We start from the raw sequence: 57671 nt of genomic DNA on the forward strand, positions 1-57671 counted from the left end.
TTATGTTGCCTTTATCTAAAGATTATTATGCACGGATCAATTTGTTGGCTCATGAATTGTTTCATTCCGCACAATCGGCTTTGGGATTTGTTCAAAATAACAGCGAAAGTACTCATCTCGATCAAGAGAATGGACGGATATACTTACGTTTAGAATTGGAGGCGCTTAAAAAGGCGGTTTGTTCAGACGCGCAAGATGAACAACGAATGCACTTGAAGGATGCTTTGATTTTTCGGAAGTATCGAAATTCACTTTTTCCAGGCTCTGCCCATATTGAAAATCAATTGGAACTTAATGAAGGGATTGCAGAGTATACCGGAGTAATGATCAGTGGGAGAGATAAAGAAAAAACAAAAAAACATTTCATTGATGTAATAGACAGATTTTTCAAGAACCCCACTTATGTAAGGTCTTTTGCCTACAATACCACGCCCATCTATGGATATATAATGAGTTTAAAGGATCCGCTTTGGAATCAAAAGATTTCAGTAAATACAGATTTAACTGTATTCTTTATGCGCGAATTGAACATTGAACTTCCGAAAGATCTTGCAGCAACAGTAAAAGCCATTACAGCGGAGTATAATGGAAAACAGATATTCACAGAGGAACAACTACGAGCGGAAAAAATAAAGAAGCAAATTGCATTGTATCGTTCCTTGTTTGTGGATCAGCCTCATATGACCATTAAATTTGAGAAAATGAATGTGTCTTTTGATCCGAGAAATATCCTCCCAATCACAGATTTGGGAACTGTTTATCCAACCATAAGGATCGCCGATAACTGGGGGATTCTAGATGTCAAAAGCGGGGCGCTCATGGCGCCCAATTGGGATAAAATAACCGTTAGTAGGCCTACTAAAATCGAAGGACAGCGAATAGAGGGTGAGGGTTGGGTGATGCAACTCAAAGATCAGTATACTGTTCAAAAGGACGAATCGCTGAATAATTACAAGCTTATCAAAAAGCAGTAGCTGCTCTATCTTGATTTTTATTCACTGTGCAGCCTTATTGAATCAATATTAAATGTTGGTAAATGCATGAGTATCATGAAACATCATAAAAAGGTTTACCTAAAGATATTCAATTTTTAACTATCGAAATGAGAGATAGTCGCTGGGCAAGTTTAAACATAATCCAATGCGTTTAATGCTCTAAATTTTCGCGGACTAAGACCAGTATGTTTTTTGATAAACCGTGTTAATGATGCCGATGAACTAAAACCATAATACGAAGTCAACTCTTTAATCGGAATCTCCGTAGAAGCTAGTTTTTTAGCAATCTCACTTGCAACAATTTCCTTGACGATCGTGCTGGGTGAAGTTTCATTACTTGAAAGCATCAATCGATGTAACGCTATTCTTGATATATTGAGCTTTTTCAAGTAGAATTGGAGGTCCCAGTGATTCTGAGGATACTGGTGAATAAGGTTTTTAAATTCTACTAGAATGGGGTGTTCTGCTAGCAATGCTGAATTTTGATCCAATTGATTTAACGTTTCGTTTTGTTCCTTTATGTTGTTTTTCATGTTTTAAGATAATCGCTCGTTATTGCCGCACTACAGTGTCTAGGGCTATAGTTTAGGTTAAGTGTTCCATCAATCTTGTTTGAACGCAAGCAAAATTAGCGTATTAATTTCATAGTGTACTTTTCGAATTTAACGATTCGCTTTTTAAAATTATAATTTTTTATCACCGATTGTGGTAAAACTAACCTGCAGCAGACTATCACTGGAAAAATAGGCGGATGAATAAAAACCTGATTCCAATAACAGAGAAATCGCTTTTTTTACTCTAATTTTTGACTGCTATTTTTTATGATTTTATTGTTCATTATTCTTTGTAGTATAGGTGTTTGTGTTTGTTATCTGTATTAAAAGTTAAGTATTAAAATAGGTTGGTTATAACTTTTTGTTATACTTTTTTTTAGGAGTTTTTAAACTTCACGTAATGATTAATCTACGTCAAGAGAATGATATATAATTTTATTGATGGTAACAGATGTGATGATCATGTGCTGCCATGTTAGTCCTTTATGATGTAGTGTTCGAGGGAATAGCGTTGGGGCTGTGTAATTAGTTTGAATAACATCTAGCTTCTATAGCAGTAGAGAATAGGGGTGTTACTCGTTTCTTATCATTTTTTTAAAACAGATTTTCTTTATAATTATTTGAAATTCATCATAGCGAAAAGGTTTTCGTTGATTGTGCAAACGTTTGATGTGGAGTGGTTGATTATTTTTCTGTACAATATATTATATCTTGCTTTTAGATTATGAACTAAAATACTTTGCTGAAGGTGAGGTGAATTCTTTGCATGGATCATCTGGTTTTCAAGTTTCGATGAACCATAAATCGATCAGAAAAATAAAAACTTCGAAACAGCCGCTGAGGCTTTGAAGGATGATCGAAAAGAAGTGCGGACAATTAATACAATTTATAAACTTTATTTAAAAATTATGAGAAAGACCGTGTTTTCTTTAATCGCGATTTTAGTGATCGCTATGACCACTTCCTGTCGGAAGGATGGGAGCTTAATGTACACTTTGCTGAACGGCTCCAGTGGAGAATCCTTAGCAATAGCGGATTCGGTCCAACGATTTAAAGTAAGTCCTTCGGCTGCAACTGAGGTTGATAGACTTCAGTTTCGAGCAAATCATAATGAGATGCAAATGACCGGATTTTATGTGGCACCAAACAGTTCCATAACGATAAAAGTAAAAGTCAACTCGGGGACTACAGCGGCACGCTTAGCGATCGGGACGCCTTTTAGAGACAATATTCGACCAGTACGGCAGTATTTTAATCTCCAGGCAGGTACGCAAACGTTCACAGTGGATCAATACGGGGGTTTGGTTTATGTGATTTATACAGCTGATAACTACACAACAACTGGAGAAATAGAGCTTTCTTTTGGCAAGGGCTTTATCCCGGTACCTTACTTTCAAAAGGGAATTACCACCCATGAGCAATGGGTAGCTACATTGGATTCGTTGAAAAATACAGTGCCGGATGTCGTCTTCTCGTCAGATCACACCATTATGGTAACCAAAATTGCTGATGCGCTGCTGTATAAGAACGAAGATCAACAGCTTATTGTGGATAGACTGGATTCAATTATTGGTTTTTCCAATCGGATCAGTGGTTTGAATGGTACGAGTGGAGTCCATGCCATACCATATAATAAACACCTGATTACCGTGAGAGATTCGAGTGCAGGTGGTTATATGGCTGCCGGTATTTCTATTTATTTTACCGATGCTTTATCTTATCGTATGTTGCAGCCAAAATACCTGTCCAATACAAATGGATGGGGAATATGGCATGAAGTAGGGCATACCTATCAACAAAAAGCTTGGACCTGGGGCAATCTGACAGAAACAACCGTGAATGTCTATTCTCTAGCCAGTGAAAGGGGATTTGGATTGCCGGTAAACCGGGTGACTGCCAATAATTCCTGGCCTAAATTGACGACTTACTTTCAGAAAAACATCGCGGACCGCAACTTTAATTCAGGGGATAATGATTTGAAAATGATTATGTTTCATCAGATTTGGCTAGGATTTGGTGATGATTTCTACATCAAACTTAGCAAAATTACCCGCGAGAACAGACCTGCAGTTTCAACAGACGCAGAAAAAATGCGCTATTTTATGCTATCGGCATGTCAGATTGCACAAAAAGATCTTTCGGATTTTTTTAGAAAATGGGGTTTTAAAGTCGATGAATCTGTCTATACGGCGATAAGTAATCTGAATTTGCCCGCTCCTACACAAGATTTAACCGCGTTAAGAGATTAAACAGTCTTGCGTACTGTGACGTTGAATCTGTTAGAACAGATGTATAGGAAGTATGTGCCTTATTGATGATAAAAAAATTAATCGTTGTTTTACAATAAAAACATTGAAAAGTATTATCTTTAGTATGGAAGTTAATTCCGATAACCACATATTTATTTAATTAATTGAGAAAATGGGTAAATTTGAAGTAAAAACACGGAAAAATGGAGAATTTCAGTTTAATCTAAAAGCTGGAAACGGACAGGTGATTTTAAGCAGTGAAGGTTATACAACTAAAGCCAACTGTTTAAATGGCGTTGAATCTGTAAAAAAGAACGCTCAGGACGATAACAAATTTGATCGTAAAACTTCTACGAACGGTAAGCACTACTTTAACCTCAAAGCTACCAATGGCCAAATTATTGGAACCAGCGAGATGTATGAAAGTGCAAGTGGTATGGAAAATGGTATTGAGTCTGTCAAGAAGAATGCGCCTGATGCGACGGTTGAGGAGATAGCCTAAGTCTATTTTCAAATGCCGGACTACTACACGTAAGTGTAAGCAGTCTGTCAATAATAAGCACGTAGGATTTGATAGTAAAGAGCCGGGTAAAAACCGGCTCTTTTGCGTTTATTTTTCTACTGTCGGGAGTGGGATGGAAAACCAAAAACTACTGCCCAAACCCACGGTGCTATCAACTCCTATCTGACCCGCGTGTTTTTTGATTATTTCAGCGGAAATATAAAGCCCCAGTCCAAGCCCCGAGTAAGATTTACCTTCGTGATTAGCTCTATAATATCGATCAAAAATAAAAGGCTGTACTGCCGGATTAATTCCTTCACCTTGATCTTTGACGGTTATTTTGATACGATCTTGAAGCTGTTCAACCGTAATATTGATTTCTCTCGATTCTGGGGCATATTTAACGGCATTGTTGACAAAATTTACAAGGACTTGTTCAAGACGTTGTTCGTCGGCAAAGATATCTGCATCGAGATCGCCGGTAATATTAACTTGATGGTTGCCTTGGGATATGATATTGTGGCAACTGGAGGTAAGTATCTTTGATGCCTTGAAGGTTGTTTTTTCGAGATGAAGCTGCCCTTCACTTATTCGATGCATATTAAGAAGGTCGTCAACAAGTGTAACGATCTTTTTGATATTGACAGCAGACTGATCAATAAGTCTTGAAATGATGTCACTTCCGGTTTTGTCCTTGAATCGTTCCAGCAGTTGAATCGTTCCCTTTAATCCCGTGACGGGCGTCTTTAGTTCATGGCTGGCAATGCCCAGGAAATCATCTTTTTGTGACTCATAATTTTTCCGTTTTGTGATATCCGCCACTACACCAATGAGGTGAGTCGCATTACCTTCTGCATCGTATTTGGGAAGACCCGACGCATTGATCCAATGCAACGATCCATCAGGCCAACGGATGAGATATTCAGCGTGATAAGTGGTCTTGTTCCGGATAGCATCCTGAACTTTTTGATAGACCATTTCGCGGTGCTCAGGGACGATGCTTTGCATGAGGACATCATAGTCAAAGCGATCGTTTTTAGTGAGACCAAAATTGAGTTTACAGGTTTCCGAGCAGTCCATTTTACCTGTTCTTATATCGCGATTGTAAGAACCAAGTTCACCAGCTTTTAGTGCAATTTCCAACTGATAGTTGAGGGCTTCAAGGTGTTCGTTTCTTTTAATACGCTCCGTAACCTCATTGGCGATGACAATAATAGACTCCGTTTCGCCTTCATCATTTTTCAACGGCTCATAGGTGAAATCAAAATAATGATCGCCCAATTCCCCCATAGACTCAAGTCTTGCGTAGGCAGTGTCTCCAATATAGTTTTGGCCAGTAGTAAAGACATCATCCAATATCCCCAAATAAGGCTGTCCCTGTAATTCCGGAAGTGCTTGTGCTAGTGGTTTGCCGAGAATAACCTCTGTTTTGCGCCAGAGTTTGAGCATCATATCGTTGGCAACTTCAATGACTAATTCACGGCCTGTTAAAATCGCAAAGGCTATTGGGGCCTTATCTATAAAGGATCTGAATCGACGTTCACTTTTTTTGAGGTTTTTGTTGAGCAGCACTGTCAAATCATAGGATTTGTTGAGCTGGCTATTGGTACGATAAAGTTCATCGTTGGCAAGCTCCATCTCGTCATTAAGCTCGAGCAGCCGTTGTTGCATGGTTGCCATAGTAATATTGACACCCTCAAGCTCATCAATTTTATCTATGGAAGAACTTCGAAGCTCGATTTGATCCATTGCGGTCCGAGCAAGACCTTCTAATATCTGTCGATCAGCCGCAGTGAAAGCGCGCGGACGTTTGTCGATGACGCACAGTGAACCGATCATAAAACCATCATGGGTAATAAGTGGTGCACCTGCGTAAAACCGTAGTCCAAAATCACCAATTACATTTGGATTGGTCAGTAAGATATCTTCTTTCAGTGTATCTTCAAAGACCGTTACTTTCTTGTCCAGAATAGCTAGACTACACAAGCTTTGCCCTCGATTCGTTTCCTTTGTGGTGCCCATGCCAATATTTGCTTTGAAATAGACAGATTCTGCATCCACCAGTGAGAGCAATGCAATAGGGGCATTGAAGATTTGTGTGGCTAATTTTGCAATTCCATCAAAGCTGGCTTCAGAAGGGGTTCCAGTTATTTTATAGCGTCTGAGGGCATTCAGTCTGTCATGTTCATTTTCAGGCATTATATCCATTCCAAACGTATTCTCTATCATAGTGAACGTGTAATTCTTTTCATAAAGATATAGTTTTAATTACAAAAGCGGAGATGCAATTTTTTTTCTCTTCATCGGCAATTCAAAGATTCCCTGAAATGATTGGAATGCCGCAGGAATGATGTGCTCCAAGGCTAATAATCAGCGTTAAAGATCGAATAGTGTTGGGGTCTGATAGTGTTGTTCAAGGTCAAGCAGGATAGACTTATTGCGAATGCCCCCGGCAAAGCCCACAAGCTTCCCTGAGGTGCCAACTATCCTATGACAGGGGGCAATGATGGCTATAGGATTTTTATTCAACGCGCCACCAACGGCACGGACAGCTTTGCTGTCGCCAAGTTGCTGCGCCAGCTGACCGTAAGTCCTGGTTGTACCATAGGGAACACCTAAAAGCACTTCCCAGACCCTGATCTGAAAGGCTGTTCCCTGAAAATCAAGCGGAATATCAAATATCTTTCTTTTTTTTGCAAAGTACTCATTCAGCTGCAGTTCTGTCTGTATTAAAACTGGAGCCTGTTCATTGTAGGTTGCTGTAGGAAGTTTTGTGCGGATATAATCCTTGTCCGCCCAAACTAAACCTGAAAGTCCCTTTTCGGTAGCGATTAAGTGTATAGGACCAACTGGTGTGTCGATGATTTTATATTCATAATTGGCTTTTACTTCCATATTTCCTTTGCGTCAATGTGCGTTAGGGGTAAATCTACAAAAATGAACATATATTGAAGCACATAAAGTTTCTCGCCCGGAAATAATTTTACAAAAAAATTTCTAAACCTATATTTGAGTTAACAGCATGTAGGCACTTCGACATTGGTTTGCGGCTTATGGCTGGGGCAGGATGGCAATCCCACTGTAAAAACCGATCCCTTATTGGGGGTACTTTGGATGTTCACAACACCTTTGTTTCGTTCAATAAGATCCTTGCATAAGACAAGACCCACACCCGATCCGGGCTCGTCTTCTGTGCCAAAGGACTTTTGCTGAATCTCATTAAAAAGTGCAGCAGACTTCGAGGGGTTAATCCCTATTCCTTCATCCTGAATATGAATATGTGTATAGGTTTCATCCATGCTGGTGTAGATGTTGATATTCCCATTCACATAGCTGAATTTGATCGCATTGCTAATCAGGTTGCGTAAAATAATGATGGTATGATCCCGATTGGCAATTATCTGCGTGTTGTTAGGTATATCAATATTGATTTTTAGTTGTTTAGATTGTGTGTTCTCATTAAAAACTTTAATAATTTGTTGTATCATAGGTTTGATTAATTGGGGTGATGCTTTGGTATTCATACCCTGCATACTGCTGCTGCCCCATTGTAGTAAATCATCCAGAGCTTGATTCTGCTGCGTAATCTGCTGATAGATCTGTTGGATATATTCCTGGGAGGCCGTACTATCGAGCATCTGATTACGAAACATAAATACCAGTGCTTCCAAGTTGGCAAAAGGACTTTTGATGTCGTGCGCGATAATAGAAAAAATTTTTTCTTTGTCCCGATTCATGGATTCTAAGTTGAGGCGTTGCTGCTCAATTTTTTTCATATTCTTATAGATGATATCAAGAAAGAAGTTGACCGCAACGACCATGAAAGCAAGTGCATTGATAATATTGAAAACAGATCTGGATCGTGGAACTTGCTGGCTCAGGGGAAGTATATCAGGAAGCAAATATAACAGTAAAATCAGGAAAGCTACCGTAATACAAAGGACTATATGGATCTTTCGGTTGTCATACATTAACATCGAGACAATCAAAGTGCACAATAAAAAATATTCGCCGCCATTTTTATAAAGTAGTGCCCCAGCGAAGAAAAACACAGAATTACTTGTCAATAGTGTTGCCTTCGCGATATTGTGTTTCCCATAATATTGAAGCAGAAGGACCGTAAACGAACAAATAGAATTGGAGAAATTAATCGCCGATAAAACATAGCGGTGGTCGATAAGATTGAGGATCGAAAAGAAAATTGTCGGAAATAAACATAACAATGCAATCAAATTTATCATGTGCACACGTTTGAAATCGATGTATGACATGCCCGGATGTGCACCAATATGGGAAAATAGTTTCCAATATTTACGAAAATGATTCATAGAGACGTGTCTGATTTTGCTTACAATTTCTAAACACTCAAAATTAGCCATAAATCAGCAGTCCAACAATGATTTTTCTTGAAAGCAGTTTAAGATTGGCAAAATCTGCCATGAAAGGAAGATAAAAGGGCTATGTCGCTTTATTAATTTGGGAAAAATAAACGGATTTCGGTTCCTTGGTTTTCCTTACTGAAGATGGCCATCTGCGCTTTGAGTCTTTCAAGAATTTCCTGAACGATAAACAATCCGATGCCTTTTCCCTGGTAATCCGTTGAATTTGAACCACGGAGTCTTTCCATGCGGATATTTTCGAGTTCATGCTGCGGAATACCGATACCATTGTCTTTGATGATATATAACACACCGTTCGTTACTTTTTCACTATATATATGCACCGTTGCTTTCTTATTGGCCGAAGAGTATTTGACGGCATTGTTGATCAAGTTTGTAAAGATTTGGTAGATTGCATTTTGATCGCTGTTTACTGGAAAAAGGTCACCAAAGATAAGTTCAGTATGTGGGCTACGATATAATAATTTGGCTTCCCGGCACCAATTGGGCAATGTAAGATCTAAACGAAGAGCTTGTTTCCGTAGTCTGTTAATTGGAGCAAGACTCAGTTCGACCGTTTTGTCGATAATATCAGCAATGTTTTCAAGTGATTGATCAATGACATCGTACAATTCGAGCCGCCTATTGGACTGCATATCCAAATGTTCTTTTAGCACACCTATGCCCAATTTAGCAAGAGCCAAAGGATTTTTAGCATCATGTGATAGCGTATAGGATATCATGCGCAGGTTGGTTGCGGGATTGATTGTTATATTTTCTTGATCTTCAGGTTTCTCTTCGTGTATCTTATGCGTGACATCTGTGGCTGTGTGGAGGATGGAATAAGTTCGGCCACGCTTATCAAAGAGGGGCCTATATTCAAAATCAAAATAACGTTTGATCTTGAAATCACGGTCAATGATCGTTGCAGGGGTTTCAAATGCCTTGTAGGTGACACCGCTCTCCCAGACATTACGGAGTATATCTGTAAATCCTTCTTGGGTAAAAACCGGAAAAACCTCTCCAAAGGAATGTCCAAATATTTCGTTTTCTGTACGCCACATATTTAGCATTCGCGAGTTGGCGAATGCGATATTGAGGTTCGAATTATCATAAATGGCAGTTGCAATCGGCATCTGATTTAATGCTTCAAAAAAAATCGGAATATCCTTTTGAGGTTTTTGCATATTGGGTATTTAATGATCATCTGCTTACCGCAGTGCGACCGTAAAATTAATCAAAAATCAAGCCAATAGCGATGGTTTTTAATGTTTCTTGGGAAAAATACGGCCAATCGGTGGGCTTGGAAATAGCGCAATAAAAACACACTAAATTATTATTATATTTAATAAACTTCAAAGGAAATGTAAGTTAACAATAGACAGGGATTTGTAATCATACCAATTATGGATAAGTATTTGGAAATTAGGAAATATGATGTTCAGGACAGAAATAGGCTGATCGATATTCTTCATATGAATATACCGAAGTACTTTGCACAGAGCGAGGTTGCCGATTTCACAGAATATCTTGACCAGGAAATGGAGACGTATTTTGTTGCACTGGTTAACGGGCAAATTATTGGTGGCGGTGGAGTAGGTTTTTCTGATGATGAGCGCACAGGATTTTTGAGCTGGAGTTTTTTAAATCCAAAATATCACGGATTTGGTTTTGGAAAAAACCTATTGCATCACCGTATTGACTTTCTGTACACCCATCATCAGGTTGAAAAGATCGAAGTCGGTACCTCTCAATTCACGTTCGGATTTTATAAGAAAAATGGTTTTATACTAAGGGAAATCCATAAAGACTATTGGGCTGAAGGCTTTGATTTATATGATATGGTCCATACAAGAGAACAATACCATTAACACTGATTTGATGAAAAGCTGATGAATAAAGTGTAGCTCATTGATTGAATGAGACCAAGTTTTCCTTGATTTGATTCAGGTGGTGTAGGGGATGATAGCTCATCAGAAAAAACATTTCGCGTATACTGAGTTTGCCGACCAGAGGATGTGGTAAAACCAGGCTATCGAGCTCCTCTTCATTGTACAGTACAAATAGCTGATTGATTGTAGCTAATACTTCTTCCAGTTGCGCAATCAGACCCTCTTTCTGTGCGGGCAGGATTTCTTCAGGCAAAAATTGACTTGGGGCTTGCCGGCTTGTTTTGAGATAATTGTTACGTACCGTATCGTAGTCCCAGGTTGCGCGTTGCAGGGATCCAAATTTTTGGGCTATATAATCTTTTGACTGAAGTACCTTTGGAAAGGGTAGAAGCGTTAAGAGAATATGTTTTAGCTGCTGACCAGCCGTCCATTTTTCATGATTACGATATGAAAAATGAGGCTCAGGTAATGCCTGGATACAGGCAATAACTGTATAGTGGTTGTCAGAAAAAGTTTTGATCAGTTCTTGTTTATTCATCCTAATTTTAATTATAAGTGATTATTTCGATCGTTTTTTCTAGCTTATTGATAAGTCAAAGTCAGCATGATCTACTAAAAATATAAAATTATTTGCTAACCTCAATTATGAATCTCACTTATTCGGTGTTGATCAAAGCTAAAAAAGGCCGATATTATTTGCGATATCGGCCCTATATTCTATCGATCTAAATTTTAATATGCACCAAAATCTGCAAGATGAGAATAGAAGAAATCACCCCAAGAACTTGTCGATTCTATTTTAAGGTATTGGGTGCTAATGGATGTATTAAGATCGACATTGATCCAGGAGCCAGCAACTTTGCTCAACTGCGTCGTTTTGATCAACGTCCAGCTTATGCCATTTGTACTTGAGTAAATATTGACATCTTTCATCGCTCCATTTAAATTGTCGCGGTTACGGAAAGCAACTCCTTTTACGGTACGTATTGCGCCCATATTGACGGAGAAGAAATGTGGCTGCGGAGTTTGAGTGGACGACCAGGGAGTATGCCAGACTGTACTTCTATTCATATCCAATACATTGCTTGCCGGTGATCCAGGCTCATTACTATCGCTAGCTACAATTGACCAACCTGTGGTCGGTAACAATTTATAGGTTACAACCTTGGATAAATCGGGGATATTGTTAACGAAGTTATAAGCGTATCCTAAGGTAGTACGGCTTCCATTGACATGGAGAAATCCTATTCTCATTTCGTAATTTCCTGTCAGATCATAAAAATCAGCTAATGGGCACTCAAATCGAAAACTATCCTGGCCTATTATTTTTGTAGCCCATTGTACGGCATCATAATCGTTATTCACTCCAAAAGGCTCCCTATCGTGCCAAACAACAATGTCATTGACTGGTTTTGTTGTTGTAAATTTCCCCGAAACGATAATCTTATTGTTCACAAAGCTTGATGACAGGGATGTTATTTCTGCAGATGCAGAAGTATACCAGTCACTTCTTGCTACAGGGCTGAATACTTGGCTATTGTTAAATGTTGCCGCTGTGGTACCGGTCAAAGAGGTTGTAGATATTCCGTAGGTTGAATTGCCTGAGCCCATTAATGCGGTACCTAAAGTTGGCGCTAGCGTTTTGTTCATTCTGTTGTGGCTGGCATTTAATCCATGGCCCAGTTCGTGAATCATTCCACCTATCCATACAGTTGCTTTCCATCCAATATCACCGCCTATTCCTAAGTTTTTAGCGTCCAGATTTACATAATCTAACGCATAGCAGCTGGTACCTGTACCATAAAATGGAGGGCCTCCCGGATTAGCTGGATCTGTATTGTAGGTTGGAATAATGATTAGATTGTGCTCGCTTTTTTTTCCTGACGGATTTTGATTAAAATAGCTGTCCACTTCCGCCTTCACAGCGCCGCTGCCCCCTGAGTACGGATAAGTAGCTTTACCATATTTTCCAGCGATGTAATGAATATTAATCAGGCTGTCATTGAGCAGATCTAATCCGAAGGATTTTCTGCCGAACCCTTCGCGATCCATATTATTTGCAAACATATTTTGGGCATCCAAAAGGATCTTGCTAAGACGCTTTCTGAAGTTGGGAATGGAATCAACATCATTTGGAACAAAATAGATGACGTTCAGCTTGTAGGGATTACTGTTCCATTCATTTGTTACCGAGCTAGTTGATGTTTTTGCTTTTAGAGTTTCGACACTTTCTTCGGTGTTTACCAAGGTCTTGTTACAGGATGCAGCCCCTAAAGCGAGGGTTGCAAGCATTAGATTTAAAAGTTTTCTCATAATGGGTTATATTGTGTATCAATAAATATAAATAAGGCATCTTTTATTGGTGTGTAAAAAAATAAACTTTTATCATAATTAGTTTAGTCAATCGATTGATTAATCAACTTTGGAAAATGTTTTGTAACATTTTAATTTATTTGAGCATGAAATGATTAAGAATTAATAGTAACTGGATAAAATTTAACCGACTTCTTACTTGGTTTTCATCTAGGTCTTATTACATTTGATTGTATGAATAATTAAATCGTATGGAAAAAATTAAAAACCTGATATTATTGTTGGGCGCACCCAATGATGAGAAGGGGAATCTCAGCGTTATGGCATTAGATAGAAATGAATGTGCCTATAATTTCTATTGTCATAATGAGGGGACTGCAATTTTATGCACCGGAGGCATGGGTGAACATTTCAATCGGACAGAAAAGCCGCATGGCACTTATGCTCAAGCTTATCTTATGGAAAGAGGTGTCGCAGAGAAAGATTTACTTCCATGTGTACTATCCACAAATACTTACGAAGATTTTATGCTATCAAAAGAGATCATCAAAAAGATCTCTCCAGATCTCTTCATCGTGATTACCTCTGATTTTCACATGAAGCGAGCGAAATTATTGCAAGAAAAACACATTGACTACCCAAATGTACTGTTTATTGCTGCAAAGTCGACTGTTAGTCCCGACGAGCTTAATTTATTGTTACGGCATGAGCAACAAGCTATCCGGAGAATACTGGAACGTTAAACAGGTGTATTGAATAGCACTATTTTTAGCGGTTGCCCCTTATGCCGGCAAATTTTTTATACATTAACCCAGTTTCTTTCTGAGCCATTTGCGGACAGGTTCGTCATACCATTTCAAGCTTACATAGGCCATTGTAATACTTCCTACCAAAATCAATAGGGCATAAGGCAAAGCTTTTATAAGCGTCACATCCTTATTGTTGCTGATCCAGGCAACATAAAAATAGACGAAAGGGTAGTGTACGAGGTATAACGGGTAGGAGATGTCACCCAAAAATTTACAGAGCTTATTTTCTATTCTGTTGCTTGATATACTGCCTGTCCCCAGGTAAACAATCAAGGGGAATACAATGATAATGCATACCGACTCATATATCCCGTTCATCCAGAGCTGCTCTGCTCCGCCTATACGAGGCATATACAACACAATAGCGATTAAAATACTACAGTACAAAAATGCATGTCGGATACGACTTGGGCTTGTTATTCTGGAGAGCAGGAGGCCCGCAAAAAAAGGGTACATGGTACGGGTGATTCCTATCCGCACTTGTTCAGCATTTAATGTCCAGCCACCGCTAACATCTCCAGTAGGACTTGTGATCGCCAAATGGGCTAGTGTCACAGCTGCAATAAAGACCAAAATGCTTAAAGCTGTTTTGGATAGTTTGCGAATACCGATGGCATATAGAATATTGGCAATATATTCAAAAAATAATGACCAGCCGACACTATTGAGCGGGTGCATTTCCTGCCAGCCACGAATATCCAAAGAGAGGGGAACGGGGAGAATCGTATAACCAATGAGCATTACCAAAAGCATTTTCCAGAGCGGAACGGTGTGAATAAGTGGCCAGATTGTAGAATCTGTAAAGTAAAAGCCTATTGCGCCAAGAGTCATACCTAATATAACCATCGGCTGAAGGCGTTCAATACGGCGTTTAAAGAAGGTGCCAATAGACATTTTATGCCAGCGATCATCATAGGCATAACCGATCACAAAGCCAGATAAAAGAAAGAAAAAGTCAACGGCCAAATAGCCATGGTTGACCAAGATATCGAGATGTCCTGTTCCCAATGGCTCCGTGAGATGAAAGGTTACAACGATAATCGCTGCGACTCCTCGTAGTCCGTCTAAAATGGGATAGTGTGGCTTTGTAGAAAGGTTTTTATTGTTCATGGCTTTTGATCGTATTTCGAAGATGTCTATGGACTTGCTAACTGTTTATAAATGTTATTGAATGGGTGAAAATAATGAAATAACAGGTTTAAATTTGATCAAATCGTATCAAAATCCCGATGGTTAGTCTCATTTTTTGTGTTGTACCGAATCGTTTATGTGGATTCACAAGTTTTATTGCTGGTACACACAGCTGCCAGTATTTATATTCTTATAGATCGTGCATTCCGAGATCCAATGACCCAAATTTTTCATATCTTGCTGTCCAATTCACAAAGGCTTTCTTCGACCGTCAGTTTACGTGAAATCGAGAATCTCCCTTTGTGCATTGAAAATCCCGCTGTGCATTTATAAACATAAATTAATAAAAGAAATGATTGTTGTTAAAGTAACCTATAGTGTTCGCGATGACTATGTACATGCGAATAAAAAAATGATTGAAAGCTTTCTCAAAGATTTCAGGAAGTTAGATGGAACACAATTCCTGTATACTATTTTGCAGGGTGGTGAAAGCAATACTTTCGTACATATTTCCCAATATAAGAATAATGAGATACAGGATCAATTACTGAGAATACCGAGCTTTGTCGATTTTCAGGAACAAAGAGATAAAAACCTTGCTGTTGAGCCCAAAATTGAGTTTATGAACTTTATAGGGAGCTCAAACGATCCGTTTTAGCGAAGGAGAGACCGCGCTTCATGCAAAAGATATGTTTAATCGCTATATGCAATTAAACCACTTTGTTTGTTACTTGAAATGTCAAGGATTTGAGTGAAGCTTTTTATGTCAGTATCCATTTGGAATCCCTTGTCTAATATAATTTGCTGAATTTGTTTAATCAGAGCAGTATTCAGCCTGAAATCCGTATAATAGTCAAATTGTGTAGCGATTATGCCTTTTTGCTGAAGACTGCTGAAAGTCTTTTCGTCAAGTTGTCCAACGAAAACCAATCCTGCCTTTTCAGGAAAATCTGGTTTTACTTGTTTATCATCGATAATATAAAAATCTAACATCTTAGGATTTAATTTTTGCAAGTATCTGGTCACTACGACTCGATAATGTGCCGTTTACTTCAATAGCTTGTATACCGAAGTCGTCAATCCAATCGAGGAGTAAATCATTAACTTTAGATCTAAGTTTGGGTAGATCCGACTTGTGGCAAGGTATCAAATCGGGTTCTTCAATGGGGACAAACACCAAAAGATCAATTTCGGCCAATACAGCAAAGGCTTTTTCAAAAAGGAACTGAATATTTTTCTTTGGATCAAGAATATGCAGATAAGCTAAGATGTCGAGTACACATCTATCGAATATTACATTGTCTCCACTTTGTGAAATTAACTGGGCAGAGTAGTTAAATTGTTCAACGAAATCTTCAGCGCTGGGATCTTCAAGGAATTCATGGCCCAATGATTCCAGTTGATAGTAGGGTTCTACTTCCAGCGCGTATCCGGGAAGTTTTTCCAGAAGCTCTTCTGCTAAGGAGGTTTTACCTACTTTGTGCGTGCCAAATAGGGCAATTCTCATTTTTCAAATTTATTTTATGAACTACGTTGTCAACATCCAAGGTAATGTTGTTAAACAAAAATAGCTAATTAAATATCCGATATTCTAATCGCCTTCATATGTTTTATGCTGTATCTAACGCTTTCCAAAAAATTACATGTAATAGCCGAATCAAATATCCGCAAACAGAATATAGTTGTTATTGATGGACAGGAAAAAGGCAAAGTAAGTGCCATTAATCTTTCGAATCCTACTCTGTTAAAACAAAAAAAGCTAATCTTGCGATTAGCTTTTTTCTGTGATCCCGCTGGGATTCGAACCCAGGACCCATACATTAAAAGTGTATTGCTCTACCAGCTGAGCTACGGAATCTTACTTCTTTATTTTTGAACTACCGTTCCTTGTTTGAAGTGATGCAAAAGTAGGGCTTTAATCCTATTCCTGCAAATAATTTTGGCTTAAAATCACGCTCTAATGCTTAATAAGCTGATTTTAAGCCAAAAAAATTAATCATTTTCCAAATCCATGATTTCTTCTGCCAACTGCTCCCAACTCTCCTGGAATTGTGTCAATAATGCCTTTGCTGAGTTGTAAGAACGTGTAGTTTCCTGTAACTTAGTCGCATCCGAATACACAGCTTCGTCCGCAAGTTTCGATTCTAAGTTTTTGACTAAAATTTCCTGCTCCTCAATTTTTTGTTCAAAAGAAGTTAGCTCCTTATTTTTTTTGCTCAACAAACGTGTCTTATCTTCCGTAAGTGGTTGCTTCTCTTTCTTTACTTTGGGGTCTTCCTTGACTTTTTTCTCGGTTTTTACCTCCATCTTCACGACGCGTTTTGCAGCCCATTCTTCATACTCCTGGTAAGTACCAGGGTACTCCTTGATCTGTTTGTCTTCAATGTACCAGATTTTATTCGCCACATTGTCCAAGAAATACCGGTCGTGGGATACAACGATAAATGTACCTTCGTATTGCTGCAAAGCCTGGATCAGAATGTTGACAGACTGCATATCCAAGTGGTTGGTAGGCTCATCGAGCGCTAAGAAGTTCGCGTCTGCGGTTAATGCTTTTGCAAGAGCCACACGTGATTTCTCGCCTCCGGAAAGTACTTTGATCTTTTTGAAAGCATCGTCTCCAGTGAATAGAAAACATCCAAGAATGGAGCGCAATTCGGTCTCTGTATGCTTCGGTGCAAAAGTTTGTAACTCGGCAAGGATGGAATTTTCCAGATGTAAGGCTTCCAGCTGATGTTGTGCAAAAAATGTTTGCGAAACGTTGTGTCCCTGTTCTGCCTTTCCTTCAAACTCGTGATCCGCGTTAGCCACGATACGTAAGAGGGTAGATTTACCTTTACCATTGGCACCAATTAGTGCAATTTTATCACCCTTTTCTATAATAGCCGAGGTATTTTTTAAGATCTCTAGATTAGGGTATGACTTGGAAATATTTTCCAATGTCACGACGTGGCGACCTGAAGGTTTTGAAAATTTAAAGCTGAAGTTTACCGTCGGATTGTCATCGTCAACATCGTCAATTCTCTCCAGGCGATCCAACGCCTTGATCCGCGACTGCGCCATTTTGGCTTTGGAAGCCTTAGCGCGGAAACGCTCAATTAGACGTTCTTCCTGTTTTATCTTGGCTTGCTGGTTTTTGAACTGATTGGCCTGCAATTCATTGCGTAATTCCTTCTCTTCAAGATAAAAACTGTAATTACCTGCATAAAGTGTTAATTTTCCTTTACGTGATTCTACCGTTTTCTTGATGATGCGGTCAAGGAAATATCGATCGTGGGAAACAATCACAATGGCGCCATCAAATGCTTGCAGATAGTTCTCCAGCCATTTGATGGAAGGTAAGTCCATGTGGTTGGTCGGCTCATCCAGTAACAGAATATCCGGAGTTTGCAATAAGATACGGGCAAGCATAACCCGCATACGCCATCCTCCGGAGAAAGTGGCTAATGGTCTTTTTTGTTCTTCTTCAGAAAAACCTAGACCGGCAAGGATTTCATGGGCCTTAAATTCGATGTTATAACCATCTAAGGCCTCAAATTCTACTTGTTTATCGCTTAGCTTATTCAGGATGTCATCCGAATAATCTGTTTCTAGTTTGTGAAGTAAGTTCTCGATTTCGGCATGTAATTGATTTTGGCGCTCAAAAGCTTCCATGGCAACATGCAAAATGCTTTTGTCAGAATGGTACGACAATAAGTCCTGGTTTAAATAACCAATCTTAAGGTCCTTCGCCATGGAAATCGTTCCTGACGTGGGCGTATATTGACCGACAATAAGGCGAAGTAAAGTCGATTTACCTGTACCATTGGCACCGATCAAGCCAACTTTATCTCCTGGTTTGATATGCCAGTTTGCTTCGTCATATAAAGCGCGAGATCCTATTTCAAATGTTAAATTATTTATTGATATCATTTCAACTGCAAAAGTACAAAAGTAATGAATATTTCTTCTTCTTTGAGTAACTTTGCGATTATGTATAAATTAGTCAAACCTATATTCTTTACAATGAATCCGGAGACGGCTCACCATAAAGTGACCGGTGGATTGAATGTTTTCTCAAAAATTTGGGGCGCCAAACAATTATTGAATGCTTTTTTTACCGTGGAAGATCCACGTTTGGAACGCGAAGTCTTTGGATTGAAATTTAAAAATCCTGTGGGCCTTGCTGCTGGCTTTGATAAAAATGCGGAATATATTGCAGATATGACTAATTTGGGATTTGGTTTTATCGAAATCGGAACGGTAACTCCCAAGCCGCAACCGGGCAACGATAAACCCAGGATGTTCCGACTTGTTTCCGATGAAGCTTTGATCAATAGAATGGGATTTAATAATCAAGGGGCAGACGTTGCCGCCACAAGATTGAAAAATCTAAAGGATCGAAAGGGATTGTTAATAGGCGGGAATATCGGTAAGAATAAGGTGACGCCTAATGAAGAAGCTGTCAATGACTACATTTATTGCTTCAATGCATTGTTTGACTACGTGGATTATTTTGTTGTCAATGTGAGCTCCCCGAATACACCGGGCTTACGCGATTTGCAAGAAAAGGAACCTTTAAAACATCTATTAAATACTTTACAAAGCCTCAATGTCGCTAAAACAGCTCCGAAGCCAATTCTGCTTAAAATAGCACCTGATTTGACGGATAGTCAATTGGATGATATCGTCGAGATCGTATTGGAGACACAAATTGCAGGTGTCATCGCAACGAATACAACAATTTCAAGAGAAGGCTTAAAGAGTCAACAGGAACTGATTAATGAAGCGGGCGGGGTAAGTGGACGTCCTTTAACCAAGCGTTCAACAGAAGTTATTCGCTACTTAAGTGAAAAGTCCAACAAGGCATTTCCTATCATTGGTGTAGGGGGGATTCATTCGGCGAAAGATGCCATTGAGAAGTTAGATGCCGGAGCCAGTCTCATTCAAGTTTATACCGGTTTTATCTATGAAGGCCCAGGCTTGATTGCAAAGATTTGTAAAGGCATATTGCAGACAGGAAGATAAGGATTAGCATGGCAGTTGATTTTGATCTGAAAGATTTCTTGGATAAGAAAGTTGATGAATATAATCAACCTGGTTTTATTCCAAATGATCCCATATCGATTCCGCATCAATTTTCAGCGAAGCAGGACATTGAGATTATGGGATTCTTGGCTTCCATTATGGCTTGGGGGCAAAGAAAGACGATTATCAATAAATGCAACGAGCTAGTGGCTCGAATGGATGGTTCACCATACGATTATATGATAAATCATCAAGAGCAGGATTTAAAAACCTTACTGGGATTTAAACACCGCACGTTCAATGATACCGATATTCTCTATTTTGTTTCTTTTTTTAAGCATCACTATCAGCATTTCGAATCTTTGGAAGATGCTTTTCTCGTAGGGCAGGAGAACAGGGAAGAGGTCGACTTAGAAATGGCACTGAATGCCTTTAAAACCTATTTCTTTTCGTTGCCTGATTATCCTGTTCGCACACGGAAACACATTAGTAGTCCAGCACAGAAGTCAACCGTCAAGCGGATCAATATGTTTTTACGCTGGATGGTCAGAAAAGATACAAAAGGGGTAGACTTTGGGCTTTGGCACCGCCTGTCCCCAAAAGATCTAATCTGTCCGTGCGATGTCCATGTTGAGCGTGTTGCCCGTAAATTTGGTCTAATAACATTGGATAAAGTGAATTGGAAAACAGCCCAGGAATTAACGGCCAATCTACGCCTACTAGATCCGTTGGATCCGGTCAAATATGATTTTGCGTTGTTTGGTTTGGGCGTAGAAGGGGAAATGTAAAATTAAGGCGTGAAGAAAAAAGCGTCCTTGTCAACTATAGCTGGCAAGGACGCTTTTTTTTAATACCGGAACCTATCGTAAGATGCTGCAGGGGTAGCTAGATTATACAAGCTTGTCGATCTTGATCAGGAGGTCAACCAAACGATTAGAATAACCAAATTCATTGTCATACCAGCCCACTACCTTGACCAGACCGCCCACTACCGAGGTTAACTGGGCATCAAATACACATGAATAGGGGTTATTGATGATATCTACCGAAACTATGGGGTCTTCTGTATAAAATAATACATTTTTTAAGTCGTTTTCTGCTGCAGCTTTGAACGCTTTATTGATTTCCTCTACCGTGGTTTCTTTCTCAAGTGTACAGGTAAAGTCCGTCAATGAGCCATTGAGTACAGGTACGCGTATGCCTGCGCCTCCTAATTTATGCTGCAGATGTGGAAAGACATTGGTGATGGCCTTAGCAGCACCGGTAGTTGTTGGAATGATCGCCGAAGATGCTGCCCGCGCTCTCCTTAAATCTTTATGTGGTGCGTCGTGAAGATTCTGGTCTCCAGTCATGGAGTGAACCGTGGTAATATAGCCATCTTTGATGCCCCAATTTTCATCCAATATTTTAACTAGGGGAGCAACATTGTTTGTTGTACAGGAGGCATTGGATAAAATCGAAGCAGATAGATCAATGACACGATCATTAATGCCCAATACCACTGTTGGAATGTCTTTATCTTGTGCCGGTGCGGAAATAATCACTTTTTTTGCACCAGCTTCCAAGTGCAACGACGCTTTGTCACGACTGGTAAAGTACCCCGTAGATTCTATGACGACATCAATCTGAAGCTCCTTCCAAGGCAGTTCCGCCGGATCTTTTTCATTGGTGACCAAGATGGAAAGACCATTGACAATAATATGTTGGTCATCGTGGGTCACGGTACCAGGAAAAGGTCCATGTACAGAATCATATTTAAATAGGTGGGCCAACGTCTTGGTGTCTGTCAGATCATTGATAGCGATGACCTGCAGTTCATCGAAAGCCCCTCTTAAAAAGATATTACGTAGTGTATTTCTACCGATACGTCCGAATCCATTGATTGCTATGTTTAGCATTTCAGATTATTTATGAAATTGGATTATTGCTTCGTTAATATTTTTTTCACCTTCCCAATGTGCTTTTAGCTTTCCATCAGCACCATACACATAATTTGCCGGAAATTGTGAAGGCACATGGATTGTTTGTATAAACGTTTGGTCTTTATCAATCAATACCTCTACGTTAGATGCTTTGGATAGTTTAGGAGCGAATGTGTCAAAAAAACCTAATACTAATGCCGGGTCATTCATGGAAATATAATAGATATTGACGTCTTTTATACGATCAATATTCTTTTCTAGCTCCGTAGCTTCATGTTGACAATGACTACATCCTGGATCAAATAGGATAAAAACCGTATTCTTGTCTTTGGCAACGTTTTCCTGCGTAACACGGATGCCCGAACGAAGCTGATAAAATGTGAAATTAGGGAGAATGGCTGCAGGGTCGGAAGATTGCGTTGGTGCAGCTTGACTATGGTCATGGCCTGCATGATCGTGACCTGCATGGTCATGGCTTTCAGCGCTGGCTTCCTGGGACGTATTTGCAGTATGATCTGTTTTCGGTTTGTTGTTGTTACATGAGGAAAGAATTCCGGCAGCCAATGCCACTGTCACTCCTAAGATTATCTTTTTATTCATAGAATACGTTTGCTTTTAAATCAGTTTTAGTGATTTTATCGTTTTAATATTTATGCTTAATAAATCGTCAATTTCTGTGTAGAAAGCATTGAACAATCTATTGTATTAATGATTCAAAACTATGAAAAAAAAGGGATTATCAATCGTTGAATCTCATTTATGACAGTTTACTGGATATTGATACATTTGTGACCAAATCAACTTAATCCATTGAAGGGCCCTTATTCTATAATGTCAGGGCTGTCATGAGTAGACTTTGTATCTGTCAATGAGGTAGATTGAATGATTTCAGGCGTACTTCGTCCAAATTCAATACTGTAGACTTTCAGGAGTACGCTAACGCAGGATAAAATGAGCGGACCAAAGATCAATCCCAGCATACCAAATAGATTTAATCCTAACAATACACCGAACACGGTTATTAATGGATGTACATCGCCCAACTTTTTCAATATGGTAAACCGAAGTACATTATCAATACTCCCGATGATAATGATCCCGTATAAGGCAAGACCTATTGCATTTCCGGACTGCCCATTCGCAAGTAGAAAAAGCGCTGCCGGTAGATATACAACCATCGTTCCCAAAATAGGAATTATGGTGGAAACAGCGGTGAGTATCCCCAGAAAGATAGGGCTCTCCAAGCCAAAGAACCAATAGCCAAGACCGGCTACAATACCTTGGCACATGGCCAAAATGGGGATGCCGATTGCATTGGATTTTACCATCATGTCAAACTCTTTCCACAATTCGGCTTTACTGGCTTTGGTGAAAGGGATCGCTTGATAGATGGTTTGTTCTAATTTTTTGCTGCTAACCAGCATGAAATACAAAACAAATAGAGCAACCAATATATTGACACCAACTTCTGCAACGGAATTCAGAATATTGGGTATGAATTTAGCTGCTTTCTGAAGCGCCCCCATTAAGGCAGTATCTGAAAGATCGATATTGCTTAAATAAGGGCTGTCTTTAAAGTAGATTTTGATCGAGTCAAACTTGTGCATCAGATCGTCTTTGTTGCTAATGACTTCTGTTACCTGAGGTACCATATAGTTGATTAACAGATAGAGTGGTCCTACCAAGAATATGATGGTCAATAATATCAATAAAATACTGGCGAAAGATTTATTCCATTTTTTTTCTTCAGTTAGCTTAAAGTTGATTTTTCTAAAAAGAACATATAAGGTAACTGCTCCCAGAAAACCGGGTAGGTAGTAGAATAGACTTGTAAAGATCAATATACATATCGCCAGAATGATGACGATTAGCATGATTTGATTGATGGAATTGTTGTTGATTTGTTTGTACTTCATATAGCTGACAAATATACTGTCTATCGATTGTTATTTATCGTATGACAATATTTTTTTAGAAAAGTTTTATCTTGTTAAATTAAGCTTCCTTTTTTATAATTTCAATGATTTTTTGAATTTCTTTTTTTTGCCCTCGGATCAGCTTGGATGAGGTGGCTCCATGAAAATGGCAATGACGCTATTTTGCATCCAGCAACTCCAAACCAATTGTTCACTTTTGGATGGAAAGATCAGCCTTTTTATGCGAATTTAGTTTTGATTCTGCGGCATTAAAACCTCCCTCAAGATCGTTAGGATATCGTATTGTTTGACAAAAAGCATGGGTTGCGTTGTCCTTAATGGACTGGAATCTTTAGCTAAAAAGGCCGTGTTGACTACTGCTTTGGTCGCTTTATGAAAAAAAGGATGAGACCCTTTTCCTTTTTTGTTGTTTGAAAATAAGCCCATAATCTTTTGTTTTTGTTGGTTATAGCGATCAGGCTTGTTCAGCGGGACCGCTATAACTAATATACAAAATAAAACGGAATTAATTGATAAAAATTTGGCTACCCTGTTCTTCATCCTTTTCTATCGAAAGGGACACTGGAATACGTTCTTTGAGTTCTTCAACATGTGAAATAATTCCGACGATCCGGTTTTCCTTATGTAAATCCAATAGCGTTTCGAAAACAATATTAACAGAAGTGATATCTTGTGTTCCAAAACCTTCATCGATAAAAAAGAAGTTTTTGGCCGCACGTGAATTTGACTGTACACTTTCTGCCAAAGCCAAAGCCAAACTTAGGGATACCTGAAATGCCTGTCCACCGGATAGTGTTTTTACGCTGCGACTTTTTCCTTCATTCAAATAATCTATAATTTCAAATTCATTGTTGTCGTTCAGCTGTAGGCTAAGCTGATTTCGGGTCATGCGATGGAAACGAATATTCGCATGATCACACAGCTGCCGTAGGTAAATCGAAGAAACATATTGTACAAAGCCCGCACCTTTAAAGAGATTAAAAAGTTGCTTCAAATTGTCATGGCGTAAATTTAGTTTTACCTGTTGTTGCAGGAGATTTTCCTTTTTTGCATAGGCGATTTTTAGCTGATCGCGCTCCTGCTGAAGTCGGGCAACAGCTTCAGTGCTCGCTTTCAATTGTTGGGCGCTCTCATCCAGGATTTTTTCCTGTGCGAGAAATTGGTTTTCGTCATATACCTGGTCGACGAGTTTCTTTTCCAACTGACTGATCTGTGCCTTCACAGTTTCAAACTGGATTTGAAACTGTTCAAGCTCTTGTCGAATCTGTATGACAGACAAATTCTCGGCAAGGATTTGCCGAATCTCTGCCAAAGTTTCAAAGGATGAAGCCACAAGTAGCTGCTGGATTGTAGCATCGGTTTCTTGACTTTCGCGGCGGATATCTCCAAGCTGTTCAACAATCGTCTGCACCAAGCTGTATTGTGCTGCAAATTGACTGTTTAACTCATTTAATCGTTCGCTTAAAGCAATGTAGTCGCGCTCAATCTCCAGATTTGATCTTTTCAGTGCAGTATATTCCTTTTCAACTGCTTCGGATTCCCGCATTTCATAATCAGACCAGCGCAGCGCTTTCAGGTTCCCCATATTTTGATTAATCTGGGCCTGTTTGCTTGCTTCATCACGTTCAAACTGATGCAGTGCTTTATTGTATTTCTCCAGCTTTTCCTCAACGGAAGCGAGTGTAACCTGATGCTCACCAAGCTGTTGCTCCACTGTTGTTATCTGTGTTTCGATCCGAGCGAGTTCCTGCTTATTTGATGTGTAGCTGGATTCATCCGTAGCGCTATAACCAATCCATGTAAATTGCTGGGCATGCGCAATTTTGTTATTGGCATTCAGCTGAATTTTCGTGTTTAGATCTTGTTGCTGGTCATTTAATGACTGCAAGCGCAGCTGGAGTTTTTCGACTTGGAATTGCTGGTCCTGTTGATGCTTAAGACTTTCATTTGTCTCGGCAATCAATTTTTCATTGGCAGCAACTTCCTGGGAAATATCCTGTCCTTGGTTGATAGCAGGATGTTCCAATGCTCCACATAGTGGGCATGGGGATCCTGCTTTAAGGTTTTCTGCATATTGGGTCAACCTTTGCTGCAGGAGAAGATGTGATTTTTCATTTTGGAGAGTCTGAAGCTTTTGGTCGAGGGCACTGACTACAAGGAGGTGATTTGATCGGAATTTTTCGAGGTCCGGATGAATGGCCTGGAGTTCCTGCTTCAGCACAGCTATACTTGTTTCTAAATCAATGGCCTGCTTGTTTAGATCGTCTTCCTGTTGTTGGATGCCCTGCTGTTTGGTGTACCACTGGCCCAGCTCCATGAGTTCATGGGCCGAAGGCTTTGATTGCTTTAGGCTAGCGATCTGAATTTCTGTCTCTTGGATTCTGGCTTTAAAATGTCGTTGTTGCTCTCTTGTTTCCTGCACAAAATTGCGTCCCTTCTGTGCCCGATCCTGTAAACTCTTAATTTCATTTGAAAACGTAATCAATTGGCTTATCAATTCAAGATCCAGTTCCTGAACACGACGTTGTGGCAGCAGTTCGTATTGTGATTTCAACAGATTGAGATTTGAGGAATGCTCCTGCATAAGCTGCTGAATTTCGGCCTGTCTCTGTTTTTCGGTTTCTACTCTTTTATGTGCAATTAGGCCTTCTTGTGCTAATTTTTCCTTGGATTTAAGAATATGTAGAAAGTTAGTTTGCGCTTCCTCAAAGCGGTTTAACTTTAATCGTAAGGTCTCTTTTTCACCTTTTTGTTCTAGCAATTGCTGAAAGAGCGCCTTCACCGTACGAAGCTCTAAGACATCCTCTTTGAGTTTTTTGAGCCTTAAGAACTTTTCATGATGCGACTTGTACGACGATTCAATGGCTACAAAGGACTCGACTGCCAGTTGGAGATTTGTTTCGGTCGTTTCTATCTGTTCGCTTGTGACCTCGTCAAATCCTATTAATTGACCGTTGAGGTGATCCAGTTCGGACTGATTTTTTTTATAGAGGTTGGAAACTTTATCCTGCAGGTCAAATCGATGCAGCTGAAAAATCTCTTTCATCATATCCGTCCGTTCCTTGGCGCCAAGTTCTATAAACTCTTTGAACTGCCCTTGGGGAATGATGATTGTTCTTTTGAAGTTCTCATAGCTTAATCCAATGATATGCTGTGTATTGCTGCTTTCCAGTGGAACCCATTCTTCATTTATTTTTTCGTAGAGTACAACGGTGGGGGATTTTACATCATCGAAATTTTTGGAATTACGTTTAAATTCGCGGGTAATTCTAAATGTACGGTCTTCAAAATTGACAAAATCAAGCTCGATATAAGATCGATTGGACTTGAGATTCATCATGTTATAAGCGCGTTTATCCCGTGCATTCAGGCGTTCCGTTTCTCCAAATAAGGCGTAGGTAATCGCTTCCAATATCGATGATTTACCGGAGCCTACAGCACCGAAGATACCAAAAAGCCCCGCTTGAGAAAGCGCGGTAAAGTCGATCGTCTGACGTTCTTGATAAGAGTATATCCCCTCTAGAGTTAGCTTTAATGGAATCATGGATTAAGAGTTTAGGATTTCGCGAAAAAGATCAAGGATGTCATCATTGGGCGCCTGATTGCCATTCTTGGATTTGAAATAATCGTTGAATAAGGTCGACATGTCTTGTGTAAGATTTATTTCTTTGTTGTCCAGAAGCGCTTGCTCATCTTGTTTAACGAGCGGAATGAGATAGATTATTCCCGAATGGCTCTGATAGATTCGCTTGCGGTCCTCGGCTTTTAAGAAGGTTTCTGATTTCAGCGTGAGCTCCACCAAAGCATCGGGGTTTTCAGACAACCAGGATATGCACAGTTCAATATCGTCGAACGATTTTCGGATCAGTGGTTTGCCCTGAGTTAGTGGAATGCGCTCAACACTTGCTTGCTCGCCGGCCGATACATTGACCAGCGCAACGTATTTTACTTGCCCAGCCTCCGAAAAACTATAACATAGAGGCGAAGATGCATAAACCACCGGTTTTTCGGCAGAACCGATATTTTTATACCCGTGGAGATGCCCTAATGCGGTGTATTGGACCTGTGGTGGGATGGCCTCTGAATAGATTAAGTCTGCATTGCCAATTTTGACCGGTTTTTCGCCGTCAGGCTCCTCTAAAAGTGCGCTGCCCAATTTATTCATGTAAAGATGTGCCGTCAATATATTCACGCCTTTATCATCGCAATAGGTATTGGCTATTTTTTGCCAATTTGCTGCTAAGACCTCATTTAATTTACTTTCTTTCTCTTCGCCTAGATATTGTTTTAAGCGTATTTCGTTAGCATAGGCTGTATGAAGAATACGAATCGGGTAGTCAAATTGCGGTAAGCTCAATTCAATGAAGCCCGTATCTGACTGTAACACGGTGAAACCATCTGTTGCGAAAGGGGTAACCACAGCATGCGGATGCCCGATTAGGATGATGCCCGACGCTCGTGCCAAAGGATCGGGCGCGTCAATCAAATGGGGGGAATCGTGATTGCCCGCGATTGCTATTACTGGGCGTATACCATTCTTGGTAAGACGCTTGATTGTTCGGTAGAATAGCTCGATGGCTTCCACACCGGGATTGAAGGCATCGAACAGATCTCCTGCGATGATCACGAGATCCACGTTTTCCCGGTCTGCGATATCAACGATTTCATCCATGACCAGTACTTGTTCATCTATCCGGGAGAAACTGTCCAATCGTTTTCCTAAATGCCAATCGGCGGTATGCAATATTTTCATGTGAGAGCTTGGATATTTTGCGCAATGTTACAAACTAAGATAAATTTGGCATGAAATGCAATTATAATTGGATGGAATCTTTCAAATGATCAGTTTGGGCCAATATGGGATGAAGTCTTTGCTTTGTGCTAAAGTGTAATGCTGTCGCAGTTGAAATGTTAAAACATGTTAAATGCGTGCCATAAAAGTCATTTAATTGTATTTTTAGTGCTCCAAAATTAAGCTAGGTAGTCATAGACAAGAAATATGCGAAAAGTTTACCTGTATATCTGTTTTTTCTTTATGCTGTTGATGCGCGTAAACGCGCAGGAAATACACGCTATAAAAGGAGAAACTGCTTATCCTTTTTTATTGAAAGATGCCGCACTGGATTCTTTGGAGTCTGAAAAACAGCCTGTATTTGTGTTTTTGCATGGAAGAAGTTTGTCCGGGACAAATTTAGATCGTGTAAAGCGTTATGGTGTATTGTATGCCATCAACAAAGGGCAGGAGGTGCCTGGGATAATTGTTGCGCCACAGTCCCGGGGAGGATGGGATCCGGACAAAGTAATCGAAATTATTGACTATGTTATTGAACATTATAATGCTGACCCCGACCGTATTTACGTTTGCGGCATGAGTATGGGGGGCTATGGTACCATGGATGTGGCTGGTAAATATCCCGAAAGGGTGGCTGCTGCAGTAGCAATATGTGGCGGCGGATCGAGTCAGTATGCATCTAACCTGACTCAGGTGCCGATATGGCTTCATCATGGTACCGCTGATCGTGCCGTGCCAATTTCGGAATCCAGAAAAATTATGAATGCGATCAAAAGAGAAGATCCGGATGCAAATGTGAGCTTAAATGTGATAAAAGGGGGGACGCATGGAAGTGTGGAGCGATTGTTCCATGATGATGCAATTTACAATTGGATGTTGAAATTTAAGAAAAAGCATAAATCTTAGAATCGTGTTGGTCCGGTAGCGGTGTATCGAAAGACAATTTATAAATAAAAAAAGCCTGATGAAGTATTTCCATCAGGCTTTTTTTATTTATTAGCCTTCGTGATCAAATGCAGGCGGTCTTTTTTGAAATTGCGCCATCAATATATTGGGTTGATGGATCAAGTGTGTCTTTGTGAGATACTCGGAGTTGTCGGCATAAATAAACAACAACGTTCCATCTTTGATGGTGTTAATGATAGGGCCTGCAAATTCCCTTGGTACTGCGGGGCAGCCGTAGCTTTTACCGAGTCTGCCTAAGTTTGCTATTGTTCCTGTGCTACAGTAATCGGCGCCATGCATCACAACATATCTTGCTTTTGCATTGTCATTTATACCTTCTTCAAGACCATTTAATACCAAGGAGTAACCATTCTCGCCGTTGTACGTGTTTTCTGTTGTGAAGAACCCTAAAGAACTTTTAAGTGACTCCTGTTGATTTGAAAAATTGACAGCATAGTTTTCTCCGCTATTTTTTCCATGCGCAACCAGTGTGTTGAAAAGTACTCTTTTGTGCGCAAGGTCGAGTACCACAAGCCTTTTTTCCGTTGATGCCAATGAAAAGTCAATGACGGTCATGATGTCCTTGTTGTGGATCGGAAGTTCTTTTCTGCCTTCCATTGCTTGACGAAACGCTTCGTATTTTAATACTTTGCCTAGATTCATTTCATCATACAACGAGTCAACTTCGGTGCGTTGACGTTCGACATTGATACGATGAGTGCTGGTGGTTTGTTGATCTGTTGTTTTTAATTCTTCTTGTGAAGACAATGCTGTATTGAGTGCCATCAAAAGAAACATAAACGTATTTCCCATTCTTCTCCCTTTTCTGTGTAGATGTTTACAAAATTAATTATTAAAGTTAATACATATTTGATTTACAGAATGTTAAATATTGTTAATCAATAACAACGACCAGTGAAGCGAGGTCTTTTGACCGTTTATAGACAAATTGAGCGTGAGATGACGCATTTCTGACGCACATATGCGACTTGGGTGTTGTGCCTAGGCTCTCACTATATTCGATAATGCTGCCATTGGGATTGTTGACTGGAACTCCATGTATATAGGCCCCGGCGGTAAATCGGGTGGCATAAGGTGCGAAACCGGCGTAAGTTTTGGTACCGTCTTCATAATAAAACATCTTGGATTTGTGTTCCTGCACAACAAAGAGGCCTGTTGGAGTTTCCTGGGCATGGGGAGGTTTGTGCCGACCACTCGTCACAGGATTCATGCTTCGGACAAGCCATTCGTTTCCGACTTTTTCCAAGGTGCAGATATTTTGGTTCTTTACATCGACGACATTGATGATCTTGAACTGCACAGTGTCGCTAATAATACGCAGATATCTTTTGGGAACCGTATATTTTCCTTCGAATGAAATACCTTCAATCGGAATTCGAGCTATGCTGTCGGGGCCTTGTATGCGGACGAGCCAGCCGTCCCGACCGTAACGAACAGCTTTGGCACTGTTAAGATCGTAGAGTGGTGCCGCTTGATAGCGTTCGACGTTGAAACTGTCGGATACGCGTTTATAAGAGTCCCGTTTATAGTCCTGTATTGTTGGGGCTTCGCCTTTTTCATTTTGATAATTCTGTAGAACCCCATACAGCGATGGTGTCTGTTGAAAATTTTCGATAAAGGCCAGGCGTTCTTTGATCTTTTCCCATTGAAAACCGCGTGTGGTGTCTTTGTAAGGATAGCTGTCTTCCAGGGTGTATTTGTTGTAAAGCAGCTCTTTTTTTAAGATAATATCCTCAGCGGTAAGTATTTTTTTCTGCTCAACCTGCTCTTTAGGTGGAGTAGGTTTTTGCTGCTCAGTTTGCTGATTGGTTTTTGCTGTGTTTTTCTTGTCTTGCTGGCATCCCGGCAATAGAAACAATATGCTTAGTATTAAACAGGTTAATCTTCGATTCATATATGGAAGTATAGATTATCGTTTTATACCTTAAACTTAGATAATTAGTTTATTATTTGCAATTTTATTGCAGTTGAAGGAAATAGATTTGCTGTTAAACCTTACTATTCGTTTTGTGAACTGTAACAGATTTTCAATGATAAAGCGTTTATTGCGGTAAAATTTTATTTTAAAGAGCTGTCTTGAATGCGGGGGAGATATTTCTTCGATGATGGATAAAAAGTTAGTTTTGTGATCTGAAATAAATGATATGGACAAAATTGTTATTTGCTCGGCGGTGATGCTTGCTCCGGAAGGAGATTTGCTAATGGTTCGTAAAAAAGGGTCTAGCTATTTTCAGCTACCTGGGGGGAAGGTAGGGCCGGAAGAAAGCCGTGAGCAGACCTTAATTCGTGAACTGAAAGAGGAGCTTCGGTATGATGTGAGCAGCATGGAAATAAGCTTTATTGGTAGTCACAGTACACAGGCTGTAAATGAGGTAAATACGGTGGTCGAGGGCTATATCTATTTAATCAAACTGGCAGAGCGTCATGCATTTGAGGCTTATGAAGAACTGGAAGAAGTGCTGTGGATCAGTAGAGCTGATTGGCAAAGTTACCAATGGGCCCATCTGGCATCCGAGTTTGTTCTTCCAAAATGGCTTTCGGGTGATTTTGATCGTTAAATCGTGTAGGGTAAACAAATTAAACCTTTGTTTGTTAGAGTTTTATATAAACTATAAATAAACAAAGATTATGGAAAATCAGCTTTTAAAAGGGGCGAAGGACTTTTTTGACGAAGAGGCGGTCGCTCAGATAGGGCAAGTTTTAAATCAGGATAAAGAGGGGGTAAAGCAGGGTTTGAATGTAACAATTCCCGCCTTGTTTTTAGGTTTAAGCCAACATTCCGATTCCGGTAGTGGGATTTCGGAGATACTTGAAAGGGCTAAGCAGCACTTTGCGAATTTTGATTTCCAGGAGCTTCTCGGTAGTGTAAGCAAAGCAGATGGGCCCGCAGCGGATCCTGCTGTGAAAGGTGAGAATGCTCAGGGTTTATTGGGATCAATATTTGGTGGCGGTCTGGATACTGTTTTGAGTACTGTTGCCGGTTATTTGGGGTATGATGGCAGCTCCATTGGGAAATTAATGAATTTTTCTTTGCCCGCGATATTCTCCAGTCTAACAAATAAGGGCCAAAATTGGGATTTTGATCGTATCGGTCATGTTTTGGAGGAAAATAAAACCGCTTTTGCTGCTGCTGTTCCAGCTGGGTTAGGCTTAGGCGCCTTTGGGAAGCTTTTTGATGGTGCACATTTTTCTGCGCCGGCAGAATCCGCGACTGAACATGCAATTCCTGCTGATGTTGCTAAGGAGGTGGATAGTCATAAGTCAATACCCATTAATCCGGCAAATGAACTGGAAGCACATAAAGAGCCCTTGTCATTGCCAAGAGCGGAAGATTCCAGGGCAGCAATCGCTGGAACTGGTTCTGGAAGCGGTTCCGGTGGCGGTTGGTGGAAGATTTTAATCGCCCTGGTCGTATTGGCTGCGCTTTGGTTTTTATTTGGAAAAGGCTGTAGTGGAAGCAAGCAAGACGGTGCTACCGACACCAGTGTAAACAATACAAAGGTAGAGCCAGATACTATGAAAACGGGGTCCAGTATGGTTGAGCGCGAGCCGACGGAGGTCATCCTACCAAACGGTGTCAAACTTGCTGCTTTTAAAGGCGGGATAGAGGATCACTTGGTCCAATTTTTAAAATCCGATTATAAATCGATGGGTGAAGATTCCCTGAAAAATACCTGGTTTGATTTCGATAACCTGAATTTCAAAACAGGTACAGCCGAGGTACTGCCTGAAAGTCAGGTGCAATTAAGTAATCTTGCTGCGATATTAAAGGCTTTTCCTGCAGCTAATATTAAAATCGGTGGATATACAGACAAAACGGGCAATGAGGATTTTAATAAAAAGTTATCGCTTGAGCGGGCAACAGCTGTAAAGGATTACCTGGGTAAAGAGCAGCTTTCCAAACAGGTGATAGGTGCAGAGGGTTACGGCTCGCAGTTTGCCAAGTATATGGCAGATGCGCCCGAATCCGATCGTATTATGGATCGTCATGTTTCGGTAAGTGTTCGATAATTGCTTTTTGCAACGCAGCTAGACCGCTTCGAAAATAAAAAGAAAGAGCAGATTCCAGTGGAATCTGCTCTTTCCTTTTATGTGTAATGTAATGCTATTTAGAAACTGTAGACACAGGCCAATAGAAATTGTCCTGCAGATTTGGTCGGGCTTAGGTCATTCTTGATGAATCGTTCGGTATTTCCTTTGTCAATTCTGATTTCGGGAATAAATTTGAATCCATGGTAATTGTATTCTGCGGTCAAGGTGGTTGCGAGAATATTGGAACTAGGGATTCCATTTTCTTCCTCTTTATGCGTTTGGAAAAACTCTTCGCGTAATCCTAGTCCAAAATGTTCTGAAAAATGAATTCTTGGATAAAGTGCTACTCCAGAGTAACCCCCACCATCTCTCTTTTTATAATTTGTAGCATTTAAACCAAGAAAAAATTTGGGGGTGAAGTCATAATTAGCTACAAGATCGACCAATGTTCCAGAGCTGTAATTGGTTTTGCCGCCAGCAGAGGATCCTGTTAGAAAATTGAGATAAAAGCTGCTTTTATCGTTGGGGGTATAGGCAAGTTGTGATCCGACATGTGAAACTCCATTCATATCTTGATAGACGTTCCAGTCGTTAAATAGTCCGACCATTAAAGCCACTTTGTCTGAGAAACTATAAGTAGCTTTTAAACCAGCGTCTTGAAATGGACCGGCACCGAATAAATAAGAAGTTGAATAATGGAAATTGTAGGTTGGTGATATCACTTCAAAACCCACAAATGTTCCCATGAAACCTGCAGTAAGATTGAGTTTTTCGGTCAGATCATAGCCTACATATAGATTTTGGATATGGAAACTGTTTTTGTCATCGCCGGCCTGGCCATCACCATTCATAATGGATCGATACTGCCCTCTAGGGCCAAAAGACAATTCTCCGACAAATGATGCTTTTTTAAACTTCTTTTTTACAGCCAAATCCACCATCCCAATAGAGACGGAGTTGTTGTCTTCGGTGAAATAGGTGTTGATGTTAGGTTTGTTTTGAAAATCATATTTCCAATAAGTATCCACTGATCCGGATATTTCTACTCCTTTTTCTTTGGTTTCTTCTTGTGATGTCGCTGTTTTTATTAGAAATAATGATAAAAAGATGATTGTTAGAAGTTTTTTCATGTTTTTTTTGGTTTAAGTTTGATTTGTTTGATTTTTTTAAGGTTTAATTCTTTTGTTTTGTCTGTTTTGTAGTGGTTTTTGTTTAAAAATTAATTGGTAATTATGGTTTTTGTGTTTGTTTCTGTGAAATTATGTAAAAAAAATCATAAAAAATAAAATAACATAGTATTTTTTTAACAAAAAGACTTTATATTTGAAAAAATTATAAGGGAAAGTAGGTTTTTGTTTTGTTCTTGTATTTTTTTAACAATTTTATTAATATATTGAAAACACTAATCAGTTTAAACAAATGAAAAAAATTATTCCACTCATTGTTCTAGTTCTTTTAGGAGTATTGGGACTTGTATTTCCGTCCATTGACTTGTCTGACTTAAACAAGGCAGAATTTGATACGGGAGATACGGCCTGGTTGTTAACTTCTTCTGCATTGGTGTTGATTATGACACCTGGACTTGCGTTTTTTTATGGCGGTATGGTTAGCAAGAAGAATGTAATTTCAACGATGATGCAAAGCTTTATATGTATGTGTTTAATGACAATCCTCTGGGTCATTGTTGGCTTCAGTTTGGCTTTCGGTGATGATATCGGTGGTATTGTAGGCGATCCGCGTACATTTTTTATGATGAAAGGTACATTAGGGAATGTTGCTTGGGGAGCGCTTCCCACTATACCTTTGGTTTTGTTTGCGATGTTTCAATTGAAGTTTGCGATTATCACACCAGCATTGATCACGGGGGCTTTTGCTGAACGTATTCGTTTTAATTCATTTATGCTATTCATTATTCTGTTCAGTATTTTTATTTATATGCCATTGGCACATGCTACTTGGCACCCTGAAGGTATATTGGCAAAATTTGGTGTTCTTGATTTTGCCGGTGGTACAGTTGTGCACATGTCGGCCGGTTGGGCAGCATTGGCAGCAGCGATTTATTTAAAAGGACGTAAACTGCAAATTCATAATCCGGCGCGCATAAGCTACGTGATATTAGGTACAGCACTCTTGTGGTTTGGCTGGTTTGGATTTAACGCAGGTTCTGCTGGTGGAGCAAATTCTTTGGCAGCTTACGCTTTTGCGACCACGACCACAGCATCAGCCATGGCCGCTATGGCATGGATATTTGTTGATATCATACGTGGAAAGAAACCTTCAGCAATGGGGGCATGTATCGGTGCCGTTGTTGGTTTGGTTGCGATTACACCAGCTGCTGGTTTTGTCAGTATTCCACATGCGATGATCATTGGTTTAGTTGGCGCGTTGGTTAGTAATCTGGTTGTATATCTGAGAAGTAAAACAAGTATCGACGATACGTTGGATGTATTTCCTTGTCATGGGGTAGGTGGCATGGTTGGTATGGTACTTACCGGTGTGTTTGCCCATCATAACATTAATCCTGTTGTTGTGGACAATGGTCTATTTTTTGGCGAAACGAAATTGTTTTTTGTTCATATGGTTGCACTATTTGCGGTGTCATTTTTTGCCTTCGTTGGTTCACTTGTGCTATTGAAGATCACCGATATTATAGCTCCATTGCGCGTCGAAGAGACAGATGAAGAGCTTGGTTTGGATGTTTCTCAACATGCAGAAGCATTGTAAACTAGTCGCAGCATAACGCATAGTTTATCCCAAACAATCTACTGCTTAGCGGTACATTGTTTGGGATATTTTTTGCATTTTTGTCCTGCCAGGAGAGGAGTGTATGATGTTATGCGCTATTTCCAGTAATTGTGCCTCTAAAAAGATTTTGATGACTACTGAGATAAAAGATACTTTGCGTTCTGATTTTGAAAAAATGATGCGTTATTGCCTACAGAAAAATGGTGATTTCGGTTTTAACCTGTTTGGCGACTATGCAGTATCCGTATTAAATTTCTATGTCGGGAGTTCAATTTTGCTGCTCAACGAAAAACGTGCAGGTGCCCTGTTCCTTGTAAATCTCTACAATGCAGGTATCAGAAATGCAATCACGCCGGAAGATGTTGAGGAGATAGCTGATGTACTCACACAGGATAAGACGTTAAACTACCAGCTGTTAGCTCCGATCTTCGACTAATGTTTGGTCCATACGAGATCACCGGTTTCATAGCCGCATTGCAGGGCATAGGTTAAAAATTCATTTCTGATTTTATCTGGAATCTCAGTCTCACGGCTCAGAATCCACATATAGTCTAGATTGTCACCAAAAATGAGTGCGTATTTATAATCAGGCGTAATTTTTACAATATTATACCCACTGTAGAAAGGACCAAAGAACGATACTTTAAGTGCACCTTCATTGGGACTGTTGACAAATTTGGCTTTTCCGATAGACTGTTTCCAGCGTTCTTTGTCTTCGGAGTACCCTTGGTTATTGACACGTATCGTACCATTTTTATTTTTGCTATATTCCGCGGAAACTTGACTTAAGCCTTTTTCCCAATAGAAGTCGAGTCTAGCTATTTCAAACCATTTTCCAAGATATTTATCCAAGTCAAAAGGATCCACGACGTCAGGTCGCGAGATGACGGGTTTAAAGGCATTATAGGCCACAGCCCCAAGTGCTATGCCAGTTAATAGTAATAGTGATTTTTTCTTATCCATGTTCATCTTCGAATATGTTTATCGTTAAAACAACAATTTTGATACCAATAAGGTTTAGACATACCGAGCTATTTTGCTAATTTTGTTGACTAAAAATTTGTATCGGTGTATTCAAGGGAAGAGATAAAACAATTAAAACAGTTATTCTGGACGAAGTTTGGGCAATTTATGGCTTTACATGCATCGGCAGATGGGGAGAAAGCAAATTGGATTAACTACAAGACAGGTATTAAGCATTTATACTTCAAAATGGATGCGGATAAGAAGGTGGCAACTATTGCGATACAGTGGTCCCAATCTGATGCTGGGCTCAGGGCATTAATGGCAGAACAATTTCTTCAGTTTAAAACGTTGTTGCAGGATCTTCTTGAAGAAGAGTGGATTTGGGACATGGACGGAATGGACGAATATGGAAAGCCGATTTGCCGGATCTATACAAGCTTATCCGGTTACAGTGTTTTTAAAGAGGATGACTGGGCCGAGCTCATTTCTTTTTTTAAGCCTAGAATAATTGCTTTGGATGAGTTTTGGTCTTCGGCGAAGTATACGTTCGATATTTTCAAATAATTAACATTCAGTATAGTAAGATGGGTTATTACGGGTTTGATTCCGCTTTTCAACTCCAGTTTGTGGGAGCGAACGGCGTTTTTCTAACAGGTAGGAGCTTCGTCATCATTTAAAACAACAATCTAATGAAAAAAATGATCAAGGGTTTGCTGGCAATGGCATTGTGTTTTCAGCTTTCTTCGGTATTTGCGTGGGGGACAACAGGGCATCGTGTCGTGGCTGAAATTGCGGAACGCCATTTGACTAAAAAAGCCAAAAAGAATATTGGAAAAGTCATTGGACAGCAAAAGCTGGCCTATTGGGCCAACTGGGGAGATTTTATCAAATCAGATCCCAATCCTGAATTTAAAAAACTGGGGAATTCCCATTTTATAAATTTAAACTCAAATTTACCCTGGGCCGATTTTCAGTTGGGTTTAGAAAATTCAGCTGATGAGAATCTGTATAAGACAGCGCTCCGTATTGAGAAGTCCTTTGCAGATAAGACTATTCCAATGGATCAACAAAAACAAAACCTGTATTTCTTGATCCATATTCTGGGCGATGCGCATCAACCCATGCATGTTAGCCGTGCAGAGGATCAAGGTGGCAATAAGATTGAAGTAAGCTGGTTTGGAAAAAAATCAAATATCCACCGTGTTTGGGATAGTGATTTGGTAGACAATGAGAAATATAGTTATACCGAGTTTGCAACTGTTTTAGATGTGAATAACAAAAAAGAGAATGAGCAGCTGGCGGCTGGAGAGCTCGCTAACTGGTTGTATGAATCAAATCAATTGGCTGAAAAGATTTACGCTGACGTAGCCAATAACGCCAATTTATCGTACTCCTATGTTTATCAAAACAAGGATATTATGGAGCAATGTATGCTAAAAGGTGGCTTAAGGCTAGCTAAAGTATTAAATCGAATTTTTGGTTAATATTGCGGCTCCCGCAAATTGTTGGAAAGGCGTATCATGAAACGATACGCCTTTTTTGTGTTAGTACGTCGTTGTGATCAAATTGATTTTATGCTTTTCATTTAAACAATGTCCCTAGATTAGTTGTTTCCTCTATATTAAAATCAATTTCAATGACTATCCCGCAATTATTTAAAAAAATTGTTCCCTTTGCCAAACCCTATCGTCAGTTGATTATTTATACCTTGTTATTAACGGTAGTGGGGTCTTTTGCTGCGCAAATAAATGCTTTTATTTTACGGTATACCGTCGATCAAATTAATGACCTGATGGTCGCCAAAGAACCCTTATCAAAAGGCATGTATCTAGTAGGCATGATCAGTATTATTTTGTTAATTAAAGAAATAGTCTATGCTTTTGTTCAGTTTGGTCAGAAATTTTACGGAGAGAAACTTCGAATTTATATCGCACGGGACTTCTCTCAATCTATTGTAAACCGCATTTTGACCTATAAGTTAGCCTTTTATACCTCAACCGATAATGAAAGTGGAAAATTGGCTACTCGGATAGATGCCGGTATTAGTTCGTTGACACGTTTGGTCCAAAATTTCTTTATTGATATTCTGCCTTTGTTTGCAAATGCAATCATTGCATTAATCTGTATGTTCTACGCTAATGTATATGTAGGTCTGGTAGGGGTGGCTGTTATTCCTTTGTATCTTTATATTAGTCAGACCCAAGCCTCCAAGTTGACAGGCTTTAGAAGGCAGATGCGCAATTACCGGGAGTCGAAAAATAACCGGATCATTAGTTTGATCGATTCAATTTTAGTAATTAAATCATTCGTTCGGGAGCCAGAAGAAGCTAAACGTCATGAAAAGATCCAATTTGAAATGACTGAGAATCAAATGGAAACTCGAAAAACGAGTTTTCTTTACGACAGCATTAAAAATTTTGTCGAACAGATTGCTGTTGTCATTATCATTGTTTTAACGGCTTATCTTGTTCTCTCTGGCCAAATCACCATTGGTGCGATTATGTTTCATATCATGTTATTTAATAACGTTTCGGCGCCAATACGTCAGTTGCACCGTATTTATGATGAGGTAAACGATGCCCTGATCTATTCAGAATCTTTCTTCGAAATTTTGGAATCTGACGAGCATATTGAATCAAAAGGTGATTATAAGCCAGCACATATTCAAGGACATTTGGCGTTGCGGAATGTTTTTTTTGAATATCCAAATGGAACCGTTGCTTTAAAGGACGTGAATTTTGAGATCAAGCCGAATGAAATAACGGCTTTAGTGGGGCTGAGTGGGGCCGGGAAAAGCACGATTATCAACTTATTGGACAAATTTTACGAACCCAGCAGCGGCCAAATTTTTTTGGACGGGGTGGATCTGGCAAAGTACGATACAGCGTTTCTCCGTCGACATATCGGTATGGTATTGCAGCGTAATCATATTTTTAAAGGGACTATCTTTGAAAATATTGAATATGGTAAAATGGGAAGTTCTAGGGAAGAAATCATTGAAGCAGCCAAGAAAGCCTATATTCATGAGCAGATTATGGATCTGCCCAAGGGTTACGATTCGGATGCGCAGTCACTATCAGGGGGCCAACAGCAGCGGATCGCCATAGCCCGTTTGTTTTTAAAAAATCCACCCATTATTTTTCTCGACGAGCCTACGGCTAATTTGGACGCCATCGCGACCGAACAGATTAAAAATAGTTTGGATGCCATAAAGAAAGATCGTACAGTAATTATCGTTTCCCATAGTATCTCTCAAATCATCGATTCCAATGCCATTGTGGTCATGGAAAAGGGAATGGTGGTAGAGAAAGGACAACATGAAGATCTATACGCACATAAAGGAACCTATTATGATATTTTCTCAGCAATGGCCAACAGTTTAAATCTGAGTAAAATAAGCAGAACATTACAATCAGATGAAAGGTGAGAGTATTATTAACTTGTGCGACTATGTAAAATCATGCCAATAACCACCATGACAATACCAATACAGGAATATACATTTGGAAGCGCCGCCTGCAGGATAAGAATTTCGCCAACCAACGTAAAAATAACTTCCATGGCCTGTGTTGCCTCTACAGCTGCCAATGCTTTATGGTCCTGATGAACGAAATCGGTAGCTGAGAAAAATAAAAGTGTTGCAATCACTCCTGAAAAAATGGCTACTAAAAAGGTTTGGAAAAGTTGACTATCAGTAGGTAGGCCATTATCAAAATAGCCAAATAGGCTCAGGATAATCCAAAATGGCATACTACAGAGTGTCATGCCGAGTGTACGTTGAAAAGCATCCAATCTATTGTTCGATATTTTCATCATTTTACGGTTGCCTAAGGGGTAGGCAACAGCGCCGATCAATACAGGGATGGTTCCCAATAACATTGTGTTTAAAGAGGTTGACTGGGCCTCTGAAATTTGCATCAAAAGAATACCTAAAAAAATAAGGATGGAGAAGAGGAGTGAAGCTTTTGATATGCCTTTTCGTTGCCCTTTCTTATCGAGCAGCGGACCAATGAACATGCCGGCTATAATAGTGAATTCGAAGGTGCTGGCTACGAGCCAAGATGGTCCATAATTTGCGCCATAGGTAAGTGCTGCATAGAATAGCCCGAATCCGATAGTGCTCCAAAGAAGCCATTGCCAAAGGTTGGATCTGATTTCTTTGAGTAAATCGATGAGGTTTCCTCTTATGGCAACAATGAGAAGTAATATTGGGAGCATCCAAATAAAACGTAAAGAGGCTGTCCATTGCCAACTTCCGCCGGAGATTGCCATAATACGGTTTAGAACGAAGGTGCTAGCAAAAAATAGCGCAGCTAGCGTTCCTAAAAAAAGTGCATTTTTTTTATTCTTTTTTATTGTAAATTGGATTGGCATAAATAATAGGAGTGCGATGTATACTTAACTTTGTGAAAGTAAGCAAATGTCCGTTCAAATGGAAATGAAACAAAAACTAATTGATTTTTATCGCGATTTTCTCATTTAAAATTCCTTATTTTGCCTAATCAATAAAACAAGTAGTAAGAAAATTAATCAAGATGATTATACAACCAAGAACTAGAGGTTTTATTTGTTTAACCTCGCATCCACAAGGGGCTGCGCAAAACATTAAAAATCAAATTGAATACGTGAAATCCAAAGGTGAGATCGCGAATGGTCCAAAGAAAGTATTGGTAATCGGTGCTTCTACTGGATTTGGTATTGCATCTCGGATTTCTGCAGCATTTGGTTCTGGAGCTGCTACAATCGGTGTATTTTTTGAAAAACCTGCAGCAGAAGGCAAGCCAGGAACTGCTGGATGGTACAATTCGGCAGCTTTTGAGAAAGAAGCCCATGAGGCGGGATTATATGCCAAAAGTATCAATGGCGATGCTTTTTCGGACGAAGTGAAAAAACAAACTATTGAGCTTATTAAAAAGGATCTAGGACAGGTTGATTTAGTGGTTTATAGTTTGGCATCACCACGCCGTACGCATCCAAAAACGGGCGTAGCACATGCTTCTGTTTTGAAACCTATACAAGAGCCTTTTACCAATAAAACGGTAGATTTTCATACGGGTGTAATTTCAGACATTACCATTCAGCCTGTTGAAAATGAAGAAGATATTGCGAATACCGTAGCTGTTATGGGTGGAGAAGACTGGAAGTTTTGGATCGAAGATCTTAAAGCTGCTGGTGTGTTAGCTGAGGGAGCAAAAACAGTTGCCTATTCTTACATAGGTCCTGAACTTACTTATCCAATTTACCGTAATGGTACAATTGGTCGTGCAAAGGATAATTTAGAAGGAACAGTGCCTGCAATAAACGCGATTTTGAGCGATATTAATGGTGTATCCTATGTATCGGTGAATAAAGCCTTGGTAACACAATCAAGTTCAGCTATTCCAGTTGTTCCTTTATACATTTCTTTATTGTATAAAGTCATGAAGGAAAAAGGCATTCACGAAGGTACAATTGAACAAATGCAACGTTTGTTTGCTGAGCGACTTTATACCGCTGACGGAAAGGTATTGCTTGATGACAAAGGTCGTATCCGTGTTGATGACTTAGAAATGCGTGAAGATGTTCAGGCTGAAGTTGCAGCATTGTGGGAGAAAGCAACAACTGAAAATTTAGCCGAAATTTCAGATATTGAAGGTTACCGTAACGAGTTTTTCAATTTGTTCGGTTTCAATTTCGACGGTATCGATTACAACGCTGATACCAATGAAGTTGTTGGAGTACCGAGTATTGAAGGTTAATTTTAACGGATATACCTACAAAAAGAGCGGTGAATGTATAAACATTCACCGCTCTTTTTGTAGGTATATCTTTGATGCTATGATTTATGTTTAGGGGAGACTATGGTGTCAGCTCACGCCGTTTTTGATAGAGTAGGTTGCCAACAACGGCAAAACCAATGGAGACCATAATGGTACTAAATGGGTATATCGCTGTCATACCCATATTATTGGCCACAAAGCCAATTAAAGGGCCTGTGATTCCTAGTGAAATGTCAATAAATAGCCCGTAAGCAGCCAGAGCAGAGCCTTGTTGACTTTGATCTACCCGCTTAATGGCTTCGACACCAAGCGCTGGAAATACAAGTGAGAAACCAAAACCCGTTAATGCGGCGCCCAATAGGGTCCACAATGGATCCATAGCCACAGCAATAACCGTGAGACCTAATGTTTCAACGAAAAGACTCACTAAAGCAACTTTAAGGCCACCATATTGGTCAATAACCTTATTGAAAATAAGCCGTGTTAAAATGAAGAATACGCCAAATATAGTTAAGCAAGCTGCGCCATTTTGCCAATTGAAATGTTCATAGTAAAGCGTCATAAAAGTGGAGATACTGCCGAAGCCTAGACCTCCTAAAGCAAGGCAAATCCCAAAGGGCGCTACTAAAAGCAATACACGTTTAAAACTCACTTTTTCAGCCTTTTTACGTGCCACTTGATAGGGTGTTTTAGTGCGGCAATAAAAATAACCAAGGAGGCCAACTGCACTGGTAAGTAGAGCCAAAGCTTCGTAATTGATATGATTCACCATCAAAACACCTAAGGGTGCACCAATAGCCAATGCACCATAGCTGGCTATTCCGTTGAAAGAAATCGCTTTTGCGGCATGTTCATCGCCGAGTTCCATTAATGCCCAATTTATAGGGCTCGCACCCACAAGACCCTCTCCAATTCCAGTAAACAAACGGGTAATAAGCAGGAGACCCAAGCTTAGAAGAGGCTGAGAACGGAATAGAAACACAAGCAGTAGAAGGAGTCCAGATAATGCAAAAAATAACATGCTGCGCAAAACTGAAATCTTGGGACCCTTGGTGTCCACAATTTTTCCTGCATAACCACGGAGTAGGAATGTAGCAATATACTGAACGCTAATGACCAATCCCGCAATAATTGTATTAAATCCTAAAGTTTGATGAATAAAGATGGGAAGGGTAGCAAGCGATAGGCCGATTGTGAAATAACCAAGGAAAGTTAAAGAGACATAGCCTAAAATCTTTTGACTGACCTCCCGAAGAGAAATTGTCATTATAAAAAATTTTAGGCGAAATTACGTCTTTATGCTTGTTTTTAGAAATAAAATCAATAAACAACTGTCTCTTTAATATCACAATTCTTTTCGAGCCATTGCTGATCAAATTGTTTTGGGGAAACTCTTTTGCCCTGATAGATGTAATAAATTTTTTCTATCTCGCCTTTCACTGGTGGACCGGGTATTTTGTTTACAATTTTTTCTTCCGGGCAGTCTTGTATTAAGGCCTGCTCCTTAACTTGGCGAGTTTTACATGATGTGAAGGCAGCTACAATGATAAAAAGATACAATAGTTTATTCATGAGTTTAGTTTTAATAAAATATTAACGTATTACTTGCGTGGAATGCGACATTAATTTGTGAAATAGCATACAACTTTTTGAACGACTATTTGTTCTATAAAATATACCTGAAAGGCTAGAAGCCTGACAGGAGAAATTGACATGAGAAAAGTTAAATTGAATAATTGATTGTAGAAAACATGAGAAGAAAAGCAACAGCCCAATGGAATGGCAATCTGAAAGAAGGAAAAGGTAGTCTGACTACAGACAGTACAGCGTTGGATCATACGCAATATTCATTTTCAACCCGGTTTGAAAATGGTGTCGGAACAAATCCTGAGGAATTATTGGCAGCAGCACATGCCGGATGTTTTACGATGCAATTGAGCGCTTATCTTTCTGAAGCTGGTTTTGTTCCCGAAGAATTAACAACCGTATCGACAATCGTTTTCGAAAATGGTTCAATTGTACGGTCCGAACTTGAGCTGAAAGGAAAGGTCCCAACGATTACCGAAGCTGAGTTTCAAACAATAGCGCATAAAGCGAAGGAAAACTGTCCTGTGAGTAAGGCTTTTAGTTTCGAGAAAACCTTAGATGCAAAGCTACGCTGATAAAGGTACTATATTGAACAAAAACTTGGTCTTTTTTCGTAAAAAGGAGAAAAAGCTGTTATTTTGAGGATATCTTAAATAATTAGCAATATTGAATTTTAATCAATTGAGTTTTGGTTCAGAGAAAGAAAAATAAGTTAAGTTTAGCAGCGCTTGCGGAAAAGAATCTGGAGGCAGGAAAGGTCTTTTTGGAAAAGTATGCACAACAAGAGGGAGCTGTTGTATGTGCATCGGGTTTGCACTATAAGGTATTAACAAAGGGCGCGTGGCAGATTCCCAAAAAGTCCGCGAAAGTTATCTGTCATTATAAAGGGGAGCTTTTAGACGGAACCGTATTCGATAGTTCGTATAAGCGGAAGCGTCCCGAAACGTTTTATATCAATGAACTCATAGTCGGTTGGCAAGAAGCGATTTCAATGATGCCTGTTGGGTCAATCTGGGAAGTGTGTCTTCCACCAAAGCTGGCTTATGGAAAGGAAGAATTGTTACCTCGAAAAGGAGGGGAATGTACTTTGATATTTCAGATTGAGTTGATTGCCATTTTAGCTTAACACAAAAAAGACTTTCATAAAAAAGCCCGCATAACAAGATGCGGGCTTTTTTATGAAAGTTTATTTTTTTATTCTACTTCTTTGATCTTAGCATTGATTTCGGCAGTTTTAGCTTCGTCTTGCATAAAAATATAGTAGTTCTTTAAATTCGTTAAAGCATCTACATTTTTGGGCTGCAAAGAAACTGCTTTCTCTAAGTAAGGAAGCACTGGCTTTAATTCTGCTTTAATCTTATTTAATTCTGCATCATATTGTGCCTGCGTCAATTTTCTGTTATTATTAACAACATTTAATTTTTCACGTGTTTTGTTCATCAACGTGATCGCCAAATTTGTGTTTGCTTCAAAGAAGTTAGGATCGATTTCCAATGCTTTTTTGTATGCTGCAACCGCTGCATCCTCATTTTTCGCTGAAGATTGGGCAATACCTAAGTAATAATTTAAGCTTTTATTGTTTGGATCTTTTGCTAATTGTGCAGTAATGGCATCAATTGTTTCTTTTTCGTGACCTGTAATCAGATTCAATTCGATGTTTTGAGTCATTGCTGCATTGTCATCCGGATAAGCTTCAGCCGCTTTTTTTGCATATTCAAGTGCTGAAGTCGTATCTTGCATAGAGAGGTACAATTTTGGTAAATCGACCATAATCGTTTTATGCGAAGAGAAATCTTTTCTTGGAATTAGTTCTTTATAACGTTCCACAGCATTCTTATAATCTTTGTTAGATAGTGCTGCAACACCACTGTAATAAGTAACTAATGTATCTCCAGGAAGATAGGTCAATGCTTTTGTAAAGGAGCTGTAAGACTCGGCATATTTTTGTGCTTGATATGCTTCTGCACCCAAATTGAAATTATATTGTCCCAGAATTTGTTCCGCAACAGTAATATTCGCTTTATTCGCACCGTCTGCATCCAGCTGTTTTGCTCTGGCAATTCCGTCCTCAGCCAATTTCGCTAATTCAGATGACTTATCTATTGTTGATAGGTTTGCATTTACCAATGCGTATACTGTCCATGCCTCAGCATTATCTTTTGTTTTGTCATTGACAACAGCTGCGTCAATAGCTTCTTTTGCCGATTTCAAATTGGAGATACCCAATTGAACTGTACCAGCGTCTTTCAATTCTTGGAATTTCGCTAGGGCTGATTTCGCCTTTTTAACATTACCCGTCTGCGCAAAAGAAACTGAGGTAGATACAGTACCTATTGCTGCTAATAATAATAGAGATTTTAAATTCATATCTATTTAACTGTTAATTGATTCAATAATAAATTCACTCTGTCTAATTGTGATGCGTCATCAATAAGCTTATAATATTTAGCCAAAGCTTTAAGCGCATTGACATCATAAGGCTTGATCTCATTTGCCTTCAACAGATACTCGATGGTTAACTCTTGTATATCTTGGTTGGAAGGTTCCTTTAATAAAGTCTCCAGATTGATTAATCCTAATGCAAGATTAGATTCATAATTATTCGGATCCAACCGCAATACATTATTATAATATTCTTTCGCTCGTTTTATATCATTGGCGTTTTCATAAGAATAGCCTGCAATATAGTTCAGTTCGACATTTTCAGGTTCTAAACGAATGGCATCAGCAATGACATTTAAGATAGCGTCATAAGAATTATTGGCTGAATACACATCAATTAATCTAAAAAGTATCTGTTTATTTTCAGGAAATATAGCATGTCCTTTTTCAAGAACGTTCAAGACATCCTGTTTAGTACCTCCGAGCGAATAAATCTGTGCCAATTCAAGAAAGTAATTAGGCTTTGGATGTTCACTTTTAATGAGTTCGTCATAATATTTGATCGAATTCATATAATCTTTATTCTTGCCAGAGAGTACGGCCAGATTATATTTGAGATCATTATTTTTGAAGCCAAGTGAATCTATTCGAAGGTAAGCTTTATAAGCTTTGTCAAATTTACCATCTTTTAAAGCCAAAGCTCCCTGATAGGAGATGGCTCCAGCAAGATTTTGACGAATATAGTCCATCTCTGCAGGAAAGTTTCGACGTGCTTTTTTTTGATCCAGAAGCTTAAGTGATTTGATGGATACGTCGATAGGATCCATTTTATATGGCTGCTTCCTTGTTGAATCTGCAACTGCCAAGGAGCTATATACCAATGCTCTTAAAAGGTTATTGTTGACAGAAGCTGAATCTTTCTTCGATTGGAAGGAAGCGTCTGCAAACTTTCGCGCATTTTCAAGATTTTTAAACTCGCCAGTTTTGGTATATAAAGCAAAACTGTTGCTGCCCTCTTTCAGATTGGATTGGGCAACAACAGTTAAACTACTTGCAGATATTAACAATGATATCAGTAAGTTTTTCATTAGACTATTTATTCTTCGTTTGAGTCCGTGTTTTCTTCAGAAGTTGAATCGCCATTTTCCGTTGACTCTTCGGTCAGTTCAGACTCTTCTTCAGATTCTTCTTCACGATCGACTTTCGTAATAGAAGCGATCTCGTCGTTATCTTTTAAATTAATGAGTCTTACACCTTGTGTTGCACGTCCCATTACTCTTAATTCTTCCACAGCAATACGGATAACAATACCAGACTTGTTGATGATCATTAAATCTTCGTTGTCTGTAACGCCTTTTATCGCAACGAGTTCGCCTGTTTTATCTGTAACGTTGATTGTTTTCACACCTTTACCACCACGATTCGTTACGCGATAATCCTCGATATCTGTCCGTTTTCCGTATCCTTTTTCAGAAACGACCAACACGGTAGTTTCCGAATCATTCACACTAATCATGCCAATCACTTCATCACTTTCAGCTCCCAAGGTGATACCACGTACACCTGTTGCCGTTCTGCCCATTGGACGAACTGTAGATTCATTGAAACGAATTGCTCGACCAGAACGGAGAGCCATGACAATTTCACTGCTTCCAGTAGTCAAACAAGCTTCAATTAATTGATCGCCTTCATTAATATTGATGGCATTGATACCGTTTGCTCTTGGACGAGAATAGGCTTCCAACGACGTCTTCTTAATCGTACCTTTTTTGGTACACATAATAATGAAGTTGTTTTCCAAATATTCTTGGTCTTTCAAGTTCTTCACCAGGATGAAGGCCTTGATTTTTTCTTCTTTTGGAACATTGATGATATTTTGAAGTGCTCGACCTCTAGAAGTACGGCTTCCTTCAGGAATCTCAAATGCACGCAACCAGAAACAGCGACCTGCCTCTGTAAATAGCAGCATATAATTATGTGCTGAGGCTGTGATGATATGCTCGGTAAAATCTTCTTCGCGTGTGTTTGTGCCAATTGATCCACGACCACCGCGGCCTTGGCGTTTGTACTCGGATAATGGTGTACGTTTTACGTAACTATTGTGGGAGATTGTGATAACGATTTCTTCATCATCAATAAAATCTTCCATACGCATATCTTCAGCAGAGTGTACAATCTGAGATCTACGTTCGTCGCCGTATTTTTCCTTGATTTCAATCAACTCGTCTTTGATAATTTTCATACGAAGCTCTTCGTCTTCCAATATCGATTTCAAATAGTCAATTGTTTTCATCAATTCAGCATATTCCTCTTTAATCTTATCACGTTCCAGTCCTGTTAGACGACGTAATGTCATATCGAGGATCGCGCGAGCCTGAAGGTCGGACAGGCCAAATTTTTCCATTAATCCAACGCGTGCATCTTCTGGTGTATCCGAATTACGAATCAATTTGATGACTTCATCCAAATGATCTAAGGCAATTAAATACCCTTCTAGAATATGAGCACGTTTTTCAGCCTCCGCCAGTTCATAGCGTGTACGTCTAACGATTACATCATGTCTATGCTCCACAAATTCATGAATCATATCTTTCAGATTCAACAGTATTGGCCTTCCTTTAACTAAAGCAATGTTGTTTACTGAAAATGAAGTTTGTAGGGCTGTATATTTAAACAAATTGTTTAAAACAACATTTGCATTTGCATCACGTTTGATGTCGTACACAATACGCATACCCGTACGGTCAGATTCATCACGGATGGCAGAGATACCTTCTAATTTCTTTTCGTTAACCAGTTCGGCTGTACGCTCGATCATATTCGCCTTGTTCACCTGATAGGGAATTTCGGTAACAATAATCTGCTCTCTTCCAGACTTGGTTGCTTCTATTTCAGCTTTCGCACGCATAACAATACGGCCACGTCCTGTATTACAAGCATCTTGAACCCCGGCATAGCCGTAGATCAACGCACCTGTAGGGAAGTCTGGACCCTTGATGTGCTGCATCAATTCTGGAACCTCAATATCACGATTATCAATAAAAGCGATTGTACCATCAATAACCTCAGATAGGTTATGTGGAGCCATATTTGTAGCCATACCCACAGCGATCCCCGAAGCTCCGTTTACCAGGAGGTTTGGAATACGCGTAGGAAGGACTGTTGGTTCTTGTAAGGAATCGTCAAAGTTATTTTGGAAATCAACAGTATCTTTGTTGATATCGGATAGCATTTCCTCGGCAATTTTCTTTAATCTTGCCTCAGTATAACGCATCGCCGCAGGTGGATCGCCATCAATGGAACCGTAGTTACCTTGACCATCTACCAAAGGGTAGCGTAAACTCCAATCTTGAGCCATACGAACCATGGTGTCATAAACGGATGAATCACCATGTGGGTGATACTTACCTAATACGTCACCGACGATACGGGCAGACTTTTTGTAAGGCTTGCCACTGGTAACCCCTAAGTCCAGCATACCATAAAGAACACGTCTGTGTACTGGTTTCATGCCATCACGGGCATCAGGAAGTGCTCTTGATACAATGACAGACATGGAATAGTCAATGTAGGCAGACTTCATCTGATCCTCGATGTTGATTGGGATAATCCGGTCGTTTGCCGGAACAAGATTGTTGTCGTTTTCTGTTTCTTCAGCCATATGAATTTGGTTTCAATAAAACTAGTAAGCAAGCCCTCTAAACTGGCTTGCTACGCATGCGAAGTTACAAAAATTTAACCTCAAAAGCGAATGATTTAAGCCCTAATATACACAAAAAAGACAATCTTTTATGGATTGTCTTGGTACTTATGGAGTATCGTTTTTATTTGATTTTTTTAAAGCGGAGCCGAATCGAATTACCTATGACAATTAAGTCTGAAAAGGCCATGCTTAAGGCTGCAAGCATAGGTCCGAGAAAGCCAACAGCGGCAAGCGGTATGGCCACAATATTGTACGCGAAGGCCCAAAATAGATTTTGTTTTATTGTCAATAGGGTATGGTGACCAATCTTTAATAGTTTTTCAATGGATTTGAGATCATTGCTTAATAAAACCACCTTTGCCGATTGAATAGCAATATGTGTCGAATCACCAAGCGAGATGCCAACATCGGCAGCTGCTAATGCCGGAGCGTCATTGATGCCGTCGCCAACCATTGCAGTAGGGCCATTCTTTTTGAGCTTGAACAATATCTCTAGTTTTTCTTCTGGCGACTTATCCCAGTATACATCAGCAATACCAAGCTTTTGTGCTGTGCGTTCACATTTACTTTGTCGATCCCCACTCAAAAGAATAGGGCGTATCCCTTTATCTTTGAGGTATTGGATGAGTTCCTTTGCATAAGGCTTAATCTGATCTTCCAATACAATGCCAGCAATTACAACGCCATTGATTGTTAAGGCAAGATCATAGCGATTGGAGTAATCCTTTTCACCAAGTTTTGCATTACAAATGGAATAGTTATTGCCATTTGTGTCTGTAGCAAATATCCCTTTCCCTTTTATTTCATTGACTTCCTTAAAGATAATGCGGTAAGATTTTATTTCCTTGAGTTGTTTTCGGATCGACTTTGCAATCGGATGACTTGAATAACTCTCCAATTGTGCTATGATCGATTCGACCTGCGATTGCTCAATACCAAAGGTCTGAATCGCTTTGATATTAAAATCGCCAGTTGTTAAGGTACCCGTTTTGTCAAATACCATCTGTTTGAGATCGGACATCTCCTCAATGGTGCTTCCGCCTTTGATCAGTATTCCTTTTTTTGCAGCTCTTCCCAGACCAACCATAACAGCTGTAGGTGTTGCTAGCCCCATGGCGCATGGGCAAGATACAACAAGTGTAGCTATCGCATTCATGAGGGATTGTTGGAGCGGTAATTGTGCAATAAAGTAAGTAATAAAAAAAGTGAAAAACGATATCGTAACGACGATTGGAACGAAATAAGCAGCTACTTTATCACCGAATTTTTGAATAGGCGGCTTTTTACTTTGGGCATCTTTAATTAATTGAATAATTTGATACAGTACACTTTTAGACCCAACTTTGGTCGCCATGATTCTGATATTTCCTTCGGTTAGTAACGTACCACCAATCACTGCATCATATTTGAGTTTTTCAATAGGTACACTTTCTCCGGTTAGCATAGATTCGTCCACCCAAGCCTGTCCTTCCAAAATATCGCCATCAGCAGGTATCTGATTTCCTGAATTTACCTTTAAAATATCACCTGATTTAATTTCTCGGGCTAGTATCTCTACTTCTTGGTCGTCTTCAATTTTAATAGCTGGTATATCTTGATATTTAACCAACTCTTTGATTGCTGATGTGGTTTTGGTAACGGCTCTTTTTTCGAGGACATTCCCCAAAAATACCAATGTTATGATTGTTGCACATGTTTCGTAGAACTGGTAATCATGTCCTAGATTATAATATGTTCCAATGAGGCTATAGCTAAAAGCAGCTGTAGATCCAACAAAGATGAGCACATCCATATTGGGCATTTTGTTCCAGATGGAACGAAATGCGCTGATTCCAAAATAGGAAAAACCAATGATATAAACGGGGACACATAGCGCAAGTTGGATATAGGGATCATGCAGAATGGGTAAGTCCGTAAACATGTGGCTCCACAAAGGTATGGTAAAGATGAGGCAGCAAAGGAACTTAAACTCAATAGATTTCCAAAAGCTAGGCTTCTTATCCTTACCCTCAATAACTTTGTAGCCCAAAGACTCGATACCTTTGACCAGCACAGGTATTTGTTCAAGAGGGATTTCCGAAAATTTCACTTCATCTGAGGCAAAATCGACGTAGATATCCTTAGCGCCGTTGTTTTCTAGGTATTTGTGGATTGAAATAGCACAATTTGCACAATGCATTCCGCTTACGTTAAGTTCAGTTTGCACGTTCGATTCCTTCATTTAATAGCATGTAATGTCTTTAGGCAAAGATAGCTATTTCCTGATAATGCTTTTTACGTAAAGTAAAATTGTTTAGTTTAGCAAGCCTGTTTGTAGCCGTTTTACATGAAATATCGTGAATAGTGAATGGGGAAACATTAAAATTTGACTAGATAGACAACTTAAGCTTGTGTGAAAAATGACAAAACCAATTTCAATTTCTTTTATTGTACGGATTATACTGCTGATTGCACTAACGGCATCATTTGTTCAATTTGAAACCTTTTATATGCAGCGGGAGATCATCCGGAATATGGCTTACGGCTTAAATACTTTTCTAACAGCTAGTGTCCTGATCTCAATTGGTCATTTTATCCTTGTAAAACTATACAACAGTCGAAATGAACAGCAGGTTGTCCGGGGTAATTTTGTGCTCGGAATTACGCGTGTAGCTACAGTAGGCAATGTTTTTTTTATTATTGTCAGCCTAATGATAGCGGTTGGTATTAATCCAAAAGATTTTATCACCAGCATGACAATTGTCGCAATGGCGATTGCTGTAATTTTTAGAGAATATATCACGAATATGATATCCGGTTTAATTATTATGTTTTCGGATCAATTTTCGGTAGGAGATCGCATAAAAATAGGTGAATATCAAGGGAAAATTGTTGACATCACATTGGCCAATCTAGTTGTGCGGGATGAAGATGACGATGCTGTAATGATTCCCAATAATTTGGTGTTTACAGCGACGTTAGTTAATAAGACCTCGCAAAAGTCAAATAAAATTGTTGTAAAGTTTGAATTGCCGATCGATCGCTCTTTTACAGTGGCGGAATTGGAACAGTATTTAAGCCCATTATTTCAGAAAAATCCAAATTTAGATCATTCCCAAGGCTTTACAATTAAGGTCGCCGATATGACTAAAGACTATATCAAGTATAAAGTTGAGGTTAGTGCAATCTCGTCCAGCAACAAAATACATCAACAGGTCCAGAGCAACATATTAAATGAAATCCTCCAGTTTACAAGAATGCAGGGTTAAATCTTTCTTACTTTGACATTTTTAACAAAGTGGTGGCTTCCTTTTTCTAAAATGAGATCCGCACGATATCTAGTCGGCAAAATGTTTTTAAGTAGATTGGGCTTATTAATTTCGTTCCAGATATTTACAGCCATGGTATTGCTTTCATCAGCTGTCATATTTGCATATTTATGGAAAAATGAAGCCGGATTTTGAAATGCCGTAGCACGTAGTGACTCAAATCGATTGGTATACCATTCAATAAGATTTTTCTCGCTGGCATGTACATAGATTGAATAATCAAAAAAGTCGGAAACGAATACGCTATGTCCCTTTCGTGGTCGTTGGGAGTTGACTTGCAATACATTTATCCCTTCTACAATGAGGATGTCGGGTTGTTCAATCACTTGTTGCTGTTCGTCTGGCAATACGTCATAGACCAAGTGGCTGTATACTGGCACCGCAATTTTTGGAGCCCCTGATTTCACGGCTGAAAGGAAATGAATCAATCTTTTGGCATCATAGCTTTCAGGAAAACCTTTTCGGTTTAGAATACCACGTTCGATAAGTTGTTGATTCGGGTATAGAAAACCGTCTGTGGTCACCAAATCGACCTTTGGTTTGGATGGGAGTAAACTAAGGACGCGCTGCAAAACCCGGGCTGTAGTACTTTTTCCGACAGCGACCGACCCAGCTATACCGATGATATAAGGCAATTTGCTCACTTCTTTGCCAAAGAAGCGGTTTGTACGCTGGTGAAGACTTTGGAAACGGTCAATATGAATCTCAAGTAGATGACTTAAGGGAAAGTAGACTTCTTCTATTTCCTGATTTGTCAAGGGTTCATTCAGTGCATGTAGATTTTCCAGGTCTTCGACACTGAAATTGTGCAATACTTTCCCGTTTAAATTTTTCCAGTCTTCACGTTTGATCGATCTAAAAGGCGAGTCTATTGCTATTTGAGGATCCAATTGCATCGTTTGCTTTTTTTTATTACAAATATCTATATTGCAGGACAAGTAAACCTTCACTATTCGATTCTATCGGCTATTAAAGGTCTTTTTTGCGCGGACAAATATAAATAGTGTTATCCGTTATCCCAAGAAACATTACAAATGATTTGAAGTTATTACAATAGGATTTGATAATATTTTATGAACAGGACACTTTTCAGCTATTTTAAACAAACGCTGCTTTTGAACCTCATCTAAATCTCCTTTAAAGCTAATAAAGCATTGTATATAAGTCGTTTGCTGCTGTTCACTTGTTTGCACCTCATAAGATAAACGCACCAGCACTTCTTCCAGGGGCCAGTTTTTGCGGTCAGCATACATTTTGACTGTAATGGCTTTGCAGCTCCCTAAAGAGGATAGTAATAGTGGAGTAGGGTTTATGCCCTGATCTTCACCGCCTACATCTTCGGGTTCATCAACCGTTATTTGATGCTTGCCGTATTGTACGGTAGTTGTATAGGGTATTTTCCCTATTGAAACGATTACTTCATTGTCCATAAGCGATTAAAATTATGATTCCACGTCTTCTAATAGCCCTTCAATGATGAGGCTTCCTGTTGCAGGGTTTGTTGCCAAAGGGACATTATAAAGATCACATACACGCATGAGCATTTGAATATCTGGTTCATGTGCATGTTTTCCGAGTGGATCGCGAAAGAAAATAATACCATCAACTTTTCTTTCGGCCGCCAAAGCTGCGATTTGTGCATCACCACCCATGGGGCCACTCAATTTCAATTCCACAGGCAAGCCTGTCTGTCTAACATAAGAGCCCGTAGTACCAGTGGCAATGATGTTGGCGCGCTCCAATAATTCCTGGTGGTCTTTGACAAATGCGACCATTTCAGGTTTTTTGCCGTCGTGGGCTATTAATGCAATTGTTTTTTTCATCACAATATAATAATTTGTAAATATCGGACACTGTTATAAAGGCAGGCCTTTCTGCAATATACGTATGTTATTTAAAAAATATGTATGAGATAATTATTGCTGCGATTACACCTGCTAATTCCGCTAATAATGCACATGGTAATGCATGCCGTGTACGCTTTATTCCCACTGCACCAAAATATACAGCGAGGACATAAAAAGTAGTTTCCGTTGATCCCTGAATAACACAAGCAACCCTCGCAGCGAAGTCCATTGGCCCCTTGGCATTCATCAAATCGACCATAAGTCCACGTGCACCGGATCCACTGAGCGGTTTCATAAAGGCTACAGGTAAAGCGTCTACAAATGATGTATCTAGACCACATAGCGCGATAGCTTTGGAAATTCCAGCGACCATATAGTCCATCGTTCCTGATGCTCTAAATACCGCGATACCAACGAGCATCGCGACGAGATAGGGTATTATTTTTACAGAAACTTCGAAGCCCTCTTTGGCACCTTCTATAAATGAATCGTACACATTTACTTTACGGAAAAGAGCCAAACCTATAAAGGAGGTAAATAAACTAAATAAAATAACATTACCGAATACTTTGCTGAATATTTCGATTTCTGTTTGTTGGAGTCCCGAAAAGTAGTAAAGTAGTCCACCGATAAATAATCCCATTGCTCCCAGATATCCTAGAATTACACGGTTAAATAAATTGATTTTTTGATAGATGGAAACGAGAATCAATGCCACCAATGTGGAAAAGAAGGTTGCGATTAGAATTGGTAGAAATACATCGGAAGGATCTGGTGCACCAGCCTCCTTCCGATAAGCCATAATTGAAATAGGCAAGAGGGTTAAGCTAGATGCATTGAGCACAATAAACATGATTTGTGCATTGGTAGCTGTTTCCTTATTGGGATTGAGCTCCTGGAGTTCCTTCATGGCTTTAAGTCCCAATGGCGTTGCCGCATTATCTAATCCTAGGGCATTAGCCGAGAAATTCATAAGAATAGAGCCAAGCGCAGGATGATTTTTGGGTATCTCCGGGAATAATTTATGAAAAAAAGGACCCACTATTTTTGCGAAGATATTGATCATACCGCCTTTTTCGCCAATTTTCATAATCCCAAGTGCAAAACTCATCATACCGATCAGTCCTAAAGAGATTTCGGCTCCTGTTTTTGCACTGTCAAAGATTGAATTTACAATTTGCTGAAAGATTTCTGTATCTCCGAAAAAGATTAGTTTTACAAGGGCTACGGCAAATGTGATTAAGAAAAATGCAACCCAAACGTAGTTTAATGCCATATAGATTTAAAATATGCGTAAAAGTAATCTTTTAGAACTTATCCATCAACTGGCTCCATGGATTTTTCTTCTTATTTTGGCTCTTTTCTTTAATGAGATGCCCAACGATATAATCCAATGTATCTTCATGCTCACTGATCATTTTATCGGATAAGGAAATCAACTTCTGTATATTATTGGGCGAGGCTGCGTCTAATGATGCATTTATACTCGATAGATTGGCTGGTTCTATGCGGAGATAATTTTGTTGCTTACCGTTACTTTGAAATAGTTGCCGAATAAAAAATTCGGTACTCTCGGAAGATGCACTTGTCATAATGTCAACTAAAGCGGGACCGATTTGTATAGCAAGTTTCTTCTTAAAATGTTCGTAATTATAAGCTGTTTTTGACATTCCTGTACCTAAGGATACCATAAACATGTCGTTTATCTGCGTGCTGTTAAAAGCCTTTAAAACTTCAAGTAAACCACATATGGAGGGGTTTTGAGCGAACACACCGCCATCGATCAAAGGATATCTTGTTTTTGAAAGGGAGTAGATCTCTGCAACAGGAAAAAATGTGGGTGCAGCGGACGTAGCCTTACAAACATCTTTGAGGTAGAAATCCCTTGCTTCGC

The 57671-nt window shown here is 39.5% G+C and carries 53 protein-coding genes and 1 tRNA gene (2 of these 54 running past the window's edge); 20 read left to right on the top strand and 34 right to left on the bottom strand.

Annotation, left to right across the window (positions count from 1 at the left end):
- Positions 1 to 974 carry the 3' portion of a hypothetical protein gene (locus tag M2419_RS07785; protein WP_182331928.1) on the top strand. 325 nt of this gene lie to the left of the window's left edge, so only the last 974 of its 1299 coding nucleotides appear in the window; the start codon falls outside the window, past its left edge; its stop codon occupies positions 972 to 974.
- Between the two features lie 152 nt (positions 975 to 1126).
- On the opposite strand, the gene M2419_RS07790 is transcribed toward M2419_RS07785, so the two are convergent.
- Positions 1127 to 1528: a helix-turn-helix domain-containing protein gene (locus tag M2419_RS07790; RefSeq protein ID WP_259254733.1), complete on the bottom strand. Its 402-nt coding sequence runs from the start codon at positions 1526 to 1528 to the stop codon at positions 1127 to 1129.
- A 929-nt stretch (positions 1529 to 2457) separates the two neighbouring features.
- Here M2419_RS07790 and M2419_RS07795 point away from each other — a divergent pair.
- Together M2419_RS07795 and M2419_RS07800 are read left to right on the top strand one after the other, a co-directional pair.
- Complete coding sequence (locus M2419_RS07795; protein ID WP_259254734.1) at positions 2458 to 3798, top strand: M60 family metallopeptidase; 1341 nt, start codon at positions 2458 to 2460, stop codon at positions 3796 to 3798.
- 172 nt (positions 3799 to 3970) lie between these two features.
- Entirely contained in the window at positions 3971 to 4300 is a 330-nt protein-coding gene (locus tag M2419_RS07800) for a YegP family protein (protein WP_075992803.1), read from the top strand.
- A 108-nt stretch (positions 4301 to 4408) separates the two neighbouring features.
- Here the strand turns inward: M2419_RS07800 and M2419_RS07805 are convergent, their stop codons facing one another.
- The 4 genes from M2419_RS07805 to M2419_RS07820 form a co-directional block, all read right to left on the bottom strand.
- Positions 4409 to 6529: an ATP-binding protein gene (locus tag M2419_RS07805; RefSeq protein WP_259254735.1), complete on the bottom strand. Its 2121-nt coding sequence runs from the start codon at positions 6527 to 6529 to the stop codon at positions 4409 to 4411.
- A 147-nt stretch (positions 6530 to 6676) separates the two neighbouring features.
- Complete coding sequence (locus M2419_RS07810; protein WP_182981731.1) at positions 6677 to 7195, bottom strand: methylated-DNA--[protein]-cysteine S-methyltransferase; 519 nt, start codon at positions 7193 to 7195, stop codon at positions 6677 to 6679.
- A 119-nt stretch (positions 7196 to 7314) separates the two neighbouring features.
- Positions 7315 to 8628 (bottom strand): sensor histidine kinase KdpD, encoded by a 1314-nt coding sequence (locus M2419_RS07815; RefSeq protein ID WP_259254736.1) that lies wholly within the window; start codon positions 8626 to 8628, stop codon positions 7315 to 7317.
- A gap of 143 nt (positions 8629 to 8771) precedes the next feature.
- Entirely contained in the window at positions 8772 to 9866 is a 1095-nt protein-coding gene (locus tag M2419_RS07820) for a PAS domain-containing sensor histidine kinase (protein WP_153844628.1), read from the bottom strand.
- Between the two features lie 219 nt (positions 9867 to 10085).
- Here M2419_RS07820 and M2419_RS07825 point away from each other — a divergent pair, with 219 nt between their 5' ends.
- A complete protein-coding gene (locus M2419_RS07825) occupies positions 10086 to 10550 on the top strand; it encodes a GNAT family N-acetyltransferase (protein WP_153844627.1) in 465 nt (154 codons plus the stop codon).
- Between the two features lie 37 nt (positions 10551 to 10587).
- Here M2419_RS07825 and M2419_RS07830 read toward each other — a convergent pair whose 3' ends face one another.
- Complete coding sequence (locus M2419_RS07830) at positions 10588 to 11109, bottom strand: DinB family protein (protein ID WP_259254739.1); 522 nt, start codon at positions 11107 to 11109, stop codon at positions 10588 to 10590.
- 194 nt (positions 11110 to 11303) lie between these two features.
- A complete protein-coding gene (locus M2419_RS07835; RefSeq protein ID WP_259254740.1) occupies positions 11304 to 12884 on the bottom strand; it encodes a discoidin domain-containing protein in 1581 nt (526 codons plus the stop codon).
- 251 nt (positions 12885 to 13135) lie between these two features.
- Here M2419_RS07835 and M2419_RS07840 point away from each other — a divergent pair, with 251 nt between their 5' ends.
- Complete coding sequence (locus M2419_RS07840; RefSeq protein WP_259254741.1) at positions 13136 to 13627, top strand: YdcF family protein; 492 nt, start codon at positions 13136 to 13138, stop codon at positions 13625 to 13627.
- Positions 13628 to 13690: 63 nt separating this feature from the next.
- Here the strand turns inward: M2419_RS07840 and M2419_RS07845 are convergent, their stop codons facing one another.
- Positions 13691 to 14803 (bottom strand): acyltransferase, encoded by a 1113-nt coding sequence (locus M2419_RS07845; RefSeq protein ID WP_259254742.1) that lies wholly within the window; start codon positions 14801 to 14803, stop codon positions 13691 to 13693.
- Between the two features lie 373 nt (positions 14804 to 15176).
- On the opposite strand from M2419_RS07845, the gene M2419_RS07850 reads away from it, so the two are divergent.
- Positions 15177 to 15482: a hypothetical protein gene (locus tag M2419_RS07850; RefSeq protein WP_153844623.1), complete on the top strand. Its 306-nt coding sequence runs from the start codon at positions 15177 to 15179 to the stop codon at positions 15480 to 15482.
- 35 nt (positions 15483 to 15517) lie between these two features.
- Here M2419_RS07850 and M2419_RS07855 read toward each other — a convergent pair whose 3' ends face one another.
- From M2419_RS07855 to M2419_RS07870, 4 genes are all read right to left on the bottom strand, one after another.
- Positions 15518 to 15817 carry a hypothetical protein gene (locus tag M2419_RS07855; protein WP_182331939.1) on the bottom strand — a complete coding sequence of 100 codons (300 nt, stop codon included), beginning with the start codon at positions 15815 to 15817 and terminating at the stop codon, positions 15518 to 15520.
- A gap of 1 nt (position 15818) precedes the next feature.
- A complete protein-coding gene (locus M2419_RS07860; protein ID WP_153844621.1) occupies positions 15819 to 16331 on the bottom strand; it encodes an ATP-binding protein in 513 nt (170 codons plus the stop codon).
- A gap of 278 nt (positions 16332 to 16609) precedes the next feature.
- Positions 16610 to 16682: transfer RNA gene (locus tag M2419_RS07865), tRNA-Lys, on the bottom strand.
- A 134-nt stretch (positions 16683 to 16816) separates the two neighbouring features.
- On the bottom strand, positions 16817 to 18736 hold the full coding sequence (locus M2419_RS07870) for an ABC-F family ATP-binding cassette domain-containing protein (RefSeq protein WP_182331941.1): 1920 nt from the start codon (positions 18734 to 18736) through the stop codon (positions 16817 to 16819).
- Positions 18737 to 18796: 60 nt separating this feature from the next.
- On the opposite strand from M2419_RS07870, the gene M2419_RS07875 reads away from it, so the two are divergent.
- The gene (locus M2419_RS07875; RefSeq protein ID WP_088163570.1) at positions 18797 to 19831 is read left to right on the top strand and encodes a quinone-dependent dihydroorotate dehydrogenase; all 1035 of its coding nucleotides are present in this window, start codon (positions 18797 to 18799) and stop codon (positions 19829 to 19831) included.
- A gap of 8 nt (positions 19832 to 19839) precedes the next feature.
- Complete coding sequence (locus M2419_RS07880; RefSeq protein ID WP_182981698.1) at positions 19840 to 20619, top strand: TIGR02757 family protein; 780 nt, start codon at positions 19840 to 19842, stop codon at positions 20617 to 20619.
- Positions 20620 to 20721: 102 nt separating this feature from the next.
- Here M2419_RS07880 and gap read toward each other — a convergent pair whose 3' ends face one another.
- The 6 genes from gap to M2419_RS07910 all read right to left on the bottom strand — a co-directional run bounded on the left by gap (position 20722) and on the right by M2419_RS07910 (position 28443).
- The gene (gene gap, locus M2419_RS07885) at positions 20722 to 21729 is read right to left on the bottom strand and encodes a type I glyceraldehyde-3-phosphate dehydrogenase (RefSeq protein ID WP_088161710.1); all 1008 of its coding nucleotides are present in this window, start codon (positions 21727 to 21729) and stop codon (positions 20722 to 20724) included.
- Between the two features lie 6 nt (positions 21730 to 21735).
- Entirely contained in the window at positions 21736 to 22353 is a 618-nt protein-coding gene (locus M2419_RS07890) for a redoxin domain-containing protein (RefSeq protein ID WP_259254750.1), read from the bottom strand.
- Positions 22354 to 22574: 221 nt separating this feature from the next.
- Positions 22575 to 23669 (bottom strand): AI-2E family transporter, encoded by a 1095-nt coding sequence (locus tag M2419_RS07895; RefSeq protein ID WP_153844616.1) that lies wholly within the window; start codon positions 23667 to 23669, stop codon positions 22575 to 22577.
- A 249-nt stretch (positions 23670 to 23918) separates the two neighbouring features.
- Complete coding sequence (locus tag M2419_RS07900; RefSeq protein ID WP_153844615.1) at positions 23919 to 24116, bottom strand: hypothetical protein; 198 nt, start codon at positions 24114 to 24116, stop codon at positions 23919 to 23921.
- Positions 24117 to 24195: 79 nt separating this feature from the next.
- On the bottom strand, positions 24196 to 27234 hold the full coding sequence (locus M2419_RS07905; protein ID WP_259254751.1) for an SMC family ATPase: 3039 nt from the start codon (positions 27232 to 27234) through the stop codon (positions 24196 to 24198).
- 3 nt (positions 27235 to 27237) lie between these two features.
- On the bottom strand, positions 27238 to 28443 hold the full coding sequence (locus M2419_RS07910; protein WP_159726545.1) for an exonuclease SbcCD subunit D: 1206 nt from the start codon (positions 28441 to 28443) through the stop codon (positions 27238 to 27240).
- A 246-nt stretch (positions 28444 to 28689) separates the two neighbouring features.
- On the opposite strand from M2419_RS07910, the gene M2419_RS07915 reads away from it, so the two are divergent.
- The gene (locus tag M2419_RS07915) at positions 28690 to 29388 is read left to right on the top strand and encodes a prolyl oligopeptidase family serine peptidase (protein ID WP_182331947.1); all 699 of its coding nucleotides are present in this window, start codon (positions 28690 to 28692) and stop codon (positions 29386 to 29388) included.
- 90 nt (positions 29389 to 29478) lie between these two features.
- Here M2419_RS07915 and M2419_RS07920 read toward each other — a convergent pair whose 3' ends face one another.
- Complete coding sequence (locus M2419_RS07920; protein ID WP_232475537.1) at positions 29479 to 30240, bottom strand: murein L,D-transpeptidase catalytic domain family protein; 762 nt, start codon at positions 30238 to 30240, stop codon at positions 29479 to 29481.
- An 82-nt stretch (positions 30241 to 30322) separates the two neighbouring features.
- The gene (locus tag M2419_RS07925) at positions 30323 to 31342 is read right to left on the bottom strand and encodes a L,D-transpeptidase (RefSeq protein WP_159726547.1); all 1020 of its coding nucleotides are present in this window, start codon (positions 31340 to 31342) and stop codon (positions 30323 to 30325) included.
- A gap of 250 nt (positions 31343 to 31592) precedes the next feature.
- On the opposite strand from M2419_RS07925, the gene M2419_RS07930 reads away from it, so the two are divergent.
- The gene (locus M2419_RS07930; protein ID WP_088161703.1) at positions 31593 to 32006 is read left to right on the top strand and encodes an NUDIX domain-containing protein; all 414 of its coding nucleotides are present in this window, start codon (positions 31593 to 31595) and stop codon (positions 32004 to 32006) included.
- 70 nt (positions 32007 to 32076) lie between these two features.
- Positions 32077 to 33459 carry an OmpA family protein gene (locus M2419_RS07935; protein ID WP_159726551.1) on the top strand — a complete coding sequence of 461 codons (1383 nt, stop codon included), beginning with the start codon at positions 32077 to 32079 and terminating at the stop codon, positions 33457 to 33459.
- Positions 33460 to 33557: 98 nt separating this feature from the next.
- Here M2419_RS07935 and M2419_RS07940 read toward each other — a convergent pair whose 3' ends face one another.
- Positions 33558 to 34610: an outer membrane beta-barrel protein gene (locus M2419_RS07940; protein ID WP_153844609.1), complete on the bottom strand. Its 1053-nt coding sequence runs from the start codon at positions 34608 to 34610 to the stop codon at positions 33558 to 33560.
- A 289-nt stretch (positions 34611 to 34899) separates the two neighbouring features.
- Between M2419_RS07940 and M2419_RS07945 the strand changes: the two genes are divergently transcribed.
- Positions 34900 to 36204 carry an ammonium transporter gene (locus M2419_RS07945; protein WP_153844608.1) on the top strand — a complete coding sequence of 435 codons (1305 nt, stop codon included), beginning with the start codon at positions 34900 to 34902 and terminating at the stop codon, positions 36202 to 36204.
- 151 nt (positions 36205 to 36355) lie between these two features.
- Positions 36356 to 36661 carry a hypothetical protein gene (locus M2419_RS07950; protein WP_153844607.1) on the top strand — a complete coding sequence of 102 codons (306 nt, stop codon included), beginning with the start codon at positions 36356 to 36358 and terminating at the stop codon, positions 36659 to 36661.
- Here M2419_RS07950 and M2419_RS07955 read toward each other — a convergent pair.
- A complete protein-coding gene (locus M2419_RS07955) occupies positions 36658 to 37194 on the bottom strand; it encodes a lipocalin family protein (protein ID WP_235032735.1) in 537 nt (178 codons plus the stop codon). The genes M2419_RS07950 and M2419_RS07955 overlap by 4 nt on opposite strands.
- A gap of 99 nt (positions 37195 to 37293) precedes the next feature.
- On the opposite strand from M2419_RS07955, the gene M2419_RS07960 reads away from it, so the two are divergent.
- The 3 genes from M2419_RS07960 to M2419_RS07970 all read left to right on the top strand — a co-directional run bounded on the left by M2419_RS07960 (position 37294) and on the right by M2419_RS07970 (position 40618).
- Positions 37294 to 37755 carry a DUF4268 domain-containing protein gene (locus M2419_RS07960; RefSeq protein WP_182331951.1) on the top strand — a complete coding sequence of 154 codons (462 nt, stop codon included), beginning with the start codon at positions 37294 to 37296 and terminating at the stop codon, positions 37753 to 37755.
- 125 nt (positions 37756 to 37880) lie between these two features.
- Positions 37881 to 38675 carry a S1/P1 nuclease gene (locus tag M2419_RS07965; protein ID WP_182331953.1) on the top strand — a complete coding sequence of 265 codons (795 nt, stop codon included), beginning with the start codon at positions 37881 to 37883 and terminating at the stop codon, positions 38673 to 38675.
- 152 nt (positions 38676 to 38827) lie between these two features.
- Positions 38828 to 40618 (top strand): ABC transporter ATP-binding protein, encoded by a 1791-nt coding sequence (locus M2419_RS07970; protein WP_153844606.1) that lies wholly within the window; start codon positions 38828 to 38830, stop codon positions 40616 to 40618.
- A gap of 8 nt (positions 40619 to 40626) precedes the next feature.
- Here the strand turns inward: M2419_RS07970 and M2419_RS07975 are convergent, their stop codons facing one another.
- Positions 40627 to 41463 carry a multidrug resistance efflux transporter family protein gene (locus tag M2419_RS07975; protein WP_228280225.1) on the bottom strand — a complete coding sequence of 279 codons (837 nt, stop codon included), beginning with the start codon at positions 41461 to 41463 and terminating at the stop codon, positions 40627 to 40629.
- A 263-nt stretch (positions 41464 to 41726) separates the two neighbouring features.
- Here M2419_RS07975 and fabV point away from each other — a divergent pair, with 263 nt between their 5' ends.
- Entirely contained in the window at positions 41727 to 42929 is a 1203-nt protein-coding gene (fabV, locus tag M2419_RS07980; RefSeq protein ID WP_153844604.1) for an enoyl-ACP reductase FabV, read from the top strand.
- A 100-nt stretch (positions 42930 to 43029) separates the two neighbouring features.
- On the opposite strand, the gene M2419_RS07985 is transcribed toward fabV, so the two are convergent.
- Positions 43030 to 44217: an MFS transporter gene (locus M2419_RS07985; RefSeq protein WP_182331957.1), complete on the bottom strand. Its 1188-nt coding sequence runs from the start codon at positions 44215 to 44217 to the stop codon at positions 43030 to 43032.
- Between the two features lie 53 nt (positions 44218 to 44270).
- Entirely contained in the window at positions 44271 to 44522 is a 252-nt protein-coding gene (locus M2419_RS07990) for a hypothetical protein (protein WP_153844602.1), read from the bottom strand.
- Positions 44523 to 44701: 179 nt separating this feature from the next.
- Between M2419_RS07990 and M2419_RS07995 the strand changes: the two genes are divergently transcribed.
- Both M2419_RS07995 and M2419_RS08000 read left to right on the top strand, forming a co-directional pair.
- Positions 44702 to 45112 carry an OsmC family protein gene (locus M2419_RS07995; RefSeq protein WP_182331959.1) on the top strand — a complete coding sequence of 137 codons (411 nt, stop codon included), beginning with the start codon at positions 44702 to 44704 and terminating at the stop codon, positions 45110 to 45112.
- Between the two features lie 113 nt (positions 45113 to 45225).
- Entirely contained in the window at positions 45226 to 45663 is a 438-nt protein-coding gene (locus M2419_RS08000; RefSeq protein ID WP_259254753.1) for an FKBP-type peptidyl-prolyl cis-trans isomerase, read from the top strand.
- A 68-nt stretch (positions 45664 to 45731) separates the two neighbouring features.
- Here M2419_RS08000 and M2419_RS08005 read toward each other — a convergent pair whose 3' ends face one another.
- The 4 genes from M2419_RS08005 to M2419_RS08020 all read right to left on the bottom strand — a co-directional run bounded on the left by M2419_RS08005 (position 45732) and on the right by M2419_RS08020 (position 52843).
- On the bottom strand, positions 45732 to 46904 hold the full coding sequence (locus M2419_RS08005) for a lipopolysaccharide assembly protein LapB (RefSeq protein WP_182331963.1): 1173 nt from the start codon (positions 46902 to 46904) through the stop codon (positions 45732 to 45734).
- 2 nt (positions 46905 to 46906) lie between these two features.
- Entirely contained in the window at positions 46907 to 48007 is a 1101-nt protein-coding gene (locus M2419_RS08010; RefSeq protein ID WP_153844599.1) for a lipopolysaccharide assembly protein LapB, read from the bottom strand.
- An 8-nt stretch (positions 48008 to 48015) separates the two neighbouring features.
- On the bottom strand, positions 48016 to 50580 hold the full coding sequence (gene gyrA, locus M2419_RS08015; RefSeq protein ID WP_153844598.1) for a DNA gyrase subunit A: 2565 nt from the start codon (positions 50578 to 50580) through the stop codon (positions 48016 to 48018).
- A gap of 163 nt (positions 50581 to 50743) precedes the next feature.
- Positions 50744 to 52843 carry a cation-translocating P-type ATPase gene (locus M2419_RS08020; protein ID WP_182331964.1) on the bottom strand — a complete coding sequence of 700 codons (2100 nt, stop codon included), beginning with the start codon at positions 52841 to 52843 and terminating at the stop codon, positions 50744 to 50746.
- Positions 52844 to 53021: 178 nt separating this feature from the next.
- Between M2419_RS08020 and M2419_RS08025 the strand changes: the two genes are divergently transcribed.
- Complete coding sequence (locus M2419_RS08025; protein WP_153844596.1) at positions 53022 to 53870, top strand: mechanosensitive ion channel family protein; 849 nt, start codon at positions 53022 to 53024, stop codon at positions 53868 to 53870.
- Here the strand turns inward: M2419_RS08025 and coaA are convergent.
- The 5 genes from coaA to M2419_RS08050 all read right to left on the bottom strand — a co-directional run.
- Positions 53867 to 54826, bottom strand: a complete 960-nt coding sequence (gene coaA, locus M2419_RS08030; protein ID WP_153844595.1) for a type I pantothenate kinase — start codon at positions 54824 to 54826, stop codon at positions 53867 to 53869. The genes M2419_RS08025 and coaA overlap by 4 nt on opposite strands.
- Before the next feature lie 132 nt (positions 54827 to 54958).
- Positions 54959 to 55360: an OsmC family protein gene (locus tag M2419_RS08035; protein ID WP_153844594.1), complete on the bottom strand. Its 402-nt coding sequence runs from the start codon at positions 55358 to 55360 to the stop codon at positions 54959 to 54961.
- Positions 55361 to 55372: 12 nt separating this feature from the next.
- Positions 55373 to 55753 (bottom strand): methylglyoxal synthase, encoded by a 381-nt coding sequence (locus M2419_RS08040; RefSeq protein ID WP_046673562.1) that lies wholly within the window; start codon positions 55751 to 55753, stop codon positions 55373 to 55375.
- A gap of 67 nt (positions 55754 to 55820) precedes the next feature.
- A complete protein-coding gene (locus M2419_RS08045) occupies positions 55821 to 57053 on the bottom strand; it encodes a nucleoside recognition domain-containing protein (protein ID WP_153844593.1) in 1233 nt (410 codons plus the stop codon).
- Positions 57054 to 57084: 31 nt separating this feature from the next.
- On the bottom strand, positions 57085 to 57671 hold the 3' portion of the coding sequence (locus M2419_RS08050) for a patatin-like phospholipase family protein (RefSeq protein WP_259254754.1). Its footprint extends 469 nt past the window's final position; the window shows 587 of its 1056 coding nt (coding positions 470-1056); the start codon falls outside the window, past its right edge; it ends in the stop codon at positions 57085 to 57087.

It is taken from the genome of Sphingobacterium sp. BIGb0116, assembly GCF_024808035.1.
GTDB classification, from domain to species: Bacteria; Bacteroidota; Bacteroidia; order Sphingobacteriales; family Sphingobacteriaceae; genus Sphingobacterium; species Sphingobacterium paramultivorum.

Coding starts and splice junctions, on each gene's coding strand:
- M2419_RS07880 (WP_182981698.1), top strand. CDS start 19,840: ATGGCAGTTGATTTTGATCTGAAAGATTTCTTGGATAAGAAAGTTGAT.
- M2419_RS07995 (WP_182331959.1), top strand. CDS start 44,702: ATGAGAAGAAAAGCAACAGCCCAATGGAATGGCAATCTGAAAGAAGGA.
- M2419_RS08005 (WP_182331963.1), bottom strand. CDS start 46,904: ATGAATTTAAAATCTCTATTATTATTAGCAGCAATAGGTACTGTATCT.
- M2419_RS07930 (WP_088161703.1), top strand. CDS start 31,593: ATGGACAAAATTGTTATTTGCTCGGCGGTGATGCTTGCTCCGGAAGGA.
- M2419_RS07900 (WP_153844615.1), bottom strand. CDS start 24,116: ATGGGCTTATTTTCAAACAACAAAAAAGGAAAAGGGTCTCATCCTTTT.
- M2419_RS07860 (WP_153844621.1), bottom strand. CDS start 16,331: ATGAGAATTGCCCTATTTGGCACGCACAAAGTAGGTAAAACCTCCTTA.
- M2419_RS07790 (WP_259254733.1), bottom strand. CDS start 1,528: ATGAAAAACAACATAAAGGAACAAAACGAAACGTTAAATCAATTGGAT.
- M2419_RS07855 (WP_182331939.1), bottom strand. CDS start 15,817: ATGTTAGATTTTTATATTATCGATGATAAACAAGTAAAACCAGATTTT.
- M2419_RS08045 (WP_153844593.1), bottom strand. CDS start 57,053: ATGGCATTAAACTACGTTTGGGTTGCATTTTTCTTAATCACATTTGCC.
- M2419_RS07800 (WP_075992803.1), top strand. CDS start 3,971: ATGGGTAAATTTGAAGTAAAAACACGGAAAAATGGAGAATTTCAGTTT.
- M2419_RS07835 (WP_259254740.1), bottom strand. CDS start 12,884: ATGAGAAAACTTTTAAATCTAATGCTTGCAACCCTCGCTTTAGGGGCT.
- gyrA (WP_153844598.1), bottom strand. CDS start 50,580: ATGGCTGAAGAAACAGAAAACGACAACAATCTTGTTCCGGCAAACGAC.
- M2419_RS07935 (WP_159726551.1), top strand. CDS start 32,077: ATGGAAAATCAGCTTTTAAAAGGGGCGAAGGACTTTTTTGACGAAGAG.
- M2419_RS07965 (WP_182331953.1), top strand. CDS start 37,881: ATGAAAAAAATGATCAAGGGTTTGCTGGCAATGGCATTGTGTTTTCAG.
- M2419_RS07830 (WP_259254739.1), bottom strand. CDS start 11,109: ATGAATAAACAAGAACTGATCAAAACTTTTTCTGACAACCACTATACA.
- M2419_RS07910 (WP_159726545.1), bottom strand. CDS start 28,443: ATGAAAATATTGCATACCGCCGATTGGCATTTAGGAAAACGATTGGAC.
- M2419_RS08020 (WP_182331964.1), bottom strand. CDS start 52,843: ATGAAGGAATCGAACGTGCAAACTGAACTTAACGTAAGCGGAATGCAT.
- coaA (WP_153844595.1), bottom strand. CDS start 54,826: ATGCAATTGGATCCTCAAATAGCAATAGACTCGCCTTTTAGATCGATC.
- M2419_RS07890 (WP_259254750.1), bottom strand. CDS start 22,353: ATGAATAAAAAGATAATCTTAGGAGTGACAGTGGCATTGGCTGCCGGA.
- M2419_RS07940 (WP_153844609.1), bottom strand. CDS start 34,610: ATGAAAAAACTTCTAACAATCATCTTTTTATCATTATTTCTAATAAAA.
- M2419_RS07925 (WP_159726547.1), bottom strand. CDS start 31,342: ATGAATCGAAGATTAACCTGTTTAATACTAAGCATATTGTTTCTATTG.
- M2419_RS08010 (WP_153844599.1), bottom strand. CDS start 48,007: ATGAAAAACTTACTGATATCATTGTTAATATCTGCAAGTAGTTTAACT.
- M2419_RS07845 (WP_259254742.1), bottom strand. CDS start 14,803: ATGAACAATAAAAACCTTTCTACAAAGCCACACTATCCCATTTTAGAC.
- M2419_RS07985 (WP_182331957.1), bottom strand. CDS start 44,217: ATGACAATTTCTCTTCGGGAGGTCAGTCAAAAGATTTTAGGCTATGTC.
- M2419_RS07795 (WP_259254734.1), top strand. CDS start 2,458: ATGAGAAAGACCGTGTTTTCTTTAATCGCGATTTTAGTGATCGCTATG.
- M2419_RS07920 (WP_232475537.1), bottom strand. CDS start 30,240: ATGGGAAATACGTTTATGTTTCTTTTGATGGCACTCAATACAGCATTG.
- M2419_RS07970 (WP_153844606.1), top strand. CDS start 38,828: ATGACTATCCCGCAATTATTTAAAAAAATTGTTCCCTTTGCCAAACCC.
- M2419_RS07870 (WP_182331941.1), bottom strand. CDS start 18,736: ATGATATCAATAAATAATTTAACATTTGAAATAGGATCTCGCGCTTTA.
- M2419_RS07905 (WP_259254751.1), bottom strand. CDS start 27,234: ATGATTCCATTAAAGCTAACTCTAGAGGGGATATACTCTTATCAAGAA.
- M2419_RS07975 (WP_228280225.1), bottom strand. CDS start 41,463: ATGGCAATCTCCGGCGGAAGTTGGCAATGGACAGCCTCTTTACGTTTT.
- M2419_RS07840 (WP_259254741.1), top strand. CDS start 13,136: ATGGAAAAAATTAAAAACCTGATATTATTGTTGGGCGCACCCAATGAT.
- M2419_RS07805 (WP_259254735.1), bottom strand. CDS start 6,529: ATGATAGAGAATACGTTTGGAATGGATATAATGCCTGAAAATGAACAT.
- M2419_RS07820 (WP_153844628.1), bottom strand. CDS start 9,866: ATGCAAAAACCTCAAAAGGATATTCCGATTTTTTTTGAAGCATTAAAT.
- M2419_RS07850 (WP_153844623.1), top strand. CDS start 15,177: ATGATTGTTGTTAAAGTAACCTATAGTGTTCGCGATGACTATGTACAT.
- M2419_RS07945 (WP_153844608.1), top strand. CDS start 34,900: ATGAAAAAAATTATTCCACTCATTGTTCTAGTTCTTTTAGGAGTATTG.
- M2419_RS07915 (WP_182331947.1), top strand. CDS start 28,690: ATGCGAAAAGTTTACCTGTATATCTGTTTTTTCTTTATGCTGTTGATG.
- gap (WP_088161710.1), bottom strand. CDS start 21,729: ATGCTAAACATAGCAATCAATGGATTCGGACGTATCGGTAGAAATACA.
- M2419_RS07895 (WP_153844616.1), bottom strand. CDS start 23,669: ATGAAGTACAAACAAATCAACAACAATTCCATCAATCAAATCATGCTA.
- M2419_RS07825 (WP_153844627.1), top strand. CDS start 10,086: ATGGATAAGTATTTGGAAATTAGGAAATATGATGTTCAGGACAGAAAT.
- M2419_RS08025 (WP_153844596.1), top strand. CDS start 53,022: ATGACAAAACCAATTTCAATTTCTTTTATTGTACGGATTATACTGCTG.
- M2419_RS07815 (WP_259254736.1), bottom strand. CDS start 8,628: ATGAATCATTTTCGTAAATATTGGAAACTATTTTCCCATATTGGTGCA.
- M2419_RS07990 (WP_153844602.1), bottom strand. CDS start 44,522: ATGAATAAACTATTGTATCTTTTTATCATTGTAGCTGCCTTCACATCA.
- M2419_RS08040 (WP_046673562.1), bottom strand. CDS start 55,753: ATGAAAAAAACAATTGCATTAATAGCCCACGACGGCAAAAAACCTGAA.
- M2419_RS07875 (WP_088163570.1), top strand. CDS start 18,797: ATGTATAAATTAGTCAAACCTATATTCTTTACAATGAATCCGGAGACG.
- M2419_RS07950 (WP_153844607.1), top strand. CDS start 36,356: ATGACTACTGAGATAAAAGATACTTTGCGTTCTGATTTTGAAAAAATG.
- M2419_RS07810 (WP_182981731.1), bottom strand. CDS start 7,195: ATGGAAGTAAAAGCCAATTATGAATATAAAATCATCGACACACCAGTT.
- M2419_RS07955 (WP_235032735.1), bottom strand. CDS start 37,194: ATGAACATGGATAAGAAAAAATCACTATTACTATTAACTGGCATAGCA.
- M2419_RS08035 (WP_153844594.1), bottom strand. CDS start 55,360: ATGGACAATGAAGTAATCGTTTCAATAGGGAAAATACCCTATACAACT.
- fabV (WP_153844604.1), top strand. CDS start 41,727: ATGATTATACAACCAAGAACTAGAGGTTTTATTTGTTTAACCTCGCAT.